General features: G+C 58.0%; 52 protein-coding genes and 1 other annotated feature. Of the genes, 33 read left to right on the top strand and 19 right to left on the bottom strand.

Annotated features, from left to right (window positions below; genetic code table 11):
• The first annotated feature begins 61 nt into the window (after positions 1-61).
• On the top strand, positions 62-2,302 hold the full coding sequence (locus ACI5FR_RS00260; RefSeq protein ID WP_405448758.1) for a helix-turn-helix domain-containing protein: 2,241 nt from the start codon (positions 62-64) through the stop codon (positions 2,300-2,302).
• Positions 2,303-2,360: 58 nt separating this feature from the next.
• On the opposite strand, the gene lepB is transcribed toward ACI5FR_RS00260, so the two are convergent.
• The 8 genes from lepB to ACI5FR_RS00220 all read right to left on the bottom strand — a co-directional run bounded on the left by lepB (position 2,361) and on the right by ACI5FR_RS00220 (position 9,082).
• On the bottom strand, positions 2,361-2,882 hold the full coding sequence (gene lepB / locus ACI5FR_RS00255) for a signal peptidase I (RefSeq protein ID WP_405448755.1): 522 nt from the start codon (positions 2,880-2,882) through the stop codon (positions 2,361-2,363).
• A 77-nt stretch (positions 2,883-2,959) separates the two neighbouring features.
• Positions 2,960-4,255 (bottom strand): glycoside hydrolase family protein, encoded by a 1,296-nt coding sequence (locus tag ACI5FR_RS00250; protein ID WP_405448752.1) that lies wholly within the window; start codon positions 4,253-4,255, stop codon positions 2,960-2,962.
• A gap of 46 nt (positions 4,256-4,301) precedes the next feature.
• Entirely contained in the window at positions 4,302-5,069 is a 768-nt protein-coding gene (locus ACI5FR_RS00245) for a TSUP family transporter (protein ID WP_405448749.1), read from the bottom strand.
• Between the two features lie 29 nt (positions 5,070-5,098).
• Positions 5,099-6,085, bottom strand: coding sequence for a type I phosphomannose isomerase catalytic subunit (locus ACI5FR_RS00240; protein WP_405448746.1), 987 nt, complete (start codon positions 6,083-6,085; stop codon positions 5,099-5,101).
• Entirely contained in the window at positions 6,082-6,720 is a 639-nt protein-coding gene (mnmM, locus tag ACI5FR_RS00235; protein WP_405448743.1) for a tRNA 5-(aminomethyl)-2-thiouridylate-methyltransferase MnmM, read from the bottom strand. Before mnmM ends, ACI5FR_RS00240 begins: the two co-directional genes overlap by 4 nt.
• Positions 6,721-7,143: 423 nt before the next feature.
• Positions 7,144-7,809 (bottom strand): c-type cytochrome, encoded by a 666-nt coding sequence (locus ACI5FR_RS00230; RefSeq protein WP_405448740.1) that lies wholly within the window; start codon positions 7,807-7,809, stop codon positions 7,144-7,146.
• Between the two features lie 27 nt (positions 7,810-7,836).
• The gene (gene mnmL, locus ACI5FR_RS00225; protein ID WP_405448737.1) at positions 7,837-8,790 is read right to left on the bottom strand and encodes a tRNA modification radical SAM protein MnmL/YtqA; all 954 of its coding nucleotides are present in this window, start codon (positions 8,788-8,790) and stop codon (positions 7,837-7,839) included.
• 103 nt (positions 8,791-8,893) lie between these two features.
• On the bottom strand, positions 8,894-9,082 hold the full coding sequence (locus ACI5FR_RS00220; RefSeq protein ID WP_405448734.1) for a hypothetical protein: 189 nt from the start codon (positions 9,080-9,082) through the stop codon (positions 8,894-8,896).
• A gap of 262 nt (positions 9,083-9,344) precedes the next feature.
• Here ACI5FR_RS00220 and ACI5FR_RS00215 point away from each other — a divergent pair, with 262 nt between their 5' ends.
• Positions 9,345-9,551, top strand: a complete 207-nt coding sequence (locus tag ACI5FR_RS00215; protein ID WP_405448731.1) for a hypothetical protein — start codon at positions 9,345-9,347, stop codon at positions 9,549-9,551.
• A 122-nt stretch (positions 9,552-9,673) separates the two neighbouring features.
• Positions 9,674-10,432, top strand: coding sequence for a tRNA (guanosine(46)-N7)-methyltransferase TrmB (gene trmB, locus ACI5FR_RS00210; protein ID WP_405448728.1), 759 nt, complete (start codon positions 9,674-9,676; stop codon positions 10,430-10,432).
• Between the two features lie 130 nt (positions 10,433-10,562).
• Here the strand turns inward: trmB and ACI5FR_RS00205 are convergent, their stop codons facing one another.
• Both ACI5FR_RS00205 and ACI5FR_RS00200 read right to left on the bottom strand, forming a co-directional pair.
• The gene (locus ACI5FR_RS00205; RefSeq protein ID WP_405449778.1) at positions 10,563-11,681 is read right to left on the bottom strand and encodes an MGDG synthase family glycosyltransferase; all 1,119 of its coding nucleotides are present in this window, start codon (positions 11,679-11,681) and stop codon (positions 10,563-10,565) included.
• 59 nt (positions 11,682-11,740) lie between these two features.
• Entirely contained in the window at positions 11,741-12,268 is a 528-nt protein-coding gene (locus ACI5FR_RS00200) for a phosphatase PAP2 family protein (protein ID WP_405448725.1), read from the bottom strand.
• 181 nt (positions 12,269-12,449) lie between these two features.
• Between ACI5FR_RS00200 and ACI5FR_RS00195 the strand changes: the two genes are divergently transcribed.
• The 5 genes from ACI5FR_RS00195 to rplT all read left to right on the top strand — a co-directional run bounded on the left by ACI5FR_RS00195 (position 12,450) and on the right by rplT (position 16,578).
• Positions 12,450-13,646 (top strand): glycosyltransferase family 4 protein, encoded by a 1,197-nt coding sequence (locus ACI5FR_RS00195; RefSeq protein WP_405448723.1) that lies wholly within the window; start codon positions 12,450-12,452, stop codon positions 13,644-13,646.
• A gap of 310 nt (positions 13,647-13,956) precedes the next feature.
• Positions 13,957-15,189 carry a glycosyltransferase family 2 protein gene (locus ACI5FR_RS00190; protein ID WP_405448720.1) on the top strand — a complete coding sequence of 411 codons (1,233 nt, stop codon included), beginning with the start codon at positions 13,957-13,959 and terminating at the stop codon, positions 15,187-15,189.
• A gap of 67 nt (positions 15,190-15,256) precedes the next feature.
• Positions 15,257-15,395: a sequence feature (ribosomal protein L20 leader region), on the top strand.
• A 53-nt stretch (positions 15,396-15,448) separates the two neighbouring features.
• The gene (infC, locus tag ACI5FR_RS00185; protein WP_405448718.1) at positions 15,449-15,949 is read left to right on the top strand and encodes a translation initiation factor IF-3; all 501 of its coding nucleotides are present in this window, start codon (positions 15,449-15,451) and stop codon (positions 15,947-15,949) included.
• Between the two features lie 33 nt (positions 15,950-15,982).
• Positions 15,983-16,186, top strand: coding sequence for a 50S ribosomal protein L35 (gene rpmI, locus ACI5FR_RS00180; protein WP_405448715.1), 204 nt, complete (start codon positions 15,983-15,985; stop codon positions 16,184-16,186).
• A gap of 38 nt (positions 16,187-16,224) precedes the next feature.
• Entirely contained in the window at positions 16,225-16,578 is a 354-nt protein-coding gene (rplT, locus tag ACI5FR_RS00175; RefSeq protein WP_405448713.1) for a 50S ribosomal protein L20, read from the top strand.
• Between the two features lie 96 nt (positions 16,579-16,674).
• Here rplT and ACI5FR_RS00170 read toward each other — a convergent pair whose 3' ends face one another.
• On the bottom strand, positions 16,675-17,556 hold the full coding sequence (locus ACI5FR_RS00170; protein ID WP_405448710.1) for an AraC family transcriptional regulator: 882 nt from the start codon (positions 17,554-17,556) through the stop codon (positions 16,675-16,677).
• A 637-nt stretch (positions 17,557-18,193) separates the two neighbouring features.
• Between ACI5FR_RS00170 and ilvB the strand changes: the two genes are divergently transcribed.
• The 4 genes from ilvB to ACI5FR_RS00150 all read left to right on the top strand — a co-directional run bounded on the left by ilvB (position 18,194) and on the right by ACI5FR_RS00150 (position 23,377).
• Positions 18,194-19,945, top strand: a complete 1,752-nt coding sequence (gene ilvB / locus ACI5FR_RS00165; protein WP_405448707.1) for a biosynthetic-type acetolactate synthase large subunit — start codon at positions 18,194-18,196, stop codon at positions 19,943-19,945.
• Complete coding sequence (gene ilvN, locus ACI5FR_RS00160) at positions 19,942-20,430, top strand: acetolactate synthase small subunit (RefSeq protein WP_405448704.1); 489 nt, start codon at positions 19,942-19,944, stop codon at positions 20,428-20,430. Before ilvB ends, ilvN begins: the two co-directional genes overlap by 4 nt.
• A gap of 132 nt (positions 20,431-20,562) precedes the next feature.
• Entirely contained in the window at positions 20,563-21,555 is a 993-nt protein-coding gene (gene ilvC, locus ACI5FR_RS00155) for a ketol-acid reductoisomerase (RefSeq protein WP_405448701.1), read from the top strand.
• Positions 21,556-21,823: 268 nt separating this feature from the next.
• Positions 21,824-23,377, top strand: a complete 1,554-nt coding sequence (locus tag ACI5FR_RS00150; RefSeq protein ID WP_405448698.1) for a 2-isopropylmalate synthase — start codon at positions 21,824-21,826, stop codon at positions 23,375-23,377.
• 282 nt (positions 23,378-23,659) lie between these two features.
• Here ACI5FR_RS00150 and ACI5FR_RS00145 read toward each other — a convergent pair whose 3' ends face one another.
• Positions 23,660-24,862 carry an aminotransferase-like domain-containing protein gene (locus ACI5FR_RS00145; RefSeq protein ID WP_405448695.1) on the bottom strand — a complete coding sequence of 401 codons (1,203 nt, stop codon included), beginning with the start codon at positions 24,860-24,862 and terminating at the stop codon, positions 23,660-23,662.
• 225 nt (positions 24,863-25,087) lie between these two features.
• Here ACI5FR_RS00145 and leuB point away from each other — a divergent pair, with 225 nt between their 5' ends.
• The 5 genes from leuB (at position 25,088) to ACI5FR_RS00120 (ending at position 28,444) form a co-directional block, all read left to right on the top strand.
• Positions 25,088-26,167 carry a 3-isopropylmalate dehydrogenase gene (gene leuB / locus ACI5FR_RS00140; protein WP_405448693.1) on the top strand — a complete coding sequence of 360 codons (1,080 nt, stop codon included), beginning with the start codon at positions 25,088-25,090 and terminating at the stop codon, positions 26,165-26,167.
• Between the two features lie 130 nt (positions 26,168-26,297).
• Positions 26,298-26,846 (top strand): peroxiredoxin, encoded by a 549-nt coding sequence (locus ACI5FR_RS00135; protein WP_405448690.1) that lies wholly within the window; start codon positions 26,298-26,300, stop codon positions 26,844-26,846.
• Positions 26,847-26,973: 127 nt separating this feature from the next.
• Positions 26,974-27,429, top strand: coding sequence for a redoxin domain-containing protein (locus ACI5FR_RS00130; protein WP_405449777.1), 456 nt, complete (start codon positions 26,974-26,976; stop codon positions 27,427-27,429).
• A gap of 20 nt (positions 27,430-27,449) precedes the next feature.
• Complete coding sequence (gene gcvH / locus ACI5FR_RS00125) at positions 27,450-27,833, top strand: glycine cleavage system protein GcvH (RefSeq protein ID WP_405448688.1); 384 nt, start codon at positions 27,450-27,452, stop codon at positions 27,831-27,833.
• Between the two features lie 164 nt (positions 27,834-27,997).
• Positions 27,998-28,444 (top strand): Hsp20/alpha crystallin family protein, encoded by a 447-nt coding sequence (locus ACI5FR_RS00120; RefSeq protein ID WP_405448685.1) that lies wholly within the window; start codon positions 27,998-28,000, stop codon positions 28,442-28,444.
• Between the two features lie 61 nt (positions 28,445-28,505).
• Here ACI5FR_RS00120 and ACI5FR_RS00115 read toward each other — a convergent pair whose 3' ends face one another.
• Entirely contained in the window at positions 28,506-28,766 is a 261-nt protein-coding gene (locus ACI5FR_RS00115; RefSeq protein ID WP_405448682.1) for a DUF2164 domain-containing protein, read from the bottom strand.
• A 115-nt stretch (positions 28,767-28,881) separates the two neighbouring features.
• Between ACI5FR_RS00115 and ACI5FR_RS00110 the strand changes: the two genes are divergently transcribed.
• The 5 genes from ACI5FR_RS00110 (at position 28,882) to ACI5FR_RS00090 (ending at position 34,327) form a co-directional block, all read left to right on the top strand.
• Positions 28,882-29,310: a hypothetical protein gene (locus ACI5FR_RS00110; protein ID WP_405448680.1), complete on the top strand. Its 429-nt coding sequence runs from the start codon at positions 28,882-28,884 to the stop codon at positions 29,308-29,310.
• A 186-nt stretch (positions 29,311-29,496) separates the two neighbouring features.
• Positions 29,497-30,294, top strand: a complete 798-nt coding sequence (sigI, locus tag ACI5FR_RS00105) for an RNA polymerase sigma factor SigI (RefSeq protein WP_405449775.1) — start codon at positions 29,497-29,499, stop codon at positions 30,292-30,294.
• Between the two features lie 6 nt (positions 30,295-30,300).
• Positions 30,301-31,641 (top strand): anti-sigma factor domain-containing protein, encoded by a 1,341-nt coding sequence (locus ACI5FR_RS00100; RefSeq protein ID WP_405448677.1) that lies wholly within the window; start codon positions 30,301-30,303, stop codon positions 31,639-31,641.
• A 198-nt stretch (positions 31,642-31,839) separates the two neighbouring features.
• Positions 31,840-33,204: an ATP-binding protein gene (locus tag ACI5FR_RS00095; protein ID WP_405448674.1), complete on the top strand. Its 1,365-nt coding sequence runs from the start codon at positions 31,840-31,842 to the stop codon at positions 33,202-33,204.
• 88 nt (positions 33,205-33,292) lie between these two features.
• The gene (locus tag ACI5FR_RS00090) at positions 33,293-34,327 is read left to right on the top strand and encodes an aldo/keto reductase (RefSeq protein WP_405448672.1); all 1,035 of its coding nucleotides are present in this window, start codon (positions 33,293-33,295) and stop codon (positions 34,325-34,327) included.
• 49 nt (positions 34,328-34,376) lie between these two features.
• Here the strand turns inward: ACI5FR_RS00090 and ACI5FR_RS00085 are convergent, their stop codons facing one another.
• On the bottom strand, positions 34,377-34,946 hold the full coding sequence (locus ACI5FR_RS00085) for a hypothetical protein (protein ID WP_405448670.1): 570 nt from the start codon (positions 34,944-34,946) through the stop codon (positions 34,377-34,379).
• A 111-nt stretch (positions 34,947-35,057) separates the two neighbouring features.
• On the opposite strand from ACI5FR_RS00085, the gene ACI5FR_RS00080 reads away from it, so the two are divergent.
• From ACI5FR_RS00080 to ACI5FR_RS00060, 5 genes are all read left to right on the top strand, one after another.
• Entirely contained in the window at positions 35,058-36,320 is a 1,263-nt protein-coding gene (locus tag ACI5FR_RS00080; protein WP_405448667.1) for an MFS transporter, read from the top strand.
• A gap of 24 nt (positions 36,321-36,344) precedes the next feature.
• Complete coding sequence (locus ACI5FR_RS00075; protein WP_405448665.1) at positions 36,345-37,322, top strand: Gfo/Idh/MocA family protein; 978 nt, start codon at positions 36,345-36,347, stop codon at positions 37,320-37,322.
• Positions 37,319-37,792, top strand: coding sequence for a GNAT family N-acetyltransferase (locus ACI5FR_RS00070; protein ID WP_405448663.1), 474 nt, complete (start codon positions 37,319-37,321; stop codon positions 37,790-37,792). The genes ACI5FR_RS00075 and ACI5FR_RS00070 overlap by 4 nt, the downstream gene beginning before the upstream one ends.
• Before the next feature lie 309 nt (positions 37,793-38,101).
• Positions 38,102-40,567: an RNA polymerase recycling motor HelD gene (gene helD / locus ACI5FR_RS00065; RefSeq protein WP_405448660.1), complete on the top strand. Its 2,466-nt coding sequence runs from the start codon at positions 38,102-38,104 to the stop codon at positions 40,565-40,567.
• A 33-nt stretch (positions 40,568-40,600) separates the two neighbouring features.
• The gene (locus ACI5FR_RS00060; RefSeq protein ID WP_405448658.1) at positions 40,601-41,182 is read left to right on the top strand and encodes a Uma2 family endonuclease; all 582 of its coding nucleotides are present in this window, start codon (positions 40,601-40,603) and stop codon (positions 41,180-41,182) included.
• Positions 41,183-41,251: 69 nt separating this feature from the next.
• On the opposite strand, the gene ACI5FR_RS00055 is transcribed toward ACI5FR_RS00060, so the two are convergent.
• A complete protein-coding gene (locus ACI5FR_RS00055; protein WP_405448657.1) occupies positions 41,252-42,307 on the bottom strand; it encodes a glycoside hydrolase family 15 protein in 1,056 nt (351 codons plus the stop codon).
• A gap of 273 nt (positions 42,308-42,580) precedes the next feature.
• On the opposite strand from ACI5FR_RS00055, the gene glgB reads away from it, so the two are divergent.
• From glgB to glgA, 4 genes are all read left to right on the top strand, one after another.
• The gene (glgB, locus tag ACI5FR_RS00050) at positions 42,581-44,491 is read left to right on the top strand and encodes a 1,4-alpha-glucan branching protein GlgB (protein WP_405448654.1); all 1,911 of its coding nucleotides are present in this window, start codon (positions 42,581-42,583) and stop codon (positions 44,489-44,491) included.
• Between the two features lie 51 nt (positions 44,492-44,542).
• Positions 44,543-45,694, top strand: coding sequence for a glucose-1-phosphate adenylyltransferase (locus ACI5FR_RS00045; RefSeq protein WP_405448651.1), 1,152 nt, complete (start codon positions 44,543-44,545; stop codon positions 45,692-45,694).
• Positions 45,691-46,800 (top strand): glucose-1-phosphate adenylyltransferase subunit GlgD, encoded by a 1,110-nt coding sequence (gene glgD, locus ACI5FR_RS00040; RefSeq protein WP_405448649.1) that lies wholly within the window; start codon positions 45,691-45,693, stop codon positions 46,798-46,800. The genes ACI5FR_RS00045 and glgD overlap by 4 nt, the downstream gene beginning before the upstream one ends.
• A 145-nt stretch (positions 46,801-46,945) precedes the next feature.
• On the top strand, positions 46,946-48,397 hold the full coding sequence (glgA, locus tag ACI5FR_RS00035; protein ID WP_405448646.1) for a glycogen synthase GlgA: 1,452 nt from the start codon (positions 46,946-46,948) through the stop codon (positions 48,395-48,397).
• On the opposite strand, the gene ACI5FR_RS00030 is transcribed toward glgA, so the two are convergent.
• From ACI5FR_RS00030 to ACI5FR_RS00015, 4 genes are all read right to left on the bottom strand, one after another.
• Positions 48,372-49,253 (bottom strand): carbohydrate ABC transporter permease, encoded by an 882-nt coding sequence (locus tag ACI5FR_RS00030; protein ID WP_405448643.1) that lies wholly within the window; start codon positions 49,251-49,253, stop codon positions 48,372-48,374. The genes glgA and ACI5FR_RS00030 overlap by 26 nt on opposite strands.
• Before the next feature lie 27 nt (positions 49,254-49,280).
• Positions 49,281-50,156 (bottom strand): ABC transporter permease, encoded by an 876-nt coding sequence (locus ACI5FR_RS00025; RefSeq protein ID WP_405449772.1) that lies wholly within the window; start codon positions 50,154-50,156, stop codon positions 49,281-49,283.
• Positions 50,157-50,307: 151 nt separating this feature from the next.
• Positions 50,308-51,966, bottom strand: coding sequence for an extracellular solute-binding protein (locus ACI5FR_RS00020; protein ID WP_405448640.1), 1,659 nt, complete (start codon positions 51,964-51,966; stop codon positions 50,308-50,310).
• Between the two features lie 428 nt (positions 51,967-52,394).
• Positions 52,395-54,755: a helix-turn-helix domain-containing protein gene (locus tag ACI5FR_RS00015; protein WP_405448638.1), complete on the bottom strand. Its 2,361-nt coding sequence runs from the start codon at positions 54,753-54,755 to the stop codon at positions 52,395-52,397.
• 211 nt (positions 54,756-54,966) lie between these two features.
• Here ACI5FR_RS00015 and ACI5FR_RS00010 point away from each other — a divergent pair, with 211 nt between their 5' ends.
• Both ACI5FR_RS00010 and ACI5FR_RS00005 read left to right on the top strand, forming a co-directional pair.
• Positions 54,967-56,721, top strand: a complete 1,755-nt coding sequence (locus ACI5FR_RS00010; protein ID WP_405448635.1) for an alpha-glycosidase — start codon at positions 54,967-54,969, stop codon at positions 56,719-56,721.
• A 70-nt stretch (positions 56,722-56,791) separates the two neighbouring features.
• On the top strand, positions 56,792-57,671 hold an 880-nt coding region (locus ACI5FR_RS00005; protein ID WP_405448632.1), incomplete at its 3' end, for a sugar phosphate nucleotidyltransferase.

The raw sequence follows: 57,671 nt of genomic DNA, 5'->3' as shown, positions 1-57,671 counted from the left end.
ACCTGTTCGGAGGTGAGGTCGTATCCGTCTGATTACGCGGGTTCAATTCGGCGCTTCTTCTTTGCTCCTCCGGCTCTTGCTCGGCTTTCTCGCCGTGATCGTCTTGCTCGTTTCGTTCAACTACCTCTCGTTCACCTTTTTCCAGAGCAATATCCGAGGGGAGATCATCCGTTACAACGCCCAGAACATCCGGTTCACCTCGGATCGGTATGAAGAACATTTTCAGCTTGTGCAAAAACAAATGTATGCGCTTTATTTCAACGACGAGATGAGCGGCTTGCTGATGAGCACCGGGAATGCGCGGTTTCAATTGCTGGATCGGATCAAGCAGGAGATCGTCAAGGTGGTCGGCAATCCGCTGATCTACGTGGACAATGCGATCGTAGTGTTCCAAGACCCGACCCTCACGCTGAGCCGTACGGGGACGAACGACCGGGTATCGCTGTTCGAGAAGTTTTATGCGAGTCCGGAGTATCCTGACGCCTTCTGGCAGCAGCAGTTCCAGGAGACGTATACGTCGAAAATATTCCCGATGGCCTCGTTCCGCGAGCACGCCTTCTACCAATCCGGCGAAGCGATGCCGAAGGGACAGTTCATCCCTTACATTAATAAACATTGGCAGAACAACGACTTCTACCTGGTCGCCATGCTCGATGCGGGCAAGCTGTTCCGCGCCTTCCACCGCTCGGTCAACGCGAACTTCATCATCTATGACCAAGCCAAGCGCCCGATCTACTCGACGACCGGGCAGACCGATCTGCAGCGGATCCCCCAGCTGACCGGCGACGATACTTACGTCTTGCAGGACAATACTTATTACTTTTATCGGAAAGGCGAGTTCACCGGATTCACTTATTTGAACATTGTACCGGGGGCGAGCATCTCGGAACAAGTGTCCCGGCTGAACCTGACCTTGATCCTGCTGCTTCTGCTCGCTCTGACCGTCAGCGTCGTGCTGTCCGTCTGGTTCAGCATGCGGTTCCATAAGCCGGTGAAAATGATGGTGAGCACGATCCAGAAGCCGATCGGCGGGCAGGAGGGGCTGTTCAAGAGCAAAATCCGCGAGTTCGAGCTCATCGGCCGGAAGCTGGAGGACATGCTCACGACGAATGCGAAGATCCAGCTCGACCTGATGCACAAGGACAACCAGCTCGCTTCGTTCGGATACTTGAACAAGCTGAAGAACATTCACAACGGCTCCCGCGGCGCAGTCGACTCGATGCTGTTGCAGGTGAACCGCTTTATCATTTATGAAATTACGTACAAAGACCGGTTCTGGGAAGAAATGAAGGAAGAGCCGGGGCCGCTGACTTACTGCATCTACGAATTCATTAATACCGGCATCCGCCAGGTATTCCCGACAGCGCTCACGCTGCAGGTGGAGAGCCGGCAAATGCTGACGGTGCTCGGCGACACCGACGAGACTCGACTCACCGCGTATATCGAGGAGCTATTGCAAGTGTTGAGCCACGACAAGGACTATTATTTCTTCACGATCGCGGTCTCCCCGGCCTTCCCGCCGCAGACGGACGTCACGGTGGCCTACGAGCAGACGGTCAAGCTGCTGCAGCAGCGGAAGCTGAAGGAGTCGACACAGGTCGTACGAGAGACGGCGGGACGGCCCGCCGGGCACCTATTCCCCCCTGCCCAGGAGCAGCAGTTCGACTCGAACCTCGCGGCCGGCAATACGCAGGAGCTGCTGCAGCTGCTCGACCGGCATCTCGCGCTCATGGAGCGCAAGTGCGCGACGGTGCAGCAATATCAGGAGTTCGTCGTCGAGATCGTGCAGAAGGTGCGCAAGACGTTGCACGCGCTGCGCCTGGACGATGAGGCGATCGAGCCGGTCTTGACCGGCCTGCGCACGGGAGAGAGCTTCTATGCCGGCCGGCATTATCGCCGATTCTTCAGCCGGCTGCTAGTCGCGGCGTGCGAGGAGATCCGGGGACAGCGTAAGAATGCGGACCCGACGATCGATTTTGTCCTGCACTATATCGAGCAGCACTACGCCGAGGACTTGACGCTGGAGATCGTGGCGGAGCATCTGCCGATCACGGCCGGGTACTTGTCTACCGTGTTCAAGGAGAAGACGGGCGAATACTTCGTCGACTACGTCAACGGCGTCCGGATCCGCGAGGCGCAGCGCATGCTGCTCGAGACCGATATGCGCGTGCAGGACATCGCCGTGCGAGCGGGTTACCAAAATGTGAATTCGTTCAACCGGATGTTCAAGAAGTGGAGCGGCATGTCGCCGCGCGAGTTCCGCAAGGAGCAGCTGGCCGGGGCGGTGCCGGTGGAGGAATAGAGAGAAGCCCCCCTTAGTCGTGAAGTGGCTAAGGGGGGCTTCGGTATTATTTTGCCGATTACAACGTCCCGGCGCTGGAGAACGGGTAATAGCGGAACAAGATTTTGCCTACGAGCTTGCTCTCGTCGACGAACCGGTTCGGCCACAGGTGGCCGTCGTAGCTCAAGTTGCGGTTGTCGCCGAGGAAGAAGTAATGATGGTCGGGCACCTCGACCGGACCGAAATTGTAATTCGTCACGACCGTCAAGTACGGCTCGTCGACCGCCACGCCGTTGCGGTACAGCACGCCGCCCCTCACCTCGATGGTATCCCCAGGCAGGCCGATGAGGCGCTTCACGTAGCGGACCTCGCCCTTGCCGTCTGCGTCGTGGTTGAAGACGACGATGTCGCTGTGCTCCCAATGGGTGAACTTGACGAGCTTCTCCATGAAGAGGCGGTCATTGATGGCGATGTTCGGTTCCATGGAGCCGGTAGGCACCTTCACGGCTTGCGCTACATACGTCTGCATCAGCACGCTGAGCACAACCGCGATCGCCAGCGGCAAGATCCATTCCTTCACGATCGATTTCATTCTAGGCATGTGCCACGCTCCCTTCCAGTCTATTACTATTAAACCATGTTTGCGAGAATCGAGTCAAAACCGGAAGGGGCGAGGCGTTACAGGACTTCTTTCCAGGACCCGTAATGGAAAAATGTGATCCCGGCGGCGCCGGATAGCTCGGCGGCCGTCTTGTACGTTTGGAACTGTTCGGCGTTCAGTGCGTATTCGGCGGAATTTAGGATGCCGGGGTAGACCGGGACTTCGCCTGCCGCTGCTGTTTGCTGCTTAACGACAGCTTCGAAGCTGTCCGGCGCGAGCCAGTAGTCCATCGGGCAGAGGAAGTCGACGAGCCCCTGGGCGACCCAATCCTGCCACTTCTGGCCGAAGCCGTCGTACACGCTGTCCGGCTGCAGCGGCAAGCCGCGCAGCTCGTTGCCGTACGGCGCGTTGTACCAGATCGTGGCCGACAGCTGCGTGGTCGGCCGCACGTCTTGCCCGGCGCGGCGGATCGCAGCGATCAGCGCCGTGATGAGGCCTGCGCGATACGCAGCCCAAGCCGCCGCGTGCTCGCGCAGCAGCCACTGCGCGCGCTCGCCGCGCAGGATGCGGGCGCTGTCGGCGTCGGCGTCAGCGCTTGCGGCGTCGGGCGCAGCTGCGCCTGCGGCGCTTGGCGTGAGCGCCAGCGCCGGCGGCAGCTGCACGCCGCTCTGCGCGAGGAAGCCGCTCACGCAGGCGTCGCAGAAGCAGAAGCGGTACTCGTGCCGCAGCGTAAGCTTGTCCCCGATCGGCGGGTCGTTGTACGCGTTCGACGCTTCCTCGACGAAGAAGGTGGTCCGGGTACCGTTCAGCGTCTCGATGCGGATCGGCTGACCGGGCTTCGGCACGCTGCCGAGCCAATGGCCGGCGCTCTTCGTGTCGACCGTCAGCACGCTGTCGAAGTAGTAGTACCGCACGAAATCGAGATGCACGCCGGCGAGGCCCGGGAACGTCTCGAGAAGCCGGCCGACGCCTCGGCTGATCGTCTCAACGACTTGCGGCTTGCCCGGATCGAGCACATAGGCGGTCCCGGAGACGGGCTCGTCCCAGTTGGAGATGCCGTGCACGTCGACGCAGTAGCAGTCCGGATCTTGGAACTGCAGCTCGACGCGGTTCTTCGTGCGCTGGATCAGCGCGCTGATCATGCCATGGACTTCGATGCCGGCGGATGCGCAAGCGTCCGTCAAGCGGTTCAATTGGTCGCGAATCGCGTCTTGATGGGCAGGCTGCAAGTCCATGTGGACCAGCACCTTGCCGATACGGTTGCGGCCGCACCAGTCGAGGAGCTGCTCCACTTCCTCCGGGGTGCGCGCCTCCCGGCCAAGATAGAGCCAGACGGCATTGGATGGTTTTGCGGCGGCGGATAAGGATGTCAAGTCAACCACTCCTATGTCGAGACTATTTTAATGAAGCGATACGAGTTTAGACGTGGAACAGATCCCACAGCTGCTTGCCAATGAGAAGGGTGGACATGAGGATGAACAGCGGCTTCACATACGACACCCCACGACGAATGGCGAGGCGGGAGCCGACGAGCGCGCCTGCAACCATCGCGGCCGCCATCGGCAATCCATAGTAGAAATTCACATAGCCCATGAGGATGAACGTGATCAGGCTGCCGAAGTTGCTCGCGAGATTCAGTACCTTGGCATTGCCGGCCGCCCCGACGAAGTCGAAGCCTAGCAGCAGGAAGGCGAAGATGAGGAACGAGCCCGTGCCCGGTCCGAAGAACCCGTCATAGAACCCGATGACGAGCGCCACTAGCGCACTCACGAGCGCGGTACGTTTGCCAAGCCCTTTGTAAGTAGACATGGCTCCCCAATTTTTCTTGAACAAAGTGTACACGGTGACCAGGATAAGCAAAATGACCACGATCGGCTTCAGGAACGGAGCCGGGATGTACTGCACCGTCACCGCCCCGCCGACCGATCCGGCCAAGGCTAGCGGGAACAGCCAGAGGACGAGCTTGAGATTGATTTTCCCCGAGCGGAAGAACGAGGCCGAGCTCGTGAGCGAGGAGGCGGTGCCCCCGAGCTTGTTCGTGCCGAGCACCATACCGGGTGGCAGCCCGGTCAGCAGAAGGGCAGGGACGGAGATCAAGCCTCCGCCCCCGACGACCGAGTCGATGAACGAAGCCAAAAAACCGGCCGCGATCAAAAACAGCAGCATTTCTAAAGAAGGATGTTCCATAACGAGTTCGACTCCTGGTCTGAGTTGGATTAAGGCAAGTAGCTGCGAAGTACGGTGAACGTTCCTTCTAATGTATAGTCGCCCAGGCCCGCCGGCAGCAGGAAGCAGTCGCCCGGCTTCACCGGAATTCGGCCCGGCTGCGCGCTGTCCGGCCATGTCAAGGCGCCGGTGCCTTCGCACACGATGAGAATGACGAAGCTCTCCGGCGTCGTCTGCAACGGCCACGTGCCGTCGACCGCGCCTTTTTCCACCGTGAAGTAAGGGGAGCGGGCCAAGAGGAGCCATTGGCCGGGACCGGGCAGCTCGGTCGTCATTCGGCTCGCGCCGCTTCCTTCATAGGCGATCACGTTCAGCGAGTCCTCGATGTGCAGCGCTCTGGGCTTGCCGTCAAGACCGGGCCGGTCGTAATCGTACAGGCGGTACGTCGTGTCCGAATTTTGCTGGATCTCTGCAGCCAGCACGCCGGCGCAAAGGGCATGCACCGTTCCGGCCGGGATGTAGAACGAGTCACCCGCTTTCACATCGACCTCCTGAAGGGATTCCAGGATGCGGCCTTCCGCGATCGCTTGGGCGAAGGTCTCGCGCGTAACGCCGGGCTTCAGCCCGTAGATGATTTTGGCGCCGGGCTTTGCATCCAGGATATACCACATCTCGGTTTTGCCGAGTTCGCCGGGCGGCAAGCGATCGTACTCGTTGTCCGGGTGTACCTGCACCGACAAGTCGTCATTGCAGTCCAGCAGCTTGATCAGCAAGGGGAACCGGGTGCTATTGTCCGCGGGGGCTCCTTTCGTCCCGAATAAGACGTAGCCGTATCGCTCCCGCACTTCATCGAGCCCGAGTCCGGCGAGCGGTCCGTTCATTACCTTGGTCGTGCCGTTCGGATGGTCGCCGATCATCCAGCCTTCGCCGATCGGGCCGTCCGGCAGCTGCAGGCCGAACTGCTCCAGGGCACGGCCTCCCCAGACGCGTTCCTTCATCTCGGGTTGGAATTGCAGAGGGTAGGGCTTCGTCGTCATCGTCTCGTTCTCTCCTTGTCCGCCTGAACGGGCGGTTTCTTCTTGAGCACCCCGATGAGGTAAGGGGCTTCCGCTTTGGCATTCAGAAATTGGTACACCAGCACCTGATACGACAGCTGCGGCAGCCGCTGCGCCCACGAGCGGACGGCTTCCGCTTCTTCTTCGCCCCCGGCGTGTCCGCTGTATAGGACGATCGTAAGGACACCATCCGGCTTGAGGAGCGTGAGAGCCGCGTCGAGCGCGGGCAGTGTCGTGTCCGGTCGCGTGATGATGGGACCGGCGCCTTCTTCGGCGTCTTCCGAGCCGCCGGGCAAGTAGCCCAGATTGAACATGACGGCAGACACGCGGCCCCGGCAATCGGGAGGCAGCGCCTCGAGCATCTCGGCGTGGCTGCGCAGGTGCAGCACGGGCCGGGCAATGCGGGCCGTGCCCTCGGCTTCGATGCGGGCCTGCGTCTCGGCCAACGCTCGAGGCTGCACATCGAAGCCGTGCACCGTCCCCGTCGGTCCGACGGCCCGGCACAGCATAAGCGTATCGACGCCGTTGCCGATCGTGGCGTCAATGGCCGTATCGCCCGGCTGAATTCGCTCGGCCGCCCATTGTTGGGCCATGCTCAAGACGGATCGGAATCCCATCGTTTCAGTTCCTTTCATATAACATCGATGCAGGGTGCATCTGTTAGCCGTTCAAAGCTCCGATGCCAAGATACCATATGCCGTCGTGATTGGCAATGACTACGGTTGCCAACTCCTCTGTACTTTCATAACCTCTCTCACTCCCACGGCTTGTCTCCCTTCAGTAGGCATCCGATGCTCGCATTGAATAGAACCGACGGCTGTACCATGGCCCTTCTAAACTCCTTGTGCCACTATCCCTTTCGCCCAGGATCGAGCCCCGATCGGCCAAACACGCACCAGGCATCCAATGTGCCCTAGACCGTTCTAATTCGCCGAGAGGCGAGAATAAGCCGGAAAAATCGTGTTACTGGTCCCAAGCATCCCAACAAAAACAAAGGTTGGGCAGGGGATATTCCCGAGCCCAACCTTGAGGTGCATACCTTACTTTTTCTCGGCCAACCAAGCCGCCAACGATTCGATCGCCGCAGCATCCAGCGACTTCTCAAAGCCCGGCATCTTGGACGAGCCCTTCGTGATTTGCGTGACGATCTGCTCCTTCGTCTTACGCGAGCCTACCTTGGTCAAGTTCGGCCCGACCTTGCCTTGGAGCTGATCGCCATGGCAGGAGACGCAGCTCGCCTTGTACAGCGCCTCGGCCCCCGAGCTCGCGCTGGCCGGCTCCGTCACCGTCGGCGCAGGCGTCGCGCTCGGCGCCGTGCTCGCCGGAGGCGACGCGGTCGCCACAGGCGGCGCCGCCACGGTCGCGGCCGGCGTAGCCACGACCGGCGCGCTCGCCACCGGCGTCGGCGACGGCGTGGCTGCAGGCGTCGCCGTAGCGGCCGGCGTCGCCGAAGCAGTAGCCGCCGGCGTCGCCGTCGGCGCAGTGGTGGCCGACGCGGACTTCGTCGGCGTCGGCGAGGCGGTCGAGCCGCCGGCGGTGGCCGGCTCGACAATTTTGCTGCCGCTGTCCGTCGTCTGCGGCTTGTAAGGCTTGGCCTCTCCGCAGCCGGCCAGGACGAGCAGCAGAGCGGCCGAGAGCAGCGCCGTATTCCGGGTGCCGGCCAGGTTGATCTTGAATGCGACTTTCCCCTTTTTCGCTTGCGACATTCTCATTCCTCCCCAGGAATCGTCAAGTCAGGATCGACAGTACTTCCCTTGCCATGTATCGCGCGACTGGAGTTCGTCGTCGATCGCATTCAGCACTTCCCACTTCTTCAGGCTCCACATCGGGCCGATGAGCAGCTCCCTTGGTGCGTCGCCGGTCAGGCGGTGGACGATCATCTCCGGAGGCAGGAACTCGAGCGTGTCGACGACCAGCTTGACATACTCCTCCTTCTCCAGAAAACGGAGCAGCCCGGCCTCATACTGCTTCACCATCGGCGTCTTGCGCATCAGGTGGAGCAAGTGAATTTTGATCCCCTGCACGTCCATCTCCGCTACCGCTCGTCCGGTCTCGAGCATCATCTCGTGCGTCTCGCCCGGCAATCCATAGATGATATGCGCGCATGTGCGGATGTTATGCTTGCGCAGCTTGGCCACGGCGTCCAGGTAGCACTGCGTGTCATGCGCCCGGTTGATGAGCTGGGACGTCGACTCGTGAACGGTCTGCAGCCCCATCTCGAGCCACAGATACGTACGCTCGTTCAGCTCGGCCAAGTATTCGACCACATCGTCCGGCAAGCAATCGGGACGCGTGGCGATCGAGAGTCCGACGACGCCGGGTTGCTGCAAAATGGCTTCATAATACTCACGCAGCTCGTCTACAGGCGCATACGTATTCGTATACGCCTGGAAGTAGCCGATGTACGACGCTTCCGGCCACTTCTGATGCTGCAGGTCGCGAATCGTGTTGAACTGGGTGACGAGGTCGTCCCGCCGGCTTCCGGCGAAATCTCCGGATCCCCGCGCACTGCAGAACGTGCAGCCGCCGGCCGCAATCGAACCGTCCCGGTTCGGGCATGTGAAGCCCGCGTCGAGCATCACCTTGAACACCTTCGTTCCGAATCGCTCCCGCATTTCGTAATTCCATGTATGAAATCGCTTGTCCCCCCAGAGAAGAGGAGCGCGATGCTGCAACGTGCCTGTCATGACGGTAAAGCTCCTTTTCAACGGAAACGTGTCTAGGCAGCCGTCTGCCCATGGCACCATTGTATCATTACTGGTACGTTTCTACCAATGGTCCGTCGGACCTTTACTCCGCGAGCAGCTGCCTGGCACGATGGAGGACCTGCTCGAGCGCTTCGATCTCGTTTGTGTCCAAGTGCAGCGTGACATACGAGGGAACAAGCCCGCCACTATTGAATTCCATCAGCACCTGCTTGGCATCCAGGTCCAGCCGGATATCCATTCGATCGGTTTCGTACAGCGTGGTCCAAGCCATTCGCCCAACCTCTCCTTTATTCGACGGATTATGCCTTCATTGTAGTCAGGGCGACCGGGAATGACAAGACGAGAATGGCGAAAAATCTGGAAAAAAAATTGGCTCCATGTCAGCTTTTTCCCTTGCAAAACCTAACATGACGTGTTAAATTAAAAATAAGAAAGTTCAAGCATCAGCAGGATTCTCGCCACATAACCGTACTTGAATTCATGAACTTGTTCAGCTTTGGGCATACTGGAAAAAACTCCGAGAGGTGAGAACAATGAATTCTGAATTTCAATTTCCGAACGGCGAAGAAAAGATCACGATTGAATTGACAGTGAAGGAAGCGTTGGCGCTGAGCGCCGGGGAGCGGTTCGTCCCGAACAGCCATGTCACCGTGAGTGCCAAGCGCAAGCTGCGCAAGGAACTGGAGCATCTGCTCATTCCGGAGAGCGATAAAGTTCATTATTCCTCGCTGGAGCTGTAAGCATCGATACGTCAATAAGCCAACGCCTCTTCGGTCGATCCACCTATGGATCGGTTGAGGAGGTTTTCTTTTTCCTGTATGATGGGACTGATGATGGAGTTATCGATGGAGGACAAGCACGTATGAGATTGAGAGGCAGAAAAGGGATTCGCGAATCGCTAGAGCGGCAGCAGGAGCTCGTCATTTTGGAGCCGAGCGAGCACCGCGGGCGCTGGGCCCAGTTTTTTGGCAATGACAAGCCGATTCACATCGAGCTGGGGATGGGCAAGGGCAAGTTCATCTCGGAGATGAGCGTCCTTCACCCCGATGTGAATTTCATCGGCATCGATATGTACGACGAGCTCGTGCGCAGGGCGAGCGAGAAGGCGCGGCTCGCGGCGGGCCGAGAGGATGGGGCGGCTCCGCCGAATTTGGCGCTCGCGCGGATGAATATCGAGCGCATCGAGGAGGCGTTCGCGGACGGCGAGATCGAGCGCATCTACTTGAACTTCAGCGATCCGTGGCCGAAGAAGCGGCATGCCCGCCGGCGATTGACGCACAGCGGATTCGTGAACAAATATAGGCAGCTGTTGAACGCGAACGGGGAGATTCATTTCAAGACGGATTCGCGCTCGCTGTTCGAATTCTCGCTCAATACGTTCGCGGACATGGGCCTCCGGATGCGCAACATCTCGCTGGACCTGCACGTGGACGGGCCCTCCCTGAACAACGTGATGACCGAATACGAGAGCAAGTTCTCGGGCCGCGGCTTTCCGATCCATCGCGTGGAGGTGGTCATCGGCGAGGCTGCGCTGAATAGCCACCTGCATCGGCTGGCATCGGAGCAAGAACACGAAGCCGCCGCGGCGCCCGACGACCGGGACGACGACGATGCGAACTGATCTACATCTATAGGATATTAATCAGAAGACCCGGCCCATCGGCCGGGTCTTCGTTCGTATGGCGTTCAAGGGTTCGGCTTATAATCGGCAATGCTAACCGTTAATCTCGTGTGCCGCACATCGCAGCCGCTTACAGCAGCTGCATGATCGCTTGCGCGCCGTGCTGCGGCGTATACGCCGGCTGCCGCTCGGGTGCGGCGCCGACCCGGGCGAGCTGATCTCGGGGATGCTCGCGGACCAGCTTCCCGAACCAGGCGTCGAGCGTCTCGTGCGATTTGATCGGCTCGCCCAGCCCTTGCTCGGTGAAGTACTGGCAGTTCTCTTCCTCCTGCCCCGGTATCGGGCTGTAGAACAGCATCCGGATGCCTTTGGCTAGCCCCTCCGTACACGTAATGCCGCCGGGTTTGGTGATGAGCAGGTCGGACACGTCCATCAGCTTGTCGATCTCGCGGGTGAAGCCGAACAGATGAATGTTCGGATGCTGGAACAGCGGCGTCTCCGCCAACTGCGCGCGGGCTTTGTCATTGTTGCCGAAGCAGAACAGGAACTGAATTTGCTCGCGCCATGTCGTCATATGCGCCATGAGGCTTTCCTTATTCAGCATCCCCCAGCCGCCGCCCATGACGAGGACGGTCGGCATGTCGCGCAGCCCGAACTGCTGCCGCAGCTCTTCGCGGTTGTGCTGCTGCCAGAAATTCGGGTGGACGGGAATACCCGTCACTTCGATGCGATGAGCCGGCACTCCGTGCTGACTTTGCAGCTTTTCCTTCACCTCGGCCGTGGACACCAGGTACTTGTTCACCTCGGGACTTACCCACGTACCGTGGGCGTCGTAATCCGTGATGACCGTACACAGAGGGATATCCAGCCCGGCCCGCTTCAATCGCGACACGACTACGTTCGGGAACGGGTGCGTGCAGACGATCGTATCCGGCCGCAGCTGGCGGATGAGCTCGGCCGTCTGGCTGTAGAAGATGCGATGGAGCGCCAATTGGGTAATTCGATTCAGGGATTTGTTATATTGGGCTCGGTAGACCATGCCATAGAGCTTCGGTTGAGTTAGCAGCGTCTTGCGGTATGCGGAAAATATCCAGGGCGCCAAGGTTGGATGCAGGAATGCTCCGAGTTCGAACACTCGCGTCCGCAGGTCGGGCGAGAGCAGCCGCAGTCCTACGGACAGGGCGTGCGCCGCTTGCGTGTGACCGGCTCCGAAGCCCTCGGACAACAGCAAGATCCGTTTTTTTCTCAGGCGGGGGTCACCCTTTCCTTGTACCAATGTCGTAGTAGTCACCACTACAATACTCGAACTCAACCGACGAATGCAACCGCGCTGAAGGCGGCGCCCATCCCGAGCACGCTCCCGGCGATGCAATCCGACGGATAGTGCAGCCCCAAGTAAATCCGAGACAAACTGACCATGACCGCCAGCGTGATGAGCGGCAGGGCGAAGCCCGGGGCGGCGAAAACGAACGGAATGACGACAGAAAAGATCGCGGTAGAATGACCGGATGGAAAGGAATGGTCCTTGAGCGGATTTTTACCAAAAATCACTCCAGGATGCGCGAGATAAGGACGTTGTCTAGGGTACTTCTTCTTCACCAGGGCGACCGGAATGTGGCTGACGGCCAGGGCGAGCAGCGCTTGCCAAGCCGCGAGCCGCAGATTGCCCCTAACGGCGAGGCCTATGCTGAGGCAAATGACGATCGTCGCGGTCGCTCCGCCCAAATGCGTGATGACAGCGAACAATCGATCGAGGATCGCATGCCGCATACGCCGGTTCACCCAGAAAAATAACTTATTTTCATGCTGCTTCAGCCAGCTTACGACTCGGCTCATGATGCTCCCTCCGTTCCTAGTTGACCTTGCGTTGATTCTAACCTGATCATACACCATAAATGTTAGATGAGTATTAAAGCGAAGGTAAATGAAAATTTATGTTTCGATGATATTCCAAAAACATTAGATGGTTATACTGAGCAGTAATGGCTGTCAGTCCAACGATAGGAGGTTACATAGGATGAAGGTGGCAATCTTCACGGATACTTTTTTGCCTGATGTGAACGGAGTGGCGGGTACCTTGGGAAGATGGGCAGACTATTTGGAGAGAAAAGGGGTGGAGCTTAGAATATTCGCTCCTCATACAGTGGACCGTAATTCGCCTTCATACAATTCATCCATAGTAGACCGTTTCTACAGCATCCCGTTCCTTCTCTATCCGGAGTGCAAGCTCGCGATCCCGAACCCGAACCGCATCCGCAAGTCGCTCGCCCAGTTCAAACCGGATTTGATTCATGTGGCCACGCCGTTCAACCTGGGTTTATTCGGGCAGCGCTATGCCCACAAGCACAATATCCCCTTGGTCGCTTCCTACCATACGCATTTTGATCAATATTTGGCATTTTATAAGCTGCAATGGTTAGAACCGATGTTATGGAAATATGTGCTATGGTTTCATCAAGGCTGCGAGAAAATCTATGTTCCTTCGGCCTCCACGCTTACATATTTGCAGGAAAAAGGGCTGAAGCGGCTGGAGATTTGGTCGAGAGGTGTCGACGTTTCCCGATTCCATCCGATGGTGGACCGGCAAGCGGTTCTGCAACGGGTTGGCGTGCCGTCGGATAAATTCGTATACCTCTACGTAGGTCGTATTGCGCCTGAGAAGAGTATCGACGTCCTGCTCGCCGGCTATGAAGCGTTGCCTGAATCCGTAAAGCGGAAGTCCCACCTGCTTCTCGTCGGGGATGGACCGATGTTGAAGGAATTGGAAGAAACGTATCGGAATCACGAAGGGATCACGTTCACCGGCTTCATGGGCGGGAAGTCGCTCAGCGAGCTGTATGCCGCGGCGGACGTGTTCTGGTTCCCCTCGGCGACCGAGACGTTCGGCAATGTCGTCCTAGAGGCAATGGCATCGGGGACCCCCGTTATCGGCGCTTCTGCGGGCGGAGTGCAAGATCTCATCACACACGGGGTGAACGGGCTCTTGTGTCCGCCTCTCAACGTATCGGCCAACCGGGATGCGGCACAGCAGCTGTTCTCGAACCGCGAGATGCTTCACCGCTTGTCGCGAGAAGGGAGAGCGTACAGCCTCAAACAGTCGTGGGATTCGATATTCGGGCGGTTATTCGATAGCTATATGACGGTAATCGGAGACCGAGATGCGAAAAAAGTCGAATGGGCTGCGGTTCCTGGCGCTAAAATAGGACTTCGATAAGATTGTCTCGAGTAGGACCGTCGGGTATAATGGGACACAGGCCTTTTCACCAAAATGTTAAACTTTCGTGAAAAGCATCGAGAACTCGCAGGAATCGGCTCTATTGATCAAGGCAGTCGATCATGAAGCGATAAACCCGTCATAATCCCGCCATTCTGCCTTAAAGCAGCGAAAATGGGATTTTGACAAATGGAGGCAAAGAGAGGAAAATCATATTCGGTCACGTCTGTTTCCTGAAAACCAAAATTATACATGTTTGACGACAAAGAGAACCTAGGGTCATTTTTAACCACAAAAAGGGGGGTCAACCATGATTGATTACTTCGTATTCACCATGCAGGTGATACTGGCTTTCATGGGGGTGTACCAGCTTATCTTCACCTTCTTCGGCTATTACAAGCGAAAACGATCCGTGCATTATCCCGCGCAAAAATCGTTCGCCGTGCTGATTGCGGCGCACAATGAAGAGAAAGTCGTCGGGGCGCTGATCGAGAATTTGAAGAAAATGGACTATCCGAAAGAACTGTACGACGTGTTTGTCATTTGCGATAACTGCACGGACAGGACGGCCGACATCGCCCGCGAGCTGGGTGTGAATGCCTGCGTCCGGAATAACCCGCATTTGCGCGGCAAAGGCTATGCGCTGGAATGGATGCTCAAGGAGCTGTGGAAGATGCCGAGATCGTACGACGGTGTCGTCGTTCTCGATGCGGACAATCTGGTCAGCTTGGACTTCCTGCAGCATATGAACAACGATCTGTGCTCCGGCAAGCAAGTCATCCAGGCTTACCTGGACACGAAGAACCCGCACGATTCTTGGATTACAGCTGCCTATGGGGTTACGTACTGGTATTGCAACCGGTTGTGGCAACTGCCCCGGACGAATCTGGGACTGGCCAACTACCTCGGCGGTACCGGGATGGTGTTCGAATCGAACCTGCTCAAGGAAATGGGCTGGGGCGCGACGAGCCTGGTCGAGGACTTGGAGTTCACCGTGCGCTGCGTACAGCGCGGGATTAATCCGGTGATGAACTACGATGCGAAGGTGTACGACGAGAAGCCGCTTACGTTCAAGGCTTCCGCCCGTCAGCGCCTGCGCTGGATGCAAGGCCACTTCGCTGTGGCGAGGCGCTACTTCTTCCCGCTCATGTGGCAAGGGTTGAAGGAGATGAATTTGTCCAAGATCGATACCGCGATCTATACGATCAACGTGTACAACGTTATGTTCGGCTTCATCTTCAGCGCGATTCTGTATGCCGACAAGCTGCTTCCCGGCGAACCGCATTTTGCTTCGCTGTATGACTATCTGCCTTCGCTGCTCGTGATGACGTTGACCGCGATCATCTACGTCCAATTCCCGATCGCGCTCATGCTCGAGAAGGTCAAGTCGTGGAGAATTTACCTGTCGCTCATCACGTACCCGATTTTCCTGGCGTCCTGGTGGCCGATTACCGTGTATGCATTCTTCACGCAGAACAACAAGACGTGGAGCCACACGCAGCATACGCGCGTCATCCGCATGGAAGAGATCCAAGGCAAGTAAAAGGCATTCGGGCGGTTTGACAGACCGCCCGAATGATGCTATAGTAGCAAGAGTGTCTTAACAAATATGCAACAAGCAGAAGCGCCCGCTTCTCACCTGCCCAACGGCGTTGGCTGGTTCGCATAACGTTCATTCTAGAGGTTTGTTGTCAGGAAGAATGAGATGAGATGTGGGCGGTTCTATACTGCCTGCATTTTTTTGTTTGGAAATCCATTCTTGCATCCAACTACGGAGGTGGAACGTTATTAGTAAAGATCATATGGTCAATGACGAGATTCGCGTCAAGGAAGTTCGCTTGATCGGTCCAGACGGCGAACAGCTCGGGATTAAGCCGATCCGCGAAGCGATGCAAATCGCCATCGATGCCAGCCTCGACTTGGTGAACGTTGCTCCGACCGCTAAGCCGCCTGTATGTCGGATTATGGATTACGGAAAGTTCCGCTACGAGATGCAGAAGAAGGAGAAGGAAGCCCGGAAGAATCAGAAAGTCGTCGAGATCAAGGAAATTCGCTTGTCTGCGACGATCGATGAGCACGACTTCCAGACCAAACTGCGCAACGTGGCGAAGTTCCTCGGCGACGGGGACAAGGTGAAGCTGTCGGTCCGCTTCCGGGGACGGGAGATCACGCACGCCAGCATCGGCCAAAAAGTGCTCGAGCGGATGGCGACTGAGGTGGAGAGCTTGTCCATCGTAGAGCGCCGGCCGAAGCTCGAGGGCCGCAGCATGATTATGATTTTGTCGCCGAAGCAGCAAGCTTAAGGCGGCAACACTATAACAGAGGAGGATATTGAGATGCCGAAAATGAAATCGCACAGCAGCTTGAAGGATCGTGTAAAGATTACGGGGACCGGTAAGGTCATGAGATACAAAGCTTACAAGAACCATCTGATGTACGGGAAATCCCCGAGCCAAAAGCGCACCCTGAGCGGTCAGCCGATCATGGCGCCTGGCGACGTTAGACGCTTGAAGCAGCAATTGTCCCTGATCGAAGGGTAATCCGTATCGAGCACGATAATTCTAGGAGGTAGAATACCATGGCAAGAGTTAAGGGCGGGTTTGTCACTCGTCGTCGTCATAAGAAAATTTTGAAGCTTGCAAAAGGCTATTTCGGTTCCAAACACCGCTTGTTCAAAACCGCGAACGAGCAAGTGATGAAGTCCCTGATGTACGCGTACCGGGATCGCCGTCAAAAGAAGCGCGATTTCCGCCGTCTTTGGATCGTGCGGATCAACGCTGCGGCCCGCATCAACGGACTGTCCTACAGCAAGCTGATGCACGGCCTGAAGCTGGCCGGCATCGAAGTGAACCGCAAAATGCTCGCAGACCTCGCGGTCAACGACTCCAAGGCGTTCACGAGCTTGGCGGACGCTGCGAAAGCGAAGATTTAAGCTGGCTAGCTGCTATGAAAGCTGTCCCTGACGGGGCAGCTTTTTTTGTTCTAGAAAGGTACTGTCTCGTTGTAAAGCGTGCCCGAGGAACGGTGCTTATGTTGTAAGCCGCCGATACTGGCCGGGAGACAGCCCGAACTGCTGCTTGAACAGCTTGTTGAAAAAGCTCAAGTCGTCGAAGCCGACCTCCTGGGAGATGGAGAGCAGCTTCTCCTCCGTATGCCGCATGCGCTCCGCCGCGACCTGCAGCCGGATGGAATTGCGGTATTCGATGAACGTCTTGCCGGTGTGCTGCTTGAACTTGGCGGAGAACGCCGACGGACTCATGCCGCACAGCTGGCTAACTTGCTGCAGCGTGAGGGGTTGGGCATAGTGCTGCTCGATGAAGGCGCAGACGCTGGCGAGCATGTTCGCTTCCGTCCGGAACGACGCGGAGGCGGTGCGCCGCTGGGCGAAACAGCGGCTGAGCAAGACGAACAGCTCGATCAGCCGGGTCTTCGTCAAGATCCGGTAGCCGATCGGCTTGCCTTCGAACTCCGCGATGATGCGGTCGAGCAGGGCTTTAATTTCCATCTGTTCATAGACGTCCAGCTTGAGGTGGGACTGGAACTGGACGGCGCTGCGGAGGAACGGTTCGACGTAGAAAAAATCGAGGAACGGGGTCACCTCCGACAGCGTCTCGAGCTCGGTCTGGAGCAGGCGGTGGAGGAACAGCACATTGTAGACGAGCAGCGACGAGTCGGCTGCGGTTTCGTACGAATGCTCCGCCCCCGGTTCGATGACGAATACGTCGCCGGCTCCGATCGAATACATCTCCCCTTTGTACCAATGCGTCCCCGAGCCTTCGGCGATGTAGGCCAGCTCGACGAAGTCGTGGGCGTGGGGGCGGATTGGCGCGCCCGCTTCGATACGGAAGGGGCCGGCGAAGAACGGGAAGTCCGGACCCTCCATAAACGACTCGATCTTCAAGATGTGCATGACGACGGGCCTCCTTCGGAGCTCTTTGATCCGATTATAGTGGACGCGCGCGCAGGAGGGCTATCCCTTTTCGCAATTTTTTGGCGTAAACGCATCCATTTTGTGCCACAGATCGAATTCGCATTAAGGTCTTGACTATTAGGCCAAGGATGCTATAATTAATGACAATATTACACTTTATGTTATCGGCTATGATGAGGACGAAGTGATAAAGGCTCTTATGTTCAGAGAGCGACAGGAACTGCTGAAACCTGCGCCGTAATCCTTTATTGACGAGCTCACCTCGGAGCTGTTTTCCTGAACGACGGTCGGAACGTTACGGTCGGCTCAGTAGGGAGAATCGGATTGGCACTCGTTACTGTGCCGCAAGTCTCTGACAGGGTCTCCGGGCTGCTGAACGACAACTTGCTAAGGCTGAACATCGTGAGGTGTTCGGCAAACTCGGGTGGTACCGCGGAAGAGTTAACCCCTTTCGTCCCAATGTGCGCTGCTGTTAGCGCCGGGATGAGAGGGGTTTTTTGGTGCATTCGGCCATTTGCATGCATGGCTTCGTGCACGACCAGGTACGTGTCCTCGGGTCATGATGTCAAGCGCTTGACATCGCTTCGAGGGGCACAGATTGAGAGGAGGATTACTCATGAGTGTTCAATTGTCAATGGAAGCGACACAATCCAAGGAAGCGCTGCGCCAGAAGCTGCTGCAGCCCGATGTGATTTCCGGTTCGGAAATATTGCTCCGTTCTCTCTTGCTGGAAGGCGTAGATTGCGTATTCGGGTATCCGGGCGGGGCGGTTCTATATATTTATGATGCGATGCATGGCAACAAAGACTTCAATCACTTGCTGACCCGTCACGAGCAAGGCGCGATTCACGCGGCGGACGGCTATGCCCGCTCGACCGGCAAGGTCGGCGTCTGCATCGCCACCTCCGGTCCGGGAGCTACGAACCTGGTGACCGGCATCGCGACGGCGTACATGGACTCGGTGCCGCTCGTCGTTATCACCGGCAACGTAGCGAAGCCGTTCATCGGCACCGACGCGTTCCAGGAAGCCGACATTACGGGCATCACGATGCCGATCACGAAGCACAGCTACTTGGTGCGCGAGGTCGAGGACTTGCCGCGGATCATCCACGAGGCGTTCCACATCGCCAATACCGGCCGCAAGGGCCCGGTGCTGATCGACATTCCGAAGGACGTCTCGAACCATACGACCAAGTTCTACTACCCCGAAACGGTGAACATTCGCGGCTACAAGCCTTCGATGGCGGTGGACGAGAAGCAGATCGACGATCTGCTCCAAGCGATCACGGAGGCCGAGCGCCCGCTCATCCTGGCAGGCGGCGGCGTCGTCTACGCGAACGCATCGGAGGAGCTGGTCGAGTTCGTGAACAAGACCCAGATCCCGATCACCACGACGCTGCTCGGATTGGGCGGCTTCCCTAGCGGCCACGAGCTGTGGACGGGGATGCCGGGGATGCACGGCACGTATACGTCGAACCACGCGCTGCAGCATGCGGACCTGATCATCTCGATCGGCTCCCGGTTCGACGACCGGGTGACGATGAAGCTCGACGGCTTCGCGCCGAACGCGAAGGCGATCGCGCACATCGACGTCGATCCGGCCGAGATCGGCAAGAACGTGAAGGTCGACTATCCGGTTCTGGGCGACATCAAGGCCGTCCTGCGGGCGGCGAATCCGAAGGCGAAGCCGGCGAAGTCCCAAGCCTGGATCGCGAAGCTTGCCGACCTGAAGACGGCGTACCCGCTCAAGTACAAGGATTCCGACGAGGAGCTGAAGCCGCAATTCGTCATCGAGATGATCAGCGAGACGACGAACGGCGAAGCGATCGTCACGACGGACGTAGGTCAGCATCAGATGTGGGCGGCCCAGTTCTACAAGTTCAAGCATCCCCGCTCGATGGTCACTTCCGGCGGGCTCGGCACGATGGGCTTTGGCTTCCCTTCCGCGGTCGGCGCTCAGATGGGCAATCCGGATAAGCTGGTCGTCTCGATCAACGGGGACGGCGGCATGCAGATGTGCGCCCAAGAGCTGGCCGTCTGTGCGATCAACAACATTCCGGTCAAGGTCGTCATCATCAACAACCAAGTGCTCGGGATGGTGCGCCAGTGGCAAGAGATCATTCACGGCAACCGCTACAGCCACATTGACTTGGCGGGCAGCCCGGATTTCGTGAAGCTGGCCGAAGCGTACGGCGTGAAGGGCTTGCGCGCGACGAACAAAGAAGAAGCACGCCGGGCATGGCAGGAAGCGCTCGATACCCCGGGGCCGGTCGTCATCGACTTCGTCGTCCGCAAGGAAGAGAACGTGTTCCCGATGGTTCAGGCCGGTACGACTATTAGCGACATGATAATGGGGGATTCGGAATGAGCGCCAGAAAACATACGATTTCCGTGCTAGTGAACAATCAACCCGGCGTGCTGCAGCGGGTGGCCGGCTTGTTCGGCCGCCGGGGCTTCAACATTGAGAGCATTACGGTGGGCGAGTCCGAGGAATCCGGACTCTCCCGCATGGTCATCGTCACGACGGGCGATGACAACACGCTCGATCAGGTCATGAAGCAGCTGTACAAGCTGATCGACGTGATCAAGGTCGTCGATCTCAGCTCGAATCCGATGGTCGCCCGCGAGATCGCGCTGATCAAGATCAACGCCGAGCCGAGCGCAAGACCCGAAATCCTCGGCATCGTCGAGACGTTCCGCGCGGCGGTCGTCGATATCGGGCCGCAGTCGCTCATCGTGCAGGTCGTCGGCGACACCGACAAGATCGACGCGATGGCCGAGCTGCTGAAGCCTTACGGCATTCGCGAATTTTCCCGGACCGGCGTCACCGCCATGATCCGCGGACTGGCTTAATCGGCTTTCTTTTCCTCATCCTACCACCCATAGCTTCTATGAGTGGGGGTCCGGGGCAAGAACCCGGCGATTTCGGTTCTTTCTCGGGACGCCCACTCATAGGGTTTAAAATTAAAGGAGGCAATCATACTCATGGCAGTTACAATGTACTACGAAAAAGACGCAGATCTCTCCGTACTCTCCGGCAAAACCGTTGCGGTCATCGGCTACGGCAGCCAAGGCCATGCTCAAGCGCAAAACCTTCGCGACAGCGGCGTGAAAGTCATCATCGGTCTCCGTGAAGGCAAATCCTTCGAGCAAGCCAAGAACGACGGCTTCGAAGTATACAGCGTCTCCGAAGCGACTAAGCAAGCGGATTTGATTCAAATCCTGATGCCGGACGAAACGCAAGCCCGCGTGTACAACGAAGAGATCAAGCCTTTCGTGAAAAAGGGCGCTGCGCTCGTGTTCTCCCACGGCTTCAACATCCACTTCGGTCAAATCGTGCCGAACAAAGATATGGACGTTCTGATGGTCGCTCCGAAATCCCCGGGCCACCTCGTTCGCCGCGTATTCGTGGAAGGCTTCGGCGTTCCAGGACTGATCGCGGTGGAGCAGGATGCTTCCGGCAACGCGCACAAGATCGGTTTGGCCTATGCCAAAGGGATCGGCTGTACGCGCGCAGGGGTTATCGAGACGACGTTCAAAGAAGAAACCGAAACCGACTTGTTCGGCGAGCAAGCCGTTCTCTGCGGCGGTACTTCCGCGTTGGTCAAAGCAGGCTTCGAGACGTTGGTGGAAGCCGGCTACCAGCCTGAGATCGCCTACTTCGAGTGCTTGCACGAGCTGAAGCTGATCGTCGACCTGATGTATGAAGGCGGCCTCGCGGCAATGAGACATTCGATCTCCAACACCGCTGAATATGGCGACTATGTCACCGGCCCTCGCATCGTAACGGACGAAACGAAGAAGGAAATGAAGAAGGTGCTGTCCGACATTCAACAAGGGAAGTTCGCTCGCGACTTCATCTTGGAGAACCAATCGAACCGCGCGTTCCTGACGGCTACCCGCCGCAACGAATCCGCCCACCAGCTGGAAGTAGTAGGCCGTCAGCTGCGTGAAATGATGCATTGGATTAAGAAGTAAGCTGCTTTTTAGGATACATGGGAGCCAAATAAGTTCAATTCGATAATGTCAGTGCGTCGGGAATGGGCAACGGGTTCCGTTGTAACTGAGTTTCCTTTTTTGAATGGGCCTTCGGGCGGATGAAACTCAGTTACAAAAGTCACCTCTTTTGCCCATTTCCCGACTCCCCGACATCGAATTGGACTTATTTTGTAAAGGATGAACCTAAAAACAGCTGGGGTGGGAAGAGTAAGAAAAACGAAAAGCGAAAGAAGGAGGAGGTGTAGGGATGAGGAAGATTTATATTTTCGATACGACGCTGCGCGACGGCGAACAATCCCCTGGCGTGAACCTGAATACCCAAGAGAAGGTGGAGATCGCGCTCCAGCTGGAGAAGCTCGCGGTCGACCGGATCGAAGCCGGCTTCCCGGCCGCCTCTCCCGGCGACTTGGCGGCCGTGGCCGCCGTGGCGCGCGCCGTGAAGAACGCCAGCGTCATCGGCTTGTCGCGCTCGCGCGAGCAGGACATCGAAGCCGTGCGGGAAGCGGTGAAGGATGCCCAAGATCCGTGCATCCATCTGTTCCTCGCGACTTCTCCGATTCACCGCAAGCACAAGCTGCGGATGGAGAAACATCAAGTACTTGAGACGGCGGAAGCCGCGATCCGGCATGCGAAGAAATACTTCAGCAAGATCGAATTCTCGCCGGAGGACGCCGCCCGGACGGAGCTCGACTTCCTGTGCGAAGTGACGGAGATGGCGATTCGCGCCGGCGCTACGGTCGTCAATATCCCCGACACCGTCGGTTACATGACGCCGAGCGAGTACGGTCACATCTTCAAGACTTTGAAAGAGAACGTACGCGGCATCGAGAACATCCAGCTGAGCGCGCACTGCCATGACGACCTCGGGATGGCGACCGCCAATGCGCTCGCAGCCATCTTGAACGGTGCCGATCAGATCGAAGGCACCATCAACGGGATCGGCGAGCGCGCGGGCAACACGGCGCTGGAGGAAGTGGCGATGGCGCTCGAGACGCGCCAGGACTTCTTCCAGGCGAAGACGTCGCTCGTGCTGCACGAGATCGCCCGTACGAGCCGCCTGGTCAGCAAGCTGACCGGCATGCCGGTCCCGGGCAACAAGGCCATCGTCGGCGCCAACGCCTTCGCGCATGAGTCCGGTATTCACCAGGACGGCATGCTGAAGGAGAAGACGACGTACGAGATCATGTCGCCCGAGACGATCGGGCTCAAGGAGAGCAAGCTCGTGCTGGGCAAGCACTCGGGCCGCCACGCGTTCCGCGAGCGTCTGCTCGATCTTGGCTACGAGCTGTCGGATGAGCAGTTGAACGAGGCGTTCGCCAAGTTCAAGGATCTTGCCGACCGCAAGAAGACCGTCAGCGGCGAAGACATCCGCGCGCTGATCGAGGAGAAGCTCGTGCAAACGCCGGAGGTGTTCGTGCTCGAGACAATCCAGGTGTCGTACGGCAACCAGTCGACGCCGACCGCGACGATCCGCGTCCGCACGGCCGATGGCGCTACGATCGAGGAGGCGGCGCTCGGCAACGGGTCCGTCGACGCGATCTACAAGGCGATCGACCGGGCGACTCAGGAAGAGGTCGAGCTCGACGATTACTCCATCAAATCCGTGACCCAAGGCAAGGACGCCCTCGGTGAGGTGCACGTCGTGCTGAAGCAAAACGACATCTCGGTCCAAGGCCGCGGCATCAGCACCGACATCCTGGAAGCGAGCGCGAAGGCGTACATCGATGCGATCAACCGCATCATCGACAAGCGCAAGCTGCCGGGCAGCAGCCGCCGCAAGGACAACATGTCGCTGATCTAAGCCGGTGCCGGCCGTCGGATCAGCCTAGAAATAGCAAACTCCCCCTCGGAAGCATGGGTGCCGAGGGGGAGTTTTGTCAGAGAGGGAAAATCTCCCTCATTTTAGGCCGATTTAACATCTACGGCGGTAGGAAGGGGAAAAGCTCCCTTACATTCGGAGCACGAGGCCCGATTCGAAGAATATCGTCCAAAAATGAGGGAGGATTTCCTCCACATGGATCGGATTCGCGCGGAAATCGATCAAAAAGGGGGAGGAATTCCTCGAGCGCTCTCTATTCCTCCCCTAGCCTATGGCCTCTTGCGCGTACGCCTCGAGCGCGGCCGCGAGCCGGTCCATCCCGACGCCGACCAGCTCCGGCGGCGTGTGCGTGAAGTTCAGCCGCAGCGTGTTGGCGCGCGGCTGCTCGGCATAGAAGTCGCGGCCGGGCACGAACGCGACGCCTTGCTGGACCGCGTGCTGCAGCAGCGCGGTGGCGTCGATCGCCTCCGGCAGCTCGACCCAGAAGAACATGCCGCCGGCCGGCTCCCGCCAACGCAGGTCGGCGAACCGCGCTTCACTCAGCAGCGCCTTCATCCGCTGCATGCGTCGCTCGTACTCGGCGCGGATGATGCGGATGTGCGCATCGAGATCGAAGTGCGTCAAGAGCTGATGCAGCGCCTGCTGGTCGAGCGTGCTGGAATGCAGATCGGCCGCCTGCTTCGCCCGTGTCATCATCTGAATGACGCGGCTGTCGCCGATCACCCAGCCGGTGCGAAGCGCGGGCACGACCGTCTTCGAGAACGTGCTCGTATACACGACGCCGCAATCGTCCGGATGGCGATCGAGCGAGAAGATCGGCGGGTAGTCGCCCTCCGGATCGAACCGGATGTCGCCATACGGATCATCCTCGAGAATGAGCACGTTCCGCGGCTTACACGCTTCGAGCAAGGCCAGACGGCGCTCTCGGCTCCACACCTTCCCCGTGGGATTCGCGAATGTGGGCGTGACATAGACGAGCTTGGCCGCATGCCGCTCCAGCTTCGCTAACAGATCGTCTGGCAGCATGCCGTCGCCGTCCGCCTCCACGCCGACCACCTGTACGCCGCTCGCCTGGAAGATTTGCAGAGCCGCGAGGTAAGTCGGATTCTCCACGAGCACCGTGTCCCCCGGACTCAGGAACACGCGGGTGAGCAGATCGATCGCCTGCTGCGAGCCGGTGGTGATGAGCATATGATCGGGACGCACCTCGATCGCCTTGGCTGCCATCCGCCGACAGATCGCTTCGCGGAGCGGGGTGTAGCCTTCGGTCAGACCATACTGCAATGCTCCCTTGCCTTGCCGGAAGACTCGCTCGAACGCCTCCTGCACCGCTTCCAGCGGGAAGAAGTCCTCCGCCGGTAGACCGCCCGCGAATGAGATGATGGAGCGGCCTTGCGTCAATTTCAAAATATCGCGAACCGCCGACGAGCGCAGCCCCTCCGTGTACTTGGAAAATACATAGTGCATCCGGAATACTCCTTCCCTATCCTTACTTTTTGGAATAATCAAATAATTAGATCTAGTCTACCGCATCTGCCCAAATTGCGCTAATGGTTCCTTCCTATAGTCGGTATAGGCAAAAGCTATAAAGATCATAGATATTATATCTTGGTCAAATGGCGGACTTCTATGTTACAAATGATGTTATAAGAAAAGCTTCTATTACGAGTTCAGTTCAAGGAGTGAATGAACATGTCAGATGTGAAAAAGCTTGCGATATTGCCTGGCGACGGAATCGGCCCCGAGGTCGTAGCCGAGGCGGAGAAAGTGTTGAAAAAGGTGGAGGAGCTGTTCGGCCACCGGTTCGAGACGTCCCGCGGCGTGTTCGGCGGCATCGCGATCGACCAATACGGCACCCCTCTGCCGGAAGATACGCTGGCAATCTGTAAGGAAGCCGACGCCGTCCTGCTCGGCGCCGTAGGCGGCCCGAAGTGGGACAACAACCCGAAGGAGACGCGTCCGGAGACCGGCCTGCTCGGCATCCGCAAAGCGCTCGGCCTGTTCTCGAACATCCGTCCGGCCGTTATCTTCGACTGCCTGAAGGAAGCTTCCACATTGAAGCCGGAAGTATTGGAAGGCACCGACCTGATCGTCGTGCGCGAATTGACCGGGGGCAGCTACTTCGGCGAGAAGTTCCGCCGCGAGACCGAGAACGGTCAGGAAGCGGTCGATACTTGCGTATACAATGTGAAGGAAATCGAGCGCATCGTGCACCAGGGCTTCCAGATCGCCCAGAAGCGCCGCAAGAAGCTTGCTTCGGTCGACAAGGCAAACGTCATGGAGACGTCCCGCCTCTGGAGAGAGACCGTGAACAAAATCGCGCCTCAATACCCGGACGTAGAGCTGGAGCACATCCTCGTCGACAACTGCGCGATGCAGCTGCTGCGCCGTCCTGCCAGCTTCGACGTCATCGTGACGGAGAACATGTTCGGCGACATCCTGAGCGACGAAGCCGCGATGCTGACGGGCTCGATCGGGATGCTCGCGTCCGCATCGCTCGGCGAAGGCAGCTTCGGGCTGTATGAGCCGGTGCACGGCTCCGCGCCGGACATCGCGGGCCAAGGCATCGCGAACCCGATCGCGACGATCCTGTCCGTAGCCTTGATGCTGAAGCTGAGCTTCAACTATCAAGAGGCGGGCGACAGCATCGAGCGCGCGGTGAAGAACGTGCTGGATGCGGGACACCGCACCGGCGACATCGCCGTAGACAAGAGCAAAGCGCTCGGCACGACGGCGATGGGCGACCTGATCGTAGCGGCTATGACTCGCTAATCCGATACATCCGCAACCAACTCCCCGGCATGGCTGCATGCCGGGGAGTTTGACTTTCAATATGGGGAATGATACGATTTTAACCGTGGGTTTGACACAGGTACATACTCTTCACGAGGAGGCATGCTGCATGGCAGAACGTTTGGTAGGCAAGAAAGCACCCGATTTCACGATGGAAACCGCGCTCGGGAATGGACAAGAATTCGGCAAAGTGTCGCTGTCCGACTACAAGGGCAAGTGGCTGATTCTGTTCTTCTATCCGCTGGACTTCACGTTCGTGTGCCCGACCGAGATCATCGCGATGAGCGATTCCTTCGAGCTGTTCCAGGACCTCGATGCCGAAGTGCTCGGCGTCAGCACGGACAGCAAGCATTCGCACCGCGCCTGGATCAACACGCCTCGCGATTCGAACGGCTTGGGCAAGCTGAACTACCCGCTTGCTTCCGACATCAAGAAGACGGTAGCCCGAGACTATGGCGTATTGATCGAAGAAGAAGGCATTGCGCTACGCGGATTGTTCATCATCGATCCGGACGGCGAATTGAAATATCAAGTGGTCAACCACCTGGACGTAGGCCGCAGCGTAGACGAGACCGTCCGCGTCCTGCAAGCTCTGCAATCCGGCGGTTTGTGCCCTGCTAACTGGAAGCCAGGCCAGAAGACGCTGACTGCGAAGTAATCGCGTCCCGTTCGTCTTGGCCCGCGAGCTCAGAAGCGACGCCCTCCTGCCTGCCGCCTGCAGGTGGGAGGGTTTTCACGTTGCATGGCGAATTACATAGTTCAGAAAGGAGTGGATTCATATGCCATTGAAACTTCGCTCCGAACTGCCTTCGCTCGAAGGCATCACCGAGTGGGTGAACGGAACGATCGACCGGGATGAGCTGCAGGGGAAGCCGCTTCTCGTCCATTTCTGGGCGGTCAGCTGCTACATGTGCAAGGACGGCTTGCCGACGTTGAACGAGTGGCGCGACCGGTTCGGCGAGCAGTATGGGCTCCGGCTGATCGGCGTACACATGCCTCGATCCGAGAAGGACACCGACATCGAAGAGGCCAAGAAGACGATCGCCCAATACGAGCTGAAGCACCCGGTCGGCATCGACAACGAGCACAACGTCACGGACGCGTTCCAGAATGAATTTGTGCCGGCTTACTACTTGTTCGACGCTCAAGGGCAAATGCGGTTCTATGGTGCAGGGGAGAAAGCGCTCGGGATGGTGGAGCAGCGCATCCATAAAATTCTAGGTCCGAAGGAAGAGGCCTAATCTTAGGAGGAAATCGCGGAATGAACGTACCAGCGGAATTGAAGTACAGTGAAGAGCATGAATGGGCCCGGGTGGAAGGCAACCGGGTCGTCATCGGGATTACGGATTTCGCTCAGCATGAGCTTGGCGATATCGTTTTCGTCGAGTTGCCGCAGGTAGGCGACACGATAGCGTTCGGCGATCCGTTCGGCAGCGTCGAGTCGGTCAAGACGGTATCGGAGCTGTACGCTCCGGTTAGCGGCAAGGTCGTTGATGTGAACGGCGGTTTGGAAGACGCTCCGGAGAAAGTCAATCAAGCGCCATACGGCGACGGCTGGATGATCGTCGTCGAGCTGTCCGACGCCTCGGAGCTGGATAAGCTCTGGAGCGCGGAGAAGTATACCGAGACGTACGGCCAAGAGTAAGTCTTAGCTATCGTGTGTCCGCAATCAGGTCGGGATCCTTTGGGTCTCGGCCTTTTTCATGTTATCAGACGAATCGCAAGAGTCACGGCAACCCAACGCTTGGCATACGATGTAGCAAACTCCGTGCAAAATAACGTCGAACCGATCAAAGGAGGAGGCTGTCCATGCCGTTAATCCCTTATGAACCGTTCCGCCACCTTGAGAATGTGCGGCGGGAACTGGACCATTTTTTCACCAACGATCTGTCTCCTGTGTTCCGGGGGCTCGTGCCGGGCATGAACAATCTGAGGGTGGATGTGTATGAGACCGGAAACGAGGTCGTGGCAACTTGCGACATCCCGGGCCTCGAGAAGAAAGAAGACGTGCAGATCGAGATCCACAACCATCAAGTGCTGTCGATCAGCGGCACCGTGAACAGGACGAACGAAATCAAAGACGAGCACATGCACCGGCAAGTGCGCTTCATGGGTCGCTTCCAACGCTCGGTTACGCTGCCGGCCAACGTCTCCCCGGAAGGGGTCAAGGCCACATACAAAAATGGGGTGCTCGAAATCCGGATGCAAAAGCAGCAAGGCGACAACAAAAGAAAGATCAACGTGCAGTTTCATTAAGGCATGTTAAGAAACCTGATCGGGATCCCCGGCCAGGTTTATTGGCGTCCAAAGCGAGACTTCAACGGCTCGTACGATTCGTCCGCACCGGCTTCTGCAGCGCATACAGCTCATCCTCCAGGCTCGCCATTCGATCGAGCAGAACCGTTTTGGCATCGGCGATCGCTTGGTTGTAGATGATGGGATACACCCCCTTCAGCACGGCGTCCAGCCATTCCTCCGCAGCGAGCTGCCCGATCGATTGTCCAAATTGGTCTTCGAAGGTGGCTTGGATCGTTGCCAGCATTTGTAGCTTTTGCTCGCGTTCAAATTTCATTAACATGGGAGTAGTATCCTTTCAATAATATGTGGTATGGTTTCATTATATATAGATTCGTCCAAATACCCAATAAGCTGGAAAGGATTCGCCTATTGCAGAGCGGGAGGAGGCCAGTGGCATGAGTTTTTGCTGCGGAGCGAGCATGATTGGAACGAAGGGCACCTTGAAGCACTTGACGACGCACATTCACAATGTGCCGTTGCTGTTTTGTCCGGTGTGCCATCGGGTGGATGTTCACTACTTGGTCGAGATGGAGTATGAGATTCTCGCGGAATACGCCGTTGGGGATGGTGCGGCCGAGGTCGATTTTGACGAGTATGTGGAAGATCGGCACGGCGAAGCGTTGTACGAGAATTGCGTGAGCAGCGAGCGGGAAGATCCGCTCGACATGGTGCGCAATCAGATCGACAGCTCGCTCGATTTGCTGATGGCGGCGAAGGCGCTGGAGGACGAGGAGTGGATCGACCAGCTCAAGAAACGGTTGTCCATCCTTAGCCAGCGCCGCGACAAGCTGCGGGCGCGAGCGTCCTCTGCCGGTCCGAAGTGATTCGGACCACATCGGAACGCCTTCCTTCGGGGAGGCGTTTTTGCTTGGGATGGGCTGGAAGGAGCTGCCAGATCCGGCATCCCGCGCGCCAAACGGGCTCCGTGTGGTATAATACTAGAATCGGGCCCCGGGCAACCCCCATATCTAACATCGCCCTCCCGAAGAATGTAGTGTGAGGTGGAACGTTTGTTACTGGTATTGTTCAAGCGATTTCTAGGAAAACGCCAGTCTCACCATCCTTCTGAAGAGTTGCCGGATACCCCGGAGAACAAAGTAATCCAGATTCAGGAGGGTGACATACGGCTGCGCAATCAGTTCATTACGGACTACCAGCCGTTTGTAGCCAAAGTGACGAGTCGGTTCTGCAAACGTTACATAGATCCATCCCGCGATGACGAATTCAGCATTGCCTTGAACGCTTTCAACGAAGCGATCAACCAATTCTCGCCGGATTCGGGGCGGTCGTTCCTCAGCTTCGCCGAGACGGTGATGAGGAGGCGATTGATCGACTATGTGCGTAAGGAACAGCGATTCGCCCAGCAAATTCCCTATAGTTCATTCGAAGTGGAGGATGAGGAAGAGAGTACGGTCAACCCGGTGGAGATTCACCAGGCGATCGAACAATACGAAAAAACGAAGACGACCGAGGAGCGCCGCAGCGAGATTATAGACTTCACCCGCTGCCTGGAGGAGTTCGGGATCTCCTTCTCGGAGCTGGTAGACGCGTCCCCGAAGCATAGCGACTCGCGAGAGGTGTTGTTCTCGATTGCCGCCCTGCTGGCCGCGGACAACAAGCTGATGCAGATCGTGCTCAGCAAGAAAGTGCTGCCGATCAAGGAATTGCTCGATCAAGTGCAGGTGTCGCGCAAAACATTGGAACGCAACCGTAAGTTTCTGATTGCCGTCGCACTCATTTATAGCGGGCCTTATCCTTATTTGAAAGATTATTTGCGCGTATCGGATTCGAATTCCGGAAAGGTGTGAACGAGTTTGAACAAGGGAATCGTCATGGAGATGACACAAGCGCACCTCGTCGTCTTAACGCCAGACGGCCGGTTCCTACGAATCCCACGCAGGAGCCGGGTTTGTGATGTAGGAGACGAGATCGTCTTTACAAGCCCGCAGTTCCGATGGAAAAGGCCCTTCCTTACGTTCTCCTCAAGCGTGGCCGCCGCAATCGTGCTTTGTCTAGTGGCCTTCAACGGCATTACGCCGAATCTAGGCGGGTTGCAGCCGGTCGTCGCCTACGTGACGCTCGACATTAATCCTAGCATCGAGATCGGCATCGATGTGCATGAGGATGTACAGGAGCTCCGGGGACTGAATGAGGACGGTACACAGCTGATCCAACAGTTGGATTTCAAGGGGAAGAGCATCAGTACCATAACGAGCGAGCTGTTAGAGAGGGTCGAGGCAAAAGGGCTGCTGGCCCAAGACGAAGGAGACATCATCATCTCCAGCACAAAAGCGTACGAAGCCGCGAAGATTGACGACGTTGCCGTCAGCGAGCTGGTGAAAGAGTCCGTCGACAAGCACATTCAGGAAAATCATCCGCAAGCCCAAGGGGGGATCTCGGTCGCTTCCCTCGTCGCTCCGATCGAGATGAGGAACGCCGCCTTGTCGGAAGGGGTATCCCCCGGGAAATATGCGATCTACTTGAACGCCAAGAGCAATGGCAGCTCCGTGACGATCGAAGAGATCAAGACGCAGTCCATCCATAAAATCGCCCAAGAACGCGGAGGCATCGACAAGCTGATCGATACGAAGCAACTGCCGAAGAAGGAGACGCTGTCAAAGCTGCTGGAGGAAGAGAAGAAGGGCGAGCTCGATACAAAGGTGAAGCAGTCGCAAGGCCAAAACGGGCAAAACGGCAAAGACAGCAAGGACGACAAGAATAGCAAGAACGACAAGGACGACAAGAAGAACGACGATAAGAAGTCAAGCGGCAAAAATGACGCGAAGCCGACACCGACGCCTACCAAGAAACCGGACGGCGGCAAGGCTTCCGTCAAGCCTACACCGACGCCTACGCCTAAGAAAACGAATACCCCTACTTCTTACGTTCCCCCGAACCGCAACAACCAGGAGGAGGAACGTAGGAAGCAGGAGGAACTAAAGAAGAACGAGGAACGGCGTCAGCAGGAAGAGCAGCAAAGGAAGGCCGAGGAAGAAAAGAAGCGGCAGGAAGAGCTGAAGAAGAAGCAAGAGGAAGAGAAGCGCAAACAGGAAGAAGAGAAGAAGCGGCAAGAAAACGACAACAAGAAGGATGACCGGAAGCAGGATCCCCGTTCGGACGATCGGAGTCGGGACGAATCTCGCGACCGGAATTAATGCATTCTTGGGGCAGGCCCCCACTTACATAATAAGCCGGCAGACCGGCACAAGGAATAAATGAGACCTTTTCTCCGTTGGAGGAGAGGTCTTGCTGTTTCGACAAAGTTCAAGGTTATTCGCGATTGACGAATTCAGGCGGAACCGTCTATGATACTGGTGTATTCGCGCGAATTCCGTAGAGAGAAGGGGCGAGTCATGTCCGAGAAGAGGAAGCTGTACATACGGGCGTTGAAGCAATACGTTCAGACCGGCAGCCTGGGGAATTCCGCTTCACAGCTCAGCCCCGCACTCGCCGACTCACTGCCCGAAGAGATCGTCATGCTCCATGAGCGCTGCCTAAGCACGCTTGTATCCGGGGTCGATCCGGAAGAAGCGATCCGCATGCATAAGCTATCCTTATTATTCCTTATCGACGTTATGGTATACGGCCGGTATGCTTCCGCGAAGCTCGAGTCGTCCGAAAACCCCGTTCATGAGCTGCGCGAATTGATGTTCAAAATTCACAACCGCTCAAGCCTTGCTTCCAGCAAATATGAGGACGTGTTGCAGCATCTCGACTGCGGCATCATCATGTTCGATATCGATGGGTATGTCTCGTTCGTCAATGTGCAGATGGCGAAATTCCTGAACGTGCCCCGCAAGTCGATTCTCGGCTGCAGCTTGAGGGAGTTGCTCGGCCATACCGCATTGTCCGGGTCGTTCCGCAAGCTGATCTACAAATTGTACCGGGAAATGTACGAATACCGGCTGAGATATCAGGAAGTTATCGACGAGGCCGGCCGCCACTACTTGGTGACCGCTACATACGGGGAAGACATGGACGGCGACATCCTGATCAGCGTGAAGGACATTACCGATTTCAAGCGCATCGAGCAGTCCGCGTACCAGAACGACAAGCTAGCCCTGCTCGGCAAGATCGCCGCCTCCATCGCCCACGAGGTGCGCAACCCGCTCACTTCGATCCGCGGATTCATTCAGCTGCTCCGCCCTCATCTGAAGCAGCTCGGCAAGGAAGACTACGCCAAAATTATCCTGGACGAGATCGACCGGGCCAACGGAATCATCTACGAATTTTTGAATTCGTCCAAGCCCTCCACGCCGGACAAGCAGGAGGTCCACATCAGCGCGCTGCTGAAGGAAATCCGGCTGCTGTTCGAGAGCGAGGCGCTTTTACGGGGCTGCGACATCGAGGTCTCGCCGGTCGATGCGCAGCTGACGGTGTGCATCGATGTGAAGCAGGTGAAGCAGGCGCTGCTGAACCTGGTGAAGAACTCCCTCGACGCGGTCGATCGGGCCGCTTCGAACCGCAAAGGCTTGATCCGCATCTCGGCGGACAGGCAGGGCGGGAAGGTGCGCATCCATCTGCAGGACAACGGCACCGGAATGGATCACCATACGCTGTCCCGGCTGTTCGACCCGTTCTTCACGACGAAGGAAGAGGGCACCGGACTAGGGCTTGCCGTCTGTTACCGCATCATCAAAAACCACGGCGGCGCGATCGGCGTCGACAGTGTGGTGGGCGAAGGCACTTCCTTTCATATTACGCTCCCCGCTATGTAAGAGGGTGTGCTAGAATAGAGAGTAATAACCAAACTGGAAGCTGCTGATTCATGGGATCTAGGAGTGAAAAGGGAACGAGGGGACCACTTTGCGATACAGTACATTCGGTAAAATCGGCTACAACGTCTCCGCACTCGGCTTCGGGGCGATGAACTTGCCGGGCGTCCCGCTCGAGCAGGCGCGCGCGGCAATGAACTACGCGCTGGACCGCGGCATCAACTACATCGATACCGCGGCCGCGTACCGCAACAGCGAGGAGATCATCGGCGAGACGATCTCGCACCGGCGCGACGAATATTTCCTCGCGACCAAGACAGGCAAGCGGGACTACGCCTCGGCGAAGGAAGAGATCGACCGCAGCTTGCTGCGGATGAAGACCGACCACGTCGACCTGCTGCAGATTCACTATGTGAACTATGTGAACGAGTTCAAGCAGGCGATGGAGCCGGAGGGCGCGTACGAAGCCGCGCTGGAGGCGAAGGCGGCCGGCAAGGTGCGCCACATCGGCATCAGCGGCCACCGGCCGGAGCTGCTGACGAAGTGGATCGCGTCCGGGAAGTTCGATCAGGTGCTGTTCCACCTGAACTTGGCTCAGCCGTTCGCGAATCGCGACCTGATCCCGAAGATGACGGAGCTGAACATGGGGAAGGTGGCGATGAAGCCGCTCTCCGGCGGGTTTATCCAACCGGTAGAGAAGGCGATCCGCTATCCGTACAGCCAGGACGTGCACGTCATCATCTCCGGCATGGTCAGCGTCGAGGAAGTGAAGATGAACCTCGCGGCGATGGAGCAAGAGGTGGAGCAGGACGAACGGGAAGAGCTGGAGCAGCTGGCCGCTCAGCTGGGCGAGCACAATTGCCGGCGCTGCAACTACTGTTCCTGCCCGCTCGGCATCGCCATTCCGGACGTGATGATCTCGAGCAAGGTGCGCGAGACGTTCGGCTTGCTGCCGAAAGGCGACGGCTTCTACCAAAAGCACAAGGAGGCCATCCTGTCCTGCGCGGACTACGAGCCGTGCAAGGAGAAGCCCCTCTGCCAGCAGCTATGTCCCTATCAGCTGCCGATGCAGCGTGTGATCCAAGAAGCCGCAGGCTACTATAAAACGGTTCCGATCAGCGGATAGAACAAAAACAGGCTGCACTCTCCCGAAGAGGTGCAGCCTGATTCTACGTTTAGGCACTCGTGTTGGTGGTGGAATTCAAAACCGCAGGGGCAGCCACCGGTGCGCTGGACGGGCGCGGCAGCAGATCCTCGAGATCGTCCATCCGGATCATTAGACGACTGACTTCATCCACCGTGAAGCTCAAGCTCTGCGTGCGTTCGAGCAGGTTCGGCAAGTAGATGGAGATTTGGCCGTTGCGCTTTTTCTTGGTACGCAAATCATATTTCAATACCGGCAGAGATACGGTATAATCATCGGTATGAATTTCGGAGACGGATGTTACGCCTTGGGTCGGAATGACGAGCCATTTTTTGTTCCAATAGACCGTTCCGGGATGGAACGTAATCACGAGCCAATCGGCTTCTTCCCCGCTGGCGTCTGTAAGCTTCACCGTCTGGGCCGACTGTTTGTTCGAATTCAGCTTCTGGGAGGTGCGAATGTCGGGCAGGAAAGGAACGACAAAAATCGGTAGAGCGCTTGCGATGTAGAGGAGAACGGGCGATTGCTTCCAAATGCTGGCGCCGAATAAGCCGATAAACAATAGGAGTCCGAGGGCAAGCAGCACGTTATTCACTTTCATTCAATGAGCCTCCTGAAAAAAATTACGCTAATATTTATCATACCATACCGCGCGATAGGTTTGAAGATGTAGAAATGTGTCACAAGCCAAGAGCGCAAGGGAGAATGTTCAATGCAGCAAGCGGTTCAGCCGGTCAGACAGAAGAAGAGGTCCATCTCCCGCAATGGCATGATCGCCGCTACGATGGAAGGGTTCCCCGCCATTATCGTAATGCTGCTGCTCGGGGGTCCTTATCTGACGGGATTCTTGCTCTATCTCGGAGCGAGCTCCACGCAGATCGGGATCGTCCTGGCCATTCCGAACTTGGCCAACGTGCTGCAGATCTTGAGCGCCATCCTAATACAAAAGTTTCAAAACCGGAAAATCGGTCTGCTCCTCTTCGGCGGCATGCATCGGATCATCTGGACGTCGACCGGGCTGATTCCTTTCTTCGTCCCGCACGAATGGTGGGTGGTCGTCTATATTTTTGTGACGATGGCGGCGTTCGCTTCCAACGCGTTCGGGATCGTGTTCTACACGTCGCTCATGGCCGACATGGTGCCGGCGAAGGTGCGGGGACGGTATTTCGGGCTGAGGAACTCCCTCATCTGGGCGTTAGGCTGCGTCGTGCTGGTCATCGGAGGCCAAATACTAGACCGGACGCCGGAGCCGACGGGGTTTCATATCCTGTACGTCATCTGCGCGGTCTGTTCCGTCTTGAATGTGCTGGCCTTCACGCGCTACCCGAACTTGCCGTTCGCCCCGTCCGAGCAGCAGGACATGCGGAGGATGATCGTGCAGCCGTTCCTGCACCGGCCGTTCCTGAAGGCGACGCTGTTCATCGCGCTCTGGCTGCTGCTGCAGGGCTTATCCATCCCGTTCTACAACTATGTTATGCTCGATTTGATGCAGATAAGCTATTCGTGGATTTCGTTCATTACGATGAGCCAAAATGTCGCCATGATGGCTAGCTATTACGTCTGGGGGACGCTCAACATGCGGTTCTCCACCCGGACGCTGTTGTTCTGGACGATGCCGCTCATCGCGACGTCCAGCCTGCTGTGGGGCTTGACCTCGGTCGCGTCGGCGATCCCGGTCCTGTTCCTCATTCACATCCTGCTCGGCATCGGAACCGGCGGCTTCAATCAGCTGCTGTTCAACTTCGTGGTCGGCGATACGCCGAAGAGCGAGCGGCCGATGTTCATCGCGGTGTTCTACGGCATCACCGGGCTGGCCGGGTTCATTGGGCCGGTCTTGGGGGGCTTGGTCTACAAGCATTTGGCGTACACCCCGGCGTGGGTGCGGACGTTCGGCATCGCCGTCACGGTGGGGATCGTCCTGGTCCTGATCGCGGCGCTCCTGGGGCGCCGAGCGTTGCGTGAGAATCAGGGATAATCTTATAACGAGAGAGGCGAACGGATGAGACGGAAAAAGATCGCGATCGTGGGCCTAGGCGATATTGCGCAAAAAGCGTATTTGCCGATCCTGGGGCAGCATCCGGGCGTGCAAATCGAGGGTATCCTCAGCCGCCGGCGGGAAACGGTTGAGGCGATCGGGGAGCGCTACCGGATTCAGGGGCGGTTCCTGGAGCTGGAGGCGCTGCTAGCCCGCGACCTCGACGCGGTGTTCGTGCACAGCCCGACGGAGACGCATGAAGCGATCGTCACGGCGTGTCTCGAGCGAGAGATCGCGGTGTACGTGGACAAGCCGCTCGCGTACGAGCTCGAAGCGTGCGAGCGGATGGCCGAGGCGGCGCGCGCTCGGGGCACGCTGTTCGCGGTCGGCTTCAACCGCCGCTTCGCCCCTATGTATGCGGAGGCGAGGGCGTGGCTGGAGGAAGCCGGAGGCTTCGACCTGTGCGCCGCGCAGAAGCACCGCACCCGCCCGCAAGCGCTGAGCGCGCGGGAGACGATGTACGACGACTTGATCCACGTCGTCGACCTGCTCTTGTGGCTCGGGGCCGGGCCCCACGAGCTGCTCGGCTGCCTGCAGGAGCGCGACGGCGACGGCCGGCTCCTGCACGTGTCCGGCAGCCTGGCGCTCGGACGCGGCCTGTCAAGCGAAGCTGACGGACGGCGTGGGAGCAAAGGGGCGATGGCATGGTTCAGCATGAACCGCCGGGCCGGTGCGGACCTCGAGAAGCTCGAGCTGCACGGAGGCGGCCGGTCGGTCGAGGTGACGAATCTGGAGTCGGCCGTCTGGCGGGATGCCCGAACCGGAGAGTCGAAGCGGCAGTTCGGCAGCTGGGAGCCGATCGGAGTCCGGCGCGGCTTCGCCGGGGCGGTGGAGCATTTTCTGGAGACGCTGGACACGCCAGAGAAGTGCACGATTCGGGCGGACCGTGTATTGGAGACGCATCGGCTGATTGAGCGGCTATGCCGGGAGGGAGAGAAATGAACGTGAGCGATCGGATCCGGATAGAAAGGGTGCCGGTGGATCACTCGGAGCTGGCGGGCTTAATCGAGCAGCTTGATCGGGAGCTGCTGGAGCAGTACGAGCCGCAGGATATATTCGGCGTCGATCTGGAGGACCCGGAGGACACCGCGGGCATTCGCTTCTCCGTCGCCTATGTCGGGGAGGAGCCGGCCGGCTGCGGCGCCGTTCGGCCGCTGGATGCGGAGCGCATGGAGCTGAAGCGGTTCTTCGTCGCCCCGTCCTTCCGCAGGCAGGGGATCGCCTCCCGCCTCCTGAACGCGCTGGAGGCAGAAGCGAGGGAGAGCGGCTGCACGACACTCCGGCTCGAGACCGGGGAGCTGTTGGTGGAGGCGGTGCAGCTGTACCGCAAGTTCGGCTTTTATCCGATTGACCGGTACGGCCCGTATGTGAACAGCCCCAAAAGCTACTGCATGGAAAAGCGGTTGGACTAGCCGTGTGGACGCGAGAGCTGGAGCGGGAGTAGGAGCAGGAGTAGGAGCAGGAGCAGGAGCAGGAGGCATGTGGCGGAAGGCACGAACAAAAAAACAGGATCGCGACGGGTTCTCCCGGGGCGGTCCTGCCTGTATGTATAAACAAAAATAAAGCCATTGCAATCGCTAAAGGCTCTGTGTTAGAATAGAAATGTTGCTCACGGGAGGTAGGTATCGGATTCACTATTTCCCAATAATAATTATATAACAACAGAGTGCGATGTGTCAACACCTGATCTTTTCGCATCTTAAGGAGGAGGGCAATCGACAATGTCTGCTATGGAAACGAAGGAATGGAAGCGGGAAGTGGAGCGGCTCGATGCTACGCTGAGCTTGATCCGCCATCAGCTGGACAAGTGGGAGGATGTGCTTGCCAACCGGAAGGTTGATATCATCGAGGCGCGGAAGCAATTCGGCGAAATCGCCTACGATCCGAACGAGCTCGTGGAGTCTATAGAGGATTTTCGCCTGTACTCCCGGGAGCTGGATCGCCAGGAGCTCGTCTACTCGCATGCCTTCGATGCGAGGCGCAAACTGCTATTGCTGCTCGATGCGCCTTACTTCGGCCGGATCGACTTCCTGGAGCAGGGGACGTCTGAAGCCGAGCCGATCTATATCGGCAAGTCCACAGTGCTCGATGCGAACGAGGATCGGGTGATCGTCTACGACTGGCGGACTCCGATCGCCTCGATGTTCTATGACTACCAGCTGGGCGAAGCGGAGTATGAACCACCGGCTGGCGTGATCCGCGGCACAATCGAGCTGAAGCGGCAGTTTTTGATCTTCCAGGGCCAACTGAAGCATATGTTCGACACGGGCTTGCATATCGCCGATCGGCTGCTGCAGCTTATGCTCGGGCAGAACGCAGACGACAAGATGAAGAGCATCGTCACGACAATTCAGCGCGAGCAGAACCAGATCATCCGCGATACGCTTCACCGAGTTGTGGTCGTACAGGGTGCCGCAGGCAGCGGGAAGACGTCGGCCGCCATGCAGCGGGCCGCTTACATGCTGTATAGCCACCGCGACACATGGAAGGCGAACGACATTTTGCTGCTGTCGCCCAACAGCCTGTTCAGCGACTATGTGTCGGGGGTCTTGCCCGAGCTGGGCGAGGACAATCTGCGGCAGATGACCTTCCAACAGCTTCTGGAGGAGGCGCTTGGGCCGGACCATCCCGTAGAGGACCCGTTCATCCAACTCGAGTCGCTGCTCGCGGCGCCGGACGGGGATGCCTACACGGAAGCGCGCAGCCGGGCGATCCGCTGGAAAGCCACGCTAGCCTGCGTCGAACAGCTCGACGCGTATATTGCGTCGCTGGAGACGGAGGGGATGCGGTTCAATCCGATCGGCTTCCGCAACCGGACGGTCGTCTCGGTCGAGCAGCTGCAGAAGCTGTGGTACGAGAACTACGCCGGGCTCACCGTACGGAAGCGGGTGGAGAACATCAAGCTCTGGGTCGCCGATGAGCTGAAGGCGAAGCATCCGTATTACGTCCAGGTCGTGTACAAAAATTTAGTAAAGCAAAACAACTATTTGGGCACGGACGAAGAACTGCAGGAGATGGCCAAGAAGAGGGTCGGCGCGCATTTCAAGCGGATGAAGGCCGCTGTGGAAGGGCTCGCTTTCATCGACTACCGCGGGCTTTACGAGCAGTGGTTCGAGAAGATGGAGGCGAAGGGAGAGCTGGAGGAGATCCGCCGGCAAACGCTCGAGGGCTTGCGCGGCGAGCTGCTGCCGTACGAAGAGGCGATCCCGCTTATGTATTTGCGGCAAGCGTTCGTTGGTGTCGAACAGCACCATTCGATCCGGCATTTGATGATCGACGAGGCGCAGGATTACTCGCCGTTCCAGCTGCACATGATCCGTAAGATTTATCCGCGAGGCGGCATGACGCTGCTCGGCGACTTCCAGCAGGCGATTCTGGCGCATACGTCTGTGAGCGGCAACAGCCTGCAGGAGCTGCAAGGATTGTTCCCCGCGGAGTCGACGCGCGTCTTCGAGCTAACGAAGAGCTACCGCTCGACGCGGGAGATCGTCGACCTAACGATGTCGGTCATCCGGCGGACCGACATCGAGCCGTTCAGCCGCGACGGCGACCGGCCGCTCGTCGTGCGCGTGGCCGCGCGCGACCGGCTCCCCGCCGCCGCGGCAGAAGCGGTGCGCCGCCAGCAGGCGGCCGGCGCGTCGTCGATCGCCGTCATCTGCAAGACGGCGCACGAGGCCGAGGAAGCGCACGCGGCGCTGCGGCTTCTGCTGGCGGGTGCGCAGCCGGGCGATGCGACCGGCGGCGAGGACGGGGGCGGCAGCCCGGCCGCCGAAGGGCTCGCGCTCGAGCTCGAGCCGGGGCTGGAGCTGCGCGTCAAGCCGGAGGCCGGGCCGAACGCCGCGCCGGCCGGGACGGCCGTCGGCGTCGACACTCGGCCCGAAGCGAAGGCCGAAGCGGAAGCCGGCCCGGCGCTGGAGCTCATTAACAAATACACGCAGACGTTCAAGCGAGGGATTGTGGTCATCCCTTCGTACTTGGCGAAGGGGCTCGAGTTCGACGGCGTCGTCGTTTACGATGCCAGCGCAGCCGCGTATGCCCAGGAGCGGGAACGCCGTCTGTTCTACACAGTGTGCACCCGTGCGTTGCATCACCTGACGCTGCTCGTGCCGGGGGAGCTCACCCCGTTCCTGCCGGATCCGACAGTGTATGACCTGGCCGATGGTGACGGCGTGGAACCTTTGGTATAATCGAGGTAAAGGGACCAAGGGAGGCGATACCGCATGAGCATGCCACTTGAAAATCGTTCGTACAAATACAAAGATTATTTGAGCTGGGCTGAAGGAGAACGTGTGGAGTTAATACACGGCCACGTATACGCGATGACTCCGGCACCTTCCAGAATTCACCAGGAGGTGCTGGGGGCTCTTTACGTACCATTCTACCAATACCTACACGGGAAAAGCTGCAGCGTGTATCTTGCCCCCTTCGATGTCCGCTTGCCCAAGGGCAACGAGCGAGATGAGGACATCGACACGATCGTACAGCCGGATCTATCCGTGATCTGCGACCCGGGCAAGCTGGACGACCGCGGCTGCAAAGGCGCGCCGGACTTGGTCATAGAGATTATCTCACCCGGCAGTCTCAAACTGGACATAACGATTAAAAAGAACTTGTACGACCAAACGGGCGTAAAAGAATACTGGGTGGTCTATCCGCTCGAGAAAATCGTCATGGTCTACAAACGGTCCGATCCTAAAAATAAGTTCGATGATGGAGAGACTTACCACAAGGACGCAAGCGTCCCGGTCGGGATATTCCCCGACTTCGCCATCGAGCTTGATCAAGTTTTTCTCGCCCGTTAGTCATAAACGGCCGCCCCTCAGGCATATCCTGAGGGGCGGCCGTTCGTTATGGTGCAAAAACAACACGGCTTATCGGGGTACCGGATCACGGCTGCCGAGCGCTTCCTTCGCCAGAATGTACATCGCCGAGCTCCAGCCGAGAGGTGTGTTCCCATTCGGGGTCGCCGAACCGCTGTAGTACAGCTCGGGAAGGACGCCCGGTTCGCTCATGACGGCTTCGGTCCGGGCTACGAACTCGTGGGCTTTCTCCGGGTAACCGAGCTCCAGGTGGCACAGGGCGAGCCAAGGGAGCCCGAACGTCCACTCGGCCTCGGTGCCGACGTAGAAGCCGCGTTCCCGGCCCCGTCCGGCCTCCGCCTCCCGCGTGCTGTAGTAGCTGTCCCCGGTGTAGCGGATGACGCCGCGCTCGCGCAGCAGCTCGCGCTCGACCTGCTCGACGATCATCTCGCCCAGCATTCCGGTGAACAGGCGGTACGGATAGACGAGGCTGAGGAGCGCGAGGTCGGTCGGCTTCGAGACGCTCTCCCGCGGGAAGAGGCCGAAGACGGAGTCCAGACCGAGCGTGATCAGCCGCTCCGGCACGTCGACGAGACCGGACACGGCCCGAAGGCCGGCGATGCAGGCGCCGACGGAGGAGGCATGAACCTCGCGGTCTTCCTCCCACATGCCGTTGTCCCGATCGCACCAGTATTCGACCTTGTCCAAATAACGCACGAGCTTCTGCACGATGAGACGGTCGCGGTCGGTGCGGAACATCGGCTTGCCGAACTTCATCCCGGTCCCGATCCCGAAGAGGAAGGCGCCGATCATGTCGTGCTGCACGTGGCCCCAGTTCTGCGTATGGATCTCCTCCAGCTCCGGCGTGTAGCGAGCGTGGATGTACTCCCATTCCCAGAACGGCTTCGTCTCCACGAGAATATCGATCTTCCATTCGTAGGCGAGGAACAGGTCGAGCAGCCGGTAATACGTACGCTCGTAGAGATCGTTCGCCTTATTCAAGTAAGGAAAGGACATGTACACGCAGTCCCGGATCCAGACGTACTTGTAGTCGTGCGACGGACTGGCGAGATACACATCCCCCGGCAGCCGCAGGCGATCCAGAACGTTGTAGCTTTCAATCAGCATTGCTAGCGTAACCCCCTATTATCTATCGGTCAGTGGCAGAGACGGCGTGGTTCAACGGCAATAGAATCGGGTATATGTTGAAGGTATGTTTATAGCATCGCCTTCTATGAACTCTATTATGCGAATGCACTCCCCGGTAGTCAACTAAAAATGCAAATTTTCAAAAAAATTTTCTTTGTGTAAATGTGATATTACCTTACGTAAAACGACGGATTTATGCTAAAATAGAAGTGAAAATCCGAACAATCTCAGCAAAAGTCGGGTGAAATGTTTGTGAATGTCAATTTAGTTGACACGAAGGACTTGTTTTTGTTCAACACCGGCGAATTGTTCGAAGCGTATCGGGTATTCGGCTCCCATCATGGCGTGTGGGATGGCGTGGAGGGCGTCCGCTTCGTCGTCTGGGCGCCCCATGCCGAAGAGGTGCGCATCGTAGGGGATTTCAACGGCTGGTACGGCTCCGGGCATCGGATGCAGCGCATGGGCGACACCGGCGTCTGGCTTGGCTTCGTGGAGGGCCTCGGTGAAGGTGCCGTCTACAAATACGAGGTGGCGACACTTGCCGGGACGCGGCTCAAGGCCGACCCCTTCGCGTTCCACGCCGAGCGCCGTCCCGCCACCGGCTCGATCGTAAAGCGGCTCGACCGGTTTCGCTGGACGGATGAGGCTTGGCAGGCGCGCAAGCGATCGCAGCCGGACGCCTCGCGGGAACGCCCGATGCTCATCTACGAGGTGCACCTCGGGTCTTGGCGCTACAGGGGCCGGGAGCACTTCTACACGTACGAGGAGCTGGCGACGGAGCTGGTCGACTACGCCGTGGAGATGGGGTACACCCATCTCGAGCTGCTGCCCTTGGCCGAGCATCCGCTCGACGCCTCATGGGGCTATCAGGCGACCGGGTATTACGCGGCGACGAGCCGCTACGGCACCCCGGAACAGCTGATGGCGCTCGTGAACCGGGCGCACGAATGCGGACTCGGAGTCATTCTCGACTGGGTGCCCGGCCACTTCTGCAAGGACGACCATGGCTTGCGCCTGTTCGACGGTACGCCGCTCTACGAGCCCGCCGACTCCCGTCTCGCCGAGAAGCCGCTCTGGGGGACGCTGGCGTTCGATTTCGCCAAGACCGAAGTCCAGAGCTTCCTCATCTCGAATGCGATGTTCTGGTTCGATGTCTTCCATTTCGACGGGCTCCGGGTCGACGCGGTGGCCAGTATGTTGAACCGCAACTTCGATAAGCCGGAGTCCATGCGGACCTACAACGAAGACGGCGGCAGCGAGTACAAGGAAGCGATCTATTTTCTGAAAAAGCTGAACGAGACGGTGTCCCGCTATCACCCGGGGACGCTGATGATGGCGGAGGATTCCTCCGATTACCCGCTCGTGTCGGCACGGACCGCCGACGGGGGCTTGGGCTTCGCCTACAAGTGGAATATGGGCTGGATGAACGACATGCTGCGCTTTATGCAGCTCCCGCCGGAGGAACGGCGGCATCACCATCAACTCGTGACGTTCTCCATGATGTATGCGTACAGCGAACGGTTCGTCCTGCCGCTCTCGCACGATGAGGTCGTGCATGGGAAACGCTCGCTCTTGAACAAGATGCCGGGCGACTACAACGCCAAGTTCGCCAATCTGCGCCTGTTCCTGGCGTATTGGATGGCGCACCCCGGCAAGAAGCTGCTGTTCATGGGCGGCGAGCTCGCCCAGTTCGCGGAATGGAAGGATGCCGAAGAGCTGGATTGGCTGCTGCTGGGTTACGACTCCCACCGCCGCTTCCAACGGTTCGCCCGGACGCTGAACCGGCTGTACACGAGCCATCCTGCGCTCTGGGAGCTCGATGCGGAGCCGTCCGGGTTCCAGTGGATCGACGCGGACAATGCTCAGATGAGCGTCATCGCCTTCGCGCGCTGCGGCCGCGACCCTCAAGCTCCGCTCGTCGTCGTCTGCAACTTCTCCGCCCGCGCATATGACCGTTACCGGGTTGGAGTCCCGCTGCCCGGACGGTATGAGCAAGTGCTTGACACCGACGTCGACCCTTTCCGGGAGGGCTCCGGCGCTCCAAGCGGACCGCTCCCGCAATATGAGGCGGAGCCTATCCGATGGCATGGATCCGGTACGAGTATCGAATTCGCGCTTCCGGGCTTGAGCTGCCTTATGTTCGCTAGAAAACCAACTGATTGACGAGAAGGCCAACAGCTTAGCAGAAGGCCAACATTATAAAGGGGGGCTCCCATGCAGAGGAAACATTGTGTCGCCATGCTGCTCGCAGGCGGAGAAGGAAGACGATTGGGGGCATTGACCCGTGATTTGGCGAAACCGGCGGTTCCTTTTGGCGGGAAATACCGGATTATCGATTTTACGCTCAGCAATTGCACGAATTCCGGCATCGACACGGTGGGCGTGCTGACGCAATATCAGCCGCTCGCGCTTCACTCGCACTTGGGCATCGGCAGTCCTTGGGACCTCGACCGCAAATCGGGCGGAGTCACGGTGCTCCCTCCTTATGTCAAGCAGCGCGGAGGCGATTGGTACAAAGGGACGGCCAACGCGATCTATCAGAACATCGGCTTCATCGAACAGCACGACCCGGACTATGTGCTCGTCATCTCGGGCGATCATATCTACAAAATGGACTACGACAAGCTGCTCACGTTTCACAGGGAGAAGGGCGCCGACGCGACCATCGCCGTCATCGAGGTCAAGTGGGAGGAGGCGAGCCGGTTCGGCATTATGAATACCGATTCGGACCGGCGCATCACCGAGTTCGAGGAGAAGCCGAAGCAGCCGAAGAGCAATCTCGCCTCCATGGGTGTATACATGTTCACATGGCCGGTCCTGAAGCGGTATTTGCAGGAGGATGAGGCGAACCCCGGCTCGTCGAACGATTTCGGCAAAGACCTCATTCCGGCTATGCTGAACGCCGGCCAGGCGATGTACGCGTATCCGTTCGAAGGGTATTGGAAGGACGTCGGCACGATCGAAAGCCTCTGGGAAGCGAGCATGGACTTGCTGGAGGCGAACCCGCGCCTGAATTTGAACGACCGCTCGTGGCGCATTTATTCCGTGAACCCGAACCAGCCTCCGCATTATATCGCGCGTACCGCCAAGGTGCAGACGTCCCTCGTCAATGAAGGCTGCGTCGTATACGGGGAAGTCGACCGCTCTGTGCTGTTCTATGGGGTGCATGTCGGCGAGGGCAGCCAGATCTCCGATTCCGTCATTATGCCGAACGTCAAAATCGGCCGAGGGGTCGTGATCCGGAAGGCGATCATCGGCGAAGGCTGCGTGATCGAGGACGGCAGCGTCGTAGGCTCAGACGGGTCCGGGATTACGTTGGTGGGGAGCTTCGAGCAGGTCACTACGAGTCAGGAGGCGAGCATATGAAAGGGGTCATGGGCGTCATTAACCTGGTAAACGAGTATGAGGAGATGGAGGAACTGACCTATGGCCGCTGCGTCGCGTCCGTGCCGTTCGGCGGGCGTTATCGGCTCGTGGATTTTATGCTGTCCAGCATGGTCAATTCCGGCATCTCCAACGTGGCCGTGTTCGCGCATACGAAATACCGTTCGCTTATGGACCACCTCGGCTCCGGCAAGGAATGGGACCTGGACCGCAAGCGCAACGGGCTGTTCCTGCTGCCTCCGGCCGTCGATGAGATGCAGGATATGCTGAAGGGGGACTTGTTCCACTTCCATCGACACCGCGACTACTTCTACCGCAGCCCGGATGAGTATGTCGTCATCGCCCGCAGCCACATGCTGTGCAATATCGACTTCACCAAGGTGATCGAGGCGCACAAGGAGACGGGTGCAGACGTGACCGTGCTGTACAAGGACACCGACGAGCAAAAGCACGCGCGCTGCCGCCGGCTGAAGCTGGACGAGGAAGGCCGCGTCGTCGCGATGCAGGACCACCTGGGCCGGCTGAACACGACGAACGTCTCGATGGAGGTGTTCGTGCTGCGCAAGGACCTGTTGCTCGATCTCGTCCAGATCTCGCTCGCCGAGGGCTATGACCATTTCGTCCGCAATGCGATCATGCGCAACGTCGACCGGCTCCGCATCCACGGCTACAAGTACGAAGGCTATCTCGGTATTGTAAATACGATCATGAGCTACTACCAGCACAGCATGAATATGCTCAATCCGGACGTGTACCGTGAGCTGTTCTTCTCGCCCGGCCTCATCTATACGAAGATTAAGGACGAACCGCCGGCCAAGTATATGCGTTCCTCCTCGGTCAAGAATGCGCTAATCGCGAACGGCTGCCATATTGCGGGCACGGTGGAGAACAGCATTTTGTTCCGTGGGGCGAAGATTCAGAAGGGTGCCTCGGTCAAAAACTGCATCATCATGCAGAACTGCGAGATCGGCGAGTACGTCTCTATTGAGAATGCGATTCTCGATAAAGACGTCATCGTCTGCCGGGGGCGCGAGCTGCTCGGGGATACGACGGCGCCGTTCATCGCGGCGAAGCGGAGGATCATCTGATCCACCCCAAAAAGTGAAGCGATGCTCTGAAGCATATTCCTATTACTTTTCGGGGACCCCCAACCCAACCCCAAAAAGTGAAGAGCTGCTTCGGAGCGTAATCCTATTACTTTTCGGGGACCCCGAGAGAATTGGAGGCTATGCCATGAAGATCTTATTCGCAGCTTCCGAGGCCGTGCCGCTGGCCAAGACCGGCGGCTTGGCCGACGTCGCGGGCGCCCTGCCGAAAGCGCTTCGCGCCAAGGGCGCCGACGTCCGGGTCATTATGCCGAAGTACGGCAGCATCCCGGACATCCATAGGAGCCGCGTCACCCATATCGGCTACATCATGATCCAGCTCGGCTGGCGGCGGCAATATTGCGGGCTCGAGCGCGTCGATGTGGACGGGGTGCCGTACTATCTGGTCGACAACGAATATTATTTCCGCCGTCAGGGGCTGTACGGCTACGGAGACGATGCCGAGCGCTTCGTCTTCTTCAGCCGCGCGGTGGCGGAGCTGCTGCCCCTTCTCGCGTCGAGCGGCTTCGCTCCCGACCTCGTGCATGCGCACGACTGGCAGACCGGTCTCGTGCCGCTGCTGCTCAAGCTCGGCTACGGCGGAGACATCGGCCGGGCGGCGAAGAGCGTCTATACGATCCATAACTTGAAATACCAAGGCTGTTTTTCCCGCGAGACGATGCAGGACTTGCTCGGCCTGGGCGACGAATGGTTCGCGCCGGACCGGCTCGAATTCAGCGGCGGGGCGAGCTGCATGAAGGCCGGCCTGCTGTACGCGGACAAGCTGACGACGGTCAGCGAGACGTACGCTGAGGAGATTCGCACGCCGGAGTACGGCGAGCATCTCGACTTCGTCCTACGGCTGCGCGAGGGCGATCTCGTCGGCATCGTGAACGGCATCGATACCGAGTCGTTCGATCCGATGCGCGACGAGCAGCTCGCCGTGCCGTTCCGCGACTCGCTCGCCAAGAAGCGGCTGAACAAGATCGCCCTGCAGCAGCAGCTGGGCTTGCGGGAGGACGTAGAGACCCCGCTCGTCGGGATGGTCAGCCGGCTCGTCGCGCAAAAAGGCCTCGATCTGGTGGAGGCCATCCTGGAGGACTTGGTTCGCGACGGGCTGCAGCTGGCGGTGCTCGGCACGGGCGAGGCGCAGTACGAGCAGCTGTTCCGCACGTACGCCGCCCGCTACCCCGAGCAGGTGTCGGCCGCGATCGGCTTCGACGACGGCTTGGCGCGGCGTATCTACGCGGCGAGCGACTTGTTCCTCATGCCGTCGCAGTTCGAGCCGTGCGGCCTCGGGCAGCTGCTCGCGCTGCGCTATCGCTCCGTGCCGGTCGTGCGCGAGACGGGCGGGCTGAAGGATACGGTGCCGCCGTACAACGAGTTCACGGGCGAAGGGATCGGGTTCAGCTTCGCGCCTTATGCCGCGCACGATTTGCTGTTCACGATCCGACGCGCCGTATCGTTCTACGGCCAGCCGGACCATTGGGCCGCCCTGCACCGGAACATCGGCCGCACGGACTTCAGCTGGCTCGCTTCCGCGAAGGCGTATCTGCTCTTGTACCGGGGGCTCGCTACCCCTTTAGCGCTCCGACCATAACGCCTTTCACGAAGTACTTCTGCACGAACGGATAGACGGCCAGGATCGGCAGTGTCGCGACCATAATCGTCGCGTACTTGATCGTTTCACCGATCTGGAACCGGTCGGCGGCCGAGGCGTCGGTCGCCATGCTGTCCGTCGAATTTGCGATGAGGATCTGGCGCAGGGTGAGCTGCAGCGGGTACAGATCCGTATTTTTCAGAAAGATCGAGGCGTAGAACCAGCCGTTCCATTTGTCCACCGCGTAATACAGGATCATGACGGCGATGACCGGCATCGAGAGTGGAAGCACGATCCGGAACAAAATCGTGAAGTGGTTCGCGCCGTCGATCTTGGCGGACTCCTCCAGGCTGTCCGGTACGGCCTGGAACGCCGTGCGCATGATGATCAGGTTAAACGTGCTGATGGCGAACGGAAGTATCGTGGCCCACAGCGAGTCGAGGAGGCCTACGCCCTTCACGACCAGGTAGAACGGGATAAGTCCGCCGTTGAAGAACATGGTGAAGACAATGACCATGATGAACAGTTTGTTCAGCATGACATTTTTGCGCGACAGCACATAGGCGCCGAGCGAAGTCATGAACAAGTTCACGAGCACGCCGAAGAACATGATGAACAGGGTGTTCCGGTATCCGGTCAGGATGCCGGGATTTTTAAATACGGCTCTGTATGCCTCTATGCTGAAGCCGAGCGGTTTGAACAGGAACCCTCGATGCTCGACCAACTGGCCGGCGTTGCTGAGTGAAGCGAAGGCAACATACAGCAGCGGGTAAAGCGTAATCACGACCATGACGGTCAGGATCGAATAGATGACCACATCGAATACTTTTTCCCCGAATGATTGGCGCTCCTTCATTGCAACCCTTCCTTCCCGCCCCGTGGCTTACCAGAGGCTATTTTCGTTTACCTTGCGGCTGACGTAGTTGGCGGTGATGAGCAAGATCAGGTTGAAGACGGAGTTGAACACCCCGACGGCGGTGCTGTAGCTCCACGCGAACTCCAGCAACCCTTTCCGGTAGACGAAAGTAGAGATGACGTCCGCGGTCTCGTAGATGGCGGGATTGTAAAGCAGGATGATTTTCTCGAACCCTACGTTCAGCATATTGCCCATGCGCAGGATAAACATAATCGTGATGGTGGGCAAAATACCGGGAAGCGTGATGTAGAAAATTTGCTTCAGCCGGCTGGCGCCGTCGATCCGGGCGGCTTCATACTGCTCCGTGTCGATGGCCATCAGTGCGGCAATATAGATAATCGACTCCCAGCCGACTCGTTGCCAAATTTCGGATAATACATAGATCGGGCGGAACAGCTCCGGTCTCTGCAGCATGGGCTGCCCGTCATACCCGAAGAACATGAAGATCGAGTTGAGGATCCCGTCCGCATTCGTGAACGTCTTGATCATCCCGCAGATGACGACGAGCGAGATGAAGTAAGGCATGTAGGTGATCGTTTGAACGGTTCTTTTGAAAATTTTTCCCCGCACTTCGTTTATGAGGAGCGCTAAGACAATAGGCGCCGGAAATTCGAATAAAAGGGTCAAGAGGCTGATGATGATCGTATTTTTCAGAATTCGCCAGAAATAATAGGAACTGAAGAAGTCTCGGAAATTGTCGAGTCCGACCCACTCGCTGCCGGTAACCCCCTTGATCGGAGTGTACTCCTTGAAGGCGATGATGACGCCATACATGGGGGCGTAATGAAAGATCGCGTAATAGGCGATCACCGGGATCATCATGATGTACAAATATTTGTTCATCGCCAAATCGCGAAGCAATCGGGCCGTAAACTTGAAGCTGCGCACTTTGGGGGCCGCGGCGGCGGTGCTTTTGATCGTAGCGGTCTCTCTCATGTCATCCCTCCTTTATTTAATAAGGGGAGGACGGTGTAAACGTCCTCCCCGCGGATGATTAACGTTTGTTGTAGCGGTCCAGTGCGGCCTTCTGAATTTCAAGCGCGCGTTCGATTTTGAGCGATTTCATTTTGTCCACGTACTTCTCGAAGGCATCGAGCGGCTCCGTACCCAAAACGATCTTGAGCGACATTTCGTCGACCAGCGTGTCGATATCGGTCATGATCTTCGCATACTCGGTGCTTTCCTCCGGCGTAGGCGTGATCGGAGGCAGCTGCGTTTTGGCTGCGTTCGTCTTCGCCCAAGTGGCGACGGCGTCACGTTGCGTTTGCAGGGCCAGGTATTGCTCAATGTAGCGTTTGTCCTGGATGAACGGACCGCCGCTGTTGCCGCGGATGTGGAGCGCCATAGCTTGCGCCGGAGCGAGCTTATCCGGGTTTTTCATGAGCAGATCGGTATATTTCGGATAGCCGTTCTCCAGCTTGTAGCTGGTGCCTTCGGTACCGAAGTTGAAGAACATGCCGCCTTCCGTGCTATAGCCGAAGTCCAGGAACTTCGCCGCCAGCTCTACGTTCTTCGACTTAGCCGTGATGGCCACCATGCCGCCCGCCGTGAACGGGAAGTCTCTTTGGCCGAATTGAGGCGTGTCGCCTTTCTTCAGCACCGGATACGGAGCGGCAGCCAGGACCGCCTTCGGATCCTTCGCTTCGATCAGCGGCTGCCAGCGGCCGATCCCGCCGCCTGCGTTGCCCACAGTAGCGCCGGTTGCGCCGGATACGAAGTTGGCGTCCAGCACCTTCACATCGGCAGTAGCCAGGTTTTTATCGAGCAGGCCTTCCGCGTACCATTTTCGGTAGTTGGCCAGGTAGTCCTTGAAGCCCGGCTGCATCGGTCCGAACTTGATGGTTCCGTTATCCAGGTAGAAGCCGCGCGTCACGCCGAATGCGCCGACGAAAGCGCCGTTGCCCGATTCGTTGAACGGTCTCGGCAGCCCTACAAGCGACAGAGGAGCGGCAGCGCCTTTCTTTTCCTTGAACGTTTTCAATACGGTGTACCATTCGTCGATCGTAGTCGGCATTTGCAGACCCAATTCATCCAGCCAGTCTTTGCGGATGATAGGTCCCTGGAACACCATCAAGTATTCGTCGCCGCGAATGAACGGGAAGGCATAATAGCTGCCGTTGTCCGTTTTGGCCATTTTGTCGACTTCCGGGTGCTCCTTCAGGTATTTCTTCAGGTTCGGAGCGTATTTGTCGATCACATCGTTCAGCTTGAGGATGTAGCCGTCTTTGATCGCCTTTTCCGGTCCGCCTGGGAAGCCCAGGAAGTTGTAGTCGATCATGTCCGGCAGGTCACCGGAAGCCAGCATCACGTTCAGCGTCTCTTTGCCTTGGTTAGGAGGGGCGGTGATCCATTTGATCGGAACGCCGGTCACCTTGGACCAGTTCTGGTAGAACGGAACATCGGCATTCGCCGACTTGACCCCGACCAGGTTGCCGGTCAACTCCATCCAGTAGCTCAGCTGGGTGGACGTTTGCATCGGGTACTTCGTCGCGGCCGTGCTGGCCGAGGGTGCCGACGAGGCGGATGGCGCCGTCGATGGAGCGGGCGTTGCCCCTTTATTGTCCGTCTTGGTGGAGGAGCAAGCGACCAGCAAGCTGTTGACGGCTACGATAGCCGACAGCGTGGTCAAGAGCTTCATTTTTCCCTTCTTCATGCAATGACCTCCCGGAATTGGTCTGGAAATGGTCGAGATCGGGTTGCTCGGACATAAGGTTCGGCTGCCGCGACCTCGTGCCTTTATCCTATGACAACGCTTACATTTCGGCAATCGCAAATATATCCAATTCGATCTCGAGTTCGATTCCGGGCATCTACAAAATCGCCAATCGCATCGGCAAATTGTTGGTTCGGTGCGCTAAAAAGGCCGTCGTTATACGGTTTACCGGCGTTTACACGCGGGTGGATCCAGCTGCGGATACATCCCGCCTAGCCCCTGCCCGACCTCGACCCGCCCGACCTCGACCCGCCCCCGCCCGACCTTGACCCGACCGCGCCCCACATCCGCCTCGACCGCGCCCCTACCCACACCCAACCCACACCCAACCCACACCTACACCCGCACCCCGACCGGCCGCCGCCACCCTATCGCACATGCTGCTCCGCGATCGTCTCCTTGAATTTGCCCGGCGTGATGCCCTCATACTTCTTGAACGTGCGAATGAAGGCGTTCACGTCGTTGAAGCCGACGCAGTCCGCCACGTCGCCGATGTTCTTGCCGCGCTCTGCGATCAACTGCTTCGCTTTCTCGATACGCGTCTTGTTGATGTAATCGAGCAAGCCTTCGCCGGTGTAGTCCTTGAACATCTTGGACAAGTATGTCGCCTTCAGCTCGAATTCGTTGCCGATGGTGGAGATGTTCAAGTTCGGATCCTTATAGTTCGCCTCGATGTACTCGGTCACCCGCACCATGCGCTCGTCTAGCGCATGCTTGCGGGATTGCTGCAGGTTCTGCAGCCGCTTGGCCGCCGTGTAGTCGCACACTTGCTTCAGCAGCTCCGACATCTGAATCTGCATATCGTGGATCGTCTCGCAGGCCGTCAGCTTCGCGATGCGTTTCGGGTTCTGCACGAGGAAGCTCTCCTGCAGGTTGCCGATCTCGCTGATCGTCTTGATCAGCGTGCTCACCAGATTGAGCATCAGGCAGCGCGCGAACGCCACAGAGACGGGCGAGCGTTGGAAATTGTGGGCGATAATCTCGTCGAGCGTCAGCTTCGCCCGCTCGTAATCGCCTGTCTTGACGAAGTTGATGAGCTGCTGCTCCACCTGGAGCGGATAGTAGTAGCCGACCTCGGCATCGTTCGTCTTGCGGTGAATATCCTCGTAGGACAAAATTTCGTTGCTGCCCATCACCAGCTTGTATTCGAGTGCGTCGAGCGCATCCGAATAAGCGCGGGTAATGCCGGCATACGTCGTATGGATCGCGCTGATCGCTACGGTCAAATGCAGATGGTAATGCTTCATCAGGAATTGCTGGGACGCCTGGGCGATATGGTACAGGTCGGCCCGCGAAGCCTCGTCGTCCTCTCCGCTCAAATTCACGAGACAGACGAGCGTCTCGTTGACTTCCGCGACGTAGCCGCGGTTACGCTCGGCGGCGAACTCCTCGACCACATTCGTGACGATGAAGCTGAGCAGCTTGCGCTTCTCTTCGGGGTCCATGCCTTCAATACGCTCATAGAACAGACCGGTCGGCTCGACGTGGAACAGGAGGACGGCGAAGCGCTTCGAATCGAACCGCATCTGGAACGCGGCGAGCGATTCCGTGATCGGAATCTGGCTGTCGAGCCGCCCCTTCAGCAGGCGTGCGATGAAGTGGGAACGCAACAGGTGGCGCTGCTGCTCCATCTGCGACAGCGTATTGTCGATCGCCTGCTGGATGAAGCGGAATTCATTCACCCCTTCGGCCATCCGGATCGGGGACTTGCCTGAAAACGATTGCACAAGCCGGCGCACCGGATTGTAATTGCGCCGCAGGAAGAAGGTCGTCAACAACCCGCCCCCGATGAGGCTGATCAGGATGCTCAGGAACGTCAGGTTGCGTACATACTGGGCTTTTTCCCAGTACAGGCGGCTCGGGATCATGGAGATATACTTCAAGCCGGACCGGCTGGATTGCATGTACCAGACCTCGAACTTCTCGCCTCCGTGCTCATAGTAGAAAAAGCCGGAAGATTCTGACATTTGCTTGTAAGGAAAATCCTCAGTCAGCACAACGCCGGAATTGGTCACCAGCGGTTCATTGTGCTCGTTCAGAATCAGTACATGGCCTTTGTTGAACAGCTCGACGTTCTGGATGGAACCGAGGATGCGGGACTGATCGATCATGATGACGTTCGTTGCGACGGCTTCCCCATTCGTGGTCGGGTAAGTGCTGACGTAGGCGACCGCCTTGTTCGGGTTCCGGTCATCGCTCATCCGGTTCACGGGGAGGAATCCTTTGAAGTCCGGGCGCGTGACGATGTTCTTCCAATCCGCAGCCGTGAAATCCGGGCTCTGATGGAGCAGGTTGTACGTAAAGCCGCCTTCGCGCACCATGCTGGGCAGGATCACCATGTTCGTATTCGCAAGATATGTGTAAAAATAATCCACCTGGGAGTAGGCTGTCTTGTACAGCTTCATATCCTGGGAGATTTTATACAAATCGTAATTGTAATCGTTCGGGCTCTTCAGGTACTTGTTGGAGTACAGCAGCGACTGCATCTCCACGTTCCAGGTCAGCTCGATGTTCAGGCGTTCCATCGTCTGGAAGGAATTGTCCATGGACTCCCGGACTTGATTGAGCAAGGCGTTGTTGGCCTGGTGAATCTCGTTCTCCAGCGTACGGTTGGATGCGATGTAGACAAAAATACTGAGAAGGATGGGCAAGAGCAGGATCGTCAGGTAAGAAAGCAGCCAGGTCTGCCATATGCTGCGCCTGCGGGTGAGAAGTTCCTTGAAGACCAAACTGATCCCTCCAGAGCCTGTCATGTCGTATGGTCGCGCATGTTCAGAAATCGATACGTGGATTCAAATCTTATTCTACCTAATTCTGGTTGCCTCGTATATTGTAAATTTCCGGGGGATCGCGTTCGGGATACGGTGAGGTTTAACCTGCTCCGATTCGGGGTAAGGACAGTTCAGAACGATATCCGGTGAAGAAAGAAGGCTTGATTCGATGCAACTGGAATGCTTCTACCACGGCACCCGGAACAATTGGGCATATGCATACGACGCGGATACGGTCCATCTGCGGGTACGAACCAAGAGAGGCGATGTCGAGACGATCGTCGCGGTGACGGGGGACAAATATGATTGGCACCGGTTCTACGCGGAATACCCGATGGAAGTGTTCGCCTCGGACGCTTTGTTCGATTATTGGCAGACGGAGGTTCGTCCCGCGTTCAAACGGTTCAGCTACGGTTTTCGCCTGCAGGCGGGTACCGAGACGCTATGGATGACGGAGACGGGCGTCTACGGCGAGATGCCGCATCCTCCGGGAGGCTACTACGATCTCCCTTACATTCACGAGGCGGATCTGTTCACGGTGCCGGAATGGGCCAAGGCCGCGATCTTCTACCAGATCATGCCCGACCGATTCGCCAATGGAGATTCGTCGAACGATCCCGAGGATACGGCACCCTGGGGCGAGGCGCCGGATTTGTACCGCTCTTATGGCGGCGACCTGCAAGGCGTGATGGACCACCTGGACTATTTGCTCGACTTGGGGGTCACGGCAATTTACTTCACGCCGGTGTTCACCGCGCCGTCCAGCCATAAGTACGACACGGTCGATTATATGCAGGTCGATCCGCATTTCGGGACGAACGATCAGCTGAAGCAGCTTGTGAAGCTGTGCCATGAGAAAGGCCTTCGCGTCATCCTGGACGCCGTATTCAATCATTGCAGCGAGCAGTTCCCCCACTTCCTGGACGTGCAGAAGCGCGGAGATAAGTCTCCGTATGCCGACTGGTTCCATGTGCGGGAGTATCCGCTCGAGGTGCGGGACGGAATACCGACCTACGATACGTTCGGCTTCTATGGGCATATGCCCAAGTTTAATACGGCCCACCCGGAGGTGAAACAATATTTGCTTGGCGTAGCGGAATATTGGGTGCGGGAAATCGGCATCGACGGCTGGCGGCTCGACGTGGCGAACGAGATCGACCACAGCTTCTGGCGGGAATTCCGGGAAATCGTCAAGCGCGCCAATCCGGAGGCCTACCTCGTCGGGGAGGTGTGGAGCGATTCCATCATGTGGCTGCTTGGCGACCAATTCGATTCGGTGATGAACTATCCGTTCGCGAATAAGGTGCTGGAGTTTTTCTCCCCGGGTTCGATGGACGGGCAAACGTTCTCGGCCAGCATGGGCCATCTGCTCATGCGGTATCCGAAGCAGACGAGCGAAGTGATCTTCAATATGCTCGGGAGCCACGATACGCCTCGCGTCTTGACCCGGGTAGGGGAGGACAAGCGGCGGCTCAAGCTGTGTGTCGTCTTCCTGCTGACCTATATCGGCACGCCATGCATTTTTTATGGGGATGAGGTCGGGTTGAAAGGTGGAGACGACCCCGAATGCCGTCCGTGCATGGAGTGGGACCCGGATCGGCGGGACAACGAGCTGTTCGACTTTTATACAATGCTCATCCACCTGAGAACGGAACATCCGGCGCTAAGACGGGGGTATTTCCGCTTCCTCAAGGCCGACCCGGACGACCGGCGCATCCTTTACGAACGGATCGACGAAGAGCGCCATTTTACAATCTGGATGAACAATACCGAAGAGGAGACGGTTCTCGAGCACCCCATGGACACGTCGGATTGGCGGGATGCCCTGACCGGGGAGGACGTGCGTCCGGAGGGCGGCACCATGCGGCTGCAGCTGGAACCGCTCGGCTACCGAATTCTCACTCGAGAGCTGAAGACTGGATAATTTTGTTTCATTCTGGAGCAGGCCGGGTATATACGTACTACAACAAAACCTTTGGGATGGTGATGAAGGAATGACAGCGAGAAAGCGTTGCGTGGCGTTGTTGTTGGCAGGCGGAGAAGGCACCCGGTTGGGCGTATTGACGGCGAATGTGGCTAAGCCTGCCGTTCATTTCGGCGGACATTATCGAATCATAGATTTCTCTCTTAGCAACTGTCTCAATTCGGGAATCGACACGATCGGCGTTCTGACGCAGTACAAGCCTTCGACCCTGAATGCCCATATCGGCAGCCTGACCGGCTGGAAGCTGAATCAGGCGCAGGGCGGGATCTCCCTGCTGCCGCCGGTGCTCGGCTCGGGCGGGATGGGCCGGTACACGGGTACGGCGAATGCGGTGTATCAAAACCTGCGGTACGTCGAACAGCATGATCCCGAGGACGTGCTCATCGTCTCCGGCGACCACGTCTACGATATGGACTACCGCCGGATGCTGGAGTTTCACAAGCAGCAGGACGCCGATGCGACGATCTCCGTCATCCCGGTCCCCTGGGAGGAAGCGAGCCGATTCGGCATCATGACGGCCGATGCGTCGCACCGCGTGCGCCGGTTCGCCGAGAAGCCGGCCAAGCCGGACAGCAATCTGGCCTCCATGGGCATTTATATATTCAAGCGGAAGGCTCTGCAGGCGTTCTTGAAGGCCGATGCTCGGGATGGAAGGTCTTCGCACGATTTTGGCAAAGACGTCATTCCGGCGATGCTGGCGCAGGGCGCCCGTCTCGCGGCGTACCCGTTCCGCGGGTATTGGCGGGATGTCGGCACGATCGACGCATTGTGGCAAGCCCATATGGATTTGATGGGGGACAAGCCCCGGTTCCAATTGAACCGGAAGGAATGGCCGCTTCACGCCGTCCCCCAGCCCGATTCGGACGCTCGTGTGTACGGAGAGCTTCATC

Source organism: Paenibacillus sp. HJGM_3 (genome assembly GCF_045062745.1).
Lineage (GTDB): Bacteria > Bacillota > Bacilli > Paenibacillales > NBRC-103111 > Paenibacillus_AA.
Note: the sequence above shows the minus strand (reverse complement) of the source record. Positions and strands in the feature narration are given on the sequence as shown.

Excerpts from the sequence above, each read along its gene's own strand:
- lepB (WP_405448755.1), bottom strand. The coding sequence starts at position 2,882 with ATGCCTAGAATGAAATCGATCGTGAAGGAATGGATCTTGCCGCTGGCG.
- ACI5FR_RS00075 (WP_405448665.1), top strand. The coding sequence starts at position 36,345 with ATGAGACGGAAAAAGATCGCGATCGTGGGCCTAGGCGATATTGCGCAA.
- ACI5FR_RS00115 (WP_405448682.1), bottom strand. The coding sequence starts at position 28,766 with ATGTTAATGAAATTTGAACGCGAGCAAAAGCTACAAATGCTGGCAACG.
- ACI5FR_RS00085 (WP_405448670.1), bottom strand. The coding sequence starts at position 34,946 with ATGAAAGTGAATAACGTGCTGCTTGCCCTCGGACTCCTATTGTTTATC.
- ACI5FR_RS00010 (WP_405448635.1), top strand. The coding sequence starts at position 54,967 with ATGCAACTGGAATGCTTCTACCACGGCACCCGGAACAATTGGGCATAT.
- ACI5FR_RS00240 (WP_405448746.1), bottom strand. The coding sequence starts at position 6,085 with ATGACGACGAAGCCCTACCCTCTGCAATTCCAACCCGAGATGAAGGAA.
- rplT (WP_405448713.1), top strand. The coding sequence starts at position 16,225 with ATGGCAAGAGTTAAGGGCGGGTTTGTCACTCGTCGTCGTCATAAGAAA.
- ACI5FR_RS00220 (WP_405448734.1), bottom strand. The coding sequence starts at position 9,082 with ATGGCTTGGACCACGCTGTACGAAACCGATCGAATGGATATCCGGCTG.
- rpmI (WP_405448715.1), top strand. The coding sequence starts at position 15,983 with ATGCCGAAAATGAAATCGCACAGCAGCTTGAAGGATCGTGTAAAGATT.
- ACI5FR_RS00110 (WP_405448680.1), top strand. The coding sequence starts at position 28,882 with ATGAGTTTTTGCTGCGGAGCGAGCATGATTGGAACGAAGGGCACCTTG.
- ACI5FR_RS00195 (WP_405448723.1), top strand. The coding sequence starts at position 12,450 with ATGAAGGTGGCAATCTTCACGGATACTTTTTTGCCTGATGTGAACGGA.
- ACI5FR_RS00045 (WP_405448651.1), top strand. The coding sequence starts at position 44,543 with ATGCAGAGGAAACATTGTGTCGCCATGCTGCTCGCAGGCGGAGAAGGA.
- ACI5FR_RS00215 (WP_405448731.1), top strand. The coding sequence starts at position 9,345 with ATGAATTCTGAATTTCAATTTCCGAACGGCGAAGAAAAGATCACGATT.
- ACI5FR_RS00145 (WP_405448695.1), bottom strand. The coding sequence starts at position 24,862 with ATGCACTATGTATTTTCCAAGTACACGGAGGGGCTGCGCTCGTCGGCG.
- ACI5FR_RS00055 (WP_405448657.1), bottom strand. The coding sequence starts at position 42,307 with ATGCTGATTGAAAGCTACAACGTTCTGGATCGCCTGCGGCTGCCGGGG.
- ACI5FR_RS00030 (WP_405448643.1), bottom strand. The coding sequence starts at position 49,253 with ATGAAGGAGCGCCAATCATTCGGGGAAAAAGTATTCGATGTGGTCATC.
- ACI5FR_RS00025 (WP_405449772.1), bottom strand. The coding sequence starts at position 50,156 with ATGAACAAATATTTGTACATCATGATGATCCCGGTGATCGCCTATTAC.
- glgD (WP_405448649.1), top strand. The coding sequence starts at position 45,691 with ATGAAAGGGGTCATGGGCGTCATTAACCTGGTAAACGAGTATGAGGAG.
- ilvB (WP_405448707.1), top strand. The coding sequence starts at position 18,194 with ATGAGTGTTCAATTGTCAATGGAAGCGACACAATCCAAGGAAGCGCTG.
- ACI5FR_RS00170 (WP_405448710.1), bottom strand. The coding sequence starts at position 17,556 with ATGCACATCTTGAAGATCGAGTCGTTTATGGAGGGTCCGGACTTCCCG.
- mnmM (WP_405448743.1), bottom strand. The coding sequence starts at position 6,720 with ATGGGATTCCGATCCGTCTTGAGCATGGCCCAACAATGGGCGGCCGAG.
- ilvN (WP_405448704.1), top strand. The coding sequence starts at position 19,942 with ATGAGCGCCAGAAAACATACGATTTCCGTGCTAGTGAACAATCAACCC.
- ACI5FR_RS00230 (WP_405448740.1), bottom strand. The coding sequence starts at position 7,809 with ATGTCGCAAGCGAAAAAGGGGAAAGTCGCATTCAAGATCAACCTGGCC.
- mnmL (WP_405448737.1), bottom strand. The coding sequence starts at position 8,790 with ATGACAGGCACGTTGCAGCATCGCGCTCCTCTTCTCTGGGGGGACAAG.
- ACI5FR_RS00060 (WP_405448658.1), top strand. The coding sequence starts at position 40,601 with ATGAGCATGCCACTTGAAAATCGTTCGTACAAATACAAAGATTATTTG.
- gcvH (WP_405448688.1), top strand. The coding sequence starts at position 27,450 with ATGAACGTACCAGCGGAATTGAAGTACAGTGAAGAGCATGAATGGGCC.
- ACI5FR_RS00020 (WP_405448640.1), bottom strand. The coding sequence starts at position 51,966 with ATGAAGAAGGGAAAAATGAAGCTCTTGACCACGCTGTCGGCTATCGTA.
- ilvC (WP_405448701.1), top strand. The coding sequence starts at position 20,563 with ATGGCAGTTACAATGTACTACGAAAAAGACGCAGATCTCTCCGTACTC.
- ACI5FR_RS00120 (WP_405448685.1), top strand. The coding sequence starts at position 27,998 with ATGCCGTTAATCCCTTATGAACCGTTCCGCCACCTTGAGAATGTGCGG.
- ACI5FR_RS00135 (WP_405448690.1), top strand. The coding sequence starts at position 26,298 with ATGGCAGAACGTTTGGTAGGCAAGAAAGCACCCGATTTCACGATGGAA.
- ACI5FR_RS00245 (WP_405448749.1), bottom strand. The coding sequence starts at position 5,069 with ATGGAACATCCTTCTTTAGAAATGCTGCTGTTTTTGATCGCGGCCGGT.
- helD (WP_405448660.1), top strand. The coding sequence starts at position 38,102 with ATGTCTGCTATGGAAACGAAGGAATGGAAGCGGGAAGTGGAGCGGCTC.
- trmB (WP_405448728.1), top strand. The coding sequence starts at position 9,674 with ATGAGATTGAGAGGCAGAAAAGGGATTCGCGAATCGCTAGAGCGGCAG.
- leuB (WP_405448693.1), top strand. The coding sequence starts at position 25,088 with ATGTCAGATGTGAAAAAGCTTGCGATATTGCCTGGCGACGGAATCGGC.
- ACI5FR_RS00200 (WP_405448725.1), bottom strand. The coding sequence starts at position 12,268 with ATGAGCCGAGTCGTAAGCTGGCTGAAGCAGCATGAAAATAAGTTATTT.
- ACI5FR_RS00095 (WP_405448674.1), top strand. The coding sequence starts at position 31,840 with ATGTCCGAGAAGAGGAAGCTGTACATACGGGCGTTGAAGCAATACGTT.
- ACI5FR_RS00070 (WP_405448663.1), top strand. The coding sequence starts at position 37,319 with ATGAACGTGAGCGATCGGATCCGGATAGAAAGGGTGCCGGTGGATCAC.
- ACI5FR_RS00080 (WP_405448667.1), top strand. The coding sequence starts at position 35,058 with ATGCAGCAAGCGGTTCAGCCGGTCAGACAGAAGAAGAGGTCCATCTCC.
- glgA (WP_405448646.1), top strand. The coding sequence starts at position 46,946 with ATGAAGATCTTATTCGCAGCTTCCGAGGCCGTGCCGCTGGCCAAGACC.
- infC (WP_405448718.1), top strand. The coding sequence starts at position 15,449 with ATGGTCAATGACGAGATTCGCGTCAAGGAAGTTCGCTTGATCGGTCCA.
- ACI5FR_RS00190 (WP_405448720.1), top strand. The coding sequence starts at position 13,957 with ATGATTGATTACTTCGTATTCACCATGCAGGTGATACTGGCTTTCATG.
- ACI5FR_RS00150 (WP_405448698.1), top strand. The coding sequence starts at position 21,824 with ATGAGGAAGATTTATATTTTCGATACGACGCTGCGCGACGGCGAACAA.